Origin of the sequence: Streptomyces sp. NPDC086023 (assembly GCF_044540325.1) — a bacterium.
In the GTDB taxonomy this organism is placed as follows: domain Bacteria; phylum Actinomycetota; class Actinomycetes; order Streptomycetales; family Streptomycetaceae; genus Streptomyces.
Genome location: NZ_JBITRX010000028.1, coordinates 1 through 56,998, shown reverse-complemented (window position 1 = coordinate 56,998; position 56,998 = coordinate 1). Strand labels below are relative to the sequence as shown.

Here is a 56,998-nt window from a genome sequence, read left to right as displayed (position 1 = left end):
ATGCCGGGCACACCCAGCACGGCGGGGAGCCGGGGCCGCCCGGGCGCGCCCCGCTCGGCGGGCCCGCGTCCCCCGAGGGCGGCGCAGCCACCCGTGCGGCGGGCGGCGACCGGGCGCTGCCCCCCTTGCGAAGTTCCGTCGGTTCTGTGGTGCAGCGGGTATAGGAGCGGGCCGGCCTGCCCGTATCCCACCCTTTTCTCCCCGCGTGCGGCCCTCCGGGCGCGCGCGGGGTGGACCACGCCTGCGCAAGGAACCACTCATGTCCCAGACCCCGTTGCTCGACGCCTCCGCCGCGTCCGGCACCACGCCCTCCGACGGCGCCGGGCCGGCCGCCGGCCGCGCCGCCCGGCGCCGGGAACGCTCCCGCCGGGAGCGCCGGCGGTCCCTGTCCGCCCGCTACCTCGGGTACGTCGGCTACTTCGTCGGCGCCGGCCTCATCAGCGGTGCCGTGGTGCACCACCCGCTCGACCCGGCGAGGTACACCCGCGTCGGGCTCTACGGGGCGGCGGTGTTCCTCGCCGCCACCCTCCTCAACGAGTTCGTCCTCACCCGCGAGCGCCCCGGCCCCGCCCGGCTCCTCACGGTGATCGGGGCGTCGCTGACGCTGTCCTTCGGCATCGGCATGCTGTCCGGCGGACTCCAGCACTTCGACGACTTCCCCGCGCGGGGTGCGGTCCTCGTCCCCGCCGGCCTGGTCGTGTCCTTCGTCGCCTTCGTGGTGAAGGACCCGGAGACGCCGGTGCGGCGCGTCTTCGGCCTGGTCGGCCTGGCCGTCCTGGCCACGGCCGCGGTGGCCTTCCTCGGCCTGCGCGAGGTGGCCGCCTCCATGGAGACCGGGACCGGGGGCGGCCACAGCCACGGTTCCGAGGAGCGGCCGGGGCACGAGGAGTCCGGGCACGGGGAGTCCGGGCACGAGGAGTCCGGCCGGGAGGGGCCGTCGGCGACGCCGCCGGCCGGGGCGGACGGGGCGCCCACGGCCCGTACCGGCACGCCCGCGCCCGCTCCCACCGGTCCCGCCGCGCAGCCCACGGCCTCCGGGGACGGTCACAGGCACGGCCACTGACGTGCCGCCCGCCGGGCACCCCCGCCGCTGAGCGGAGGCGGTCCCCGGCGTGGGGCCGGCCGGTGGTGTGTGCCGTCAGTGCTGCGGGCCGCGCCGGCCTGCGGCGGCGGCCCCTTTCCGTGATGACGGGCGGCCGTGTGCGGGCAGCACCACGGTGATCGTCTTCCCGGCGCCCCGTGGTTCCGCCGCGACCCGTTCCGCGATCCGGTTGATCATGAGCCAGCCGAAGCGGCCGGGGATGCCGGCCGGGGTGGGCCGGTTCACGGGCAGGTCCGGCCGGGCGTCGGAGACCTCGACCACGGCCTGTGACTCCAGGCAGCGGATCCGGAAGGCGGTGACGCCGCCGGCGTGCCGACGGGCGTTGGACACCAGCTCGGTCACCACGAGGAGCGCGTCGTCGGCCTCGGTGCCCGTGACACCGCGGGCGGCGAGCACGAGCCGGGTGATGTTGCGGGCGCGCTCGCAGGTGAGGCCGCAGGCAGCTGGCGGTCGCACGGTTCTCCTCCTCTCGCCCACGGCTCTCGGGATGCGGTGCGTCGCGCCCCTTCCCGCGTTGTCCGGCCGCCCCCTTCCGGCCACCCCGAATCGGCGTCTTCCCCGCCGCGCCGTCGGAAACCCTGCCGGGGCGCGACGGCGGATCAGCCGTCGCCGGGTGTCCACAGGTCGGTGAGGTGCGCCGCGCCCGGTCCGATCCGCTCCCACGGGCCGTCCAGGGTGAGCACGACCACTCCCGCGGTGGGCAGGCCGTCCTCCAGGGTCCGCCGCAGCGGTTTCGGGCCGCTTCCGCACAGGGTGACGGCGAGGTCGTGGACGGCCGGATTGTGGCCGACGAGGAGCACGCCGGTCAGTTCGGGGGCCGAGCCGCGCAGGACGGCGAGGAGGTATGCGGCGTCGGCGTGGTAGAGCTGCTCGGAGTAGGAGGCCGGCGGCGGGGCGGAGAGGTGGGGGACGATCATCTGCCAGGTCCGGCGGGCGCGCACCGCCGTGGAGCACCGGGCCAGGTCGAACCGGTGCCCCGATTCCTCGAGCCAGCGCCCGGCCCGGGCGGAGTCGCGCCGGCCGCGGCCGGTGAGGTCGCGGTCGGGGTCGTCGGCGGTGTGCTTGGGCACCGCCTTGCCGTGCCGGACGATGACGATCCGGCGCTCGCGGGCCTGGGTCATGGGGGCACCTCCGTAGCGGGCGGTCGCGCGGCTCAGAGTTCGCGGAGTGCGGGCAGGAGTTCGGCCTCGGCCCACTCCAGGAACGGGGCCTGGTGCCTCCCGCCGATCTGGACCAGGGCGATCTCGGTGAACCCGGCGTCGACGAACGGGCGTACCGCGTCGACGAAGGTCTGCGGGTCGTCGCCGCAGGGGATCTCCTTGGCGACGTCCTCGGGCCGGGTGTGCTCGGAGGCGGCGGCGAAGCCGGCCGGGCCGGGGAGTTCGGCGTTGACCTCCCAGCCGGCGGCGGACCAGCGGAACTGGTCGTGGGCGCGGGCCACGGCCGCGTCGCGGTCCGGGTCGTAGCTGAGGGCGAGCTGGCCGACGACCGGTTTGCCCGTGCCGCCGTGCTCCCCGAAGGCGGTCACCAGGTCCCGGTCCGGCTCGATGGCGACGAGCAGGTCGCCGTACCGTCCGGCGATCTCGCAGGAGCGCGGCCCCGAGGCGGCGATGCCGATGGGCGGGGGCTCGTCGGGCAGGTCCCAGAGCCTGGCGTTCTCGACGTCGAAGCGGGTGCCGTGGTGGCTGACGAGTCCGCCGCCGAACAGGGCGCGGATGATGCCGGCCGCCTCCTCCAGCATCTCCAGCCGGACGTGCGCGGCGGGCCAGCCGCCGCCCACGACGTGCTCGTTGAGGTTCTCGCCGGAGCCGAGGCCGAGCCGGAAGCGGCCGCCGGAGAGGAGCTGCATCGTGGCGGCCTTCTGCGCGACCACGGCGGGGTGGTAGCGGAAGGTCGGGCAGGTCACGTACGTCATGAGCGGGATCCGGTCGGTGGCCTGAGCGGCGGCGCCGAGGACGCTCCACGCGTAGGGCGCGTGCCCCTGGGAGTCGAGCCAGGGGAAGTAGTGGTCGGAGACGACGGAGAAGTCGAACCCCGCCCGCTCCGCGCCCACCACGTGTTCCACCAGGTCCCGGGGGCCGGCCTGCTCGGTCATCATCGTGTATCCGATTCGCACCATGCCCGGCGTCTCACCGCTGGGGCCGCCCCGAAACCCGCTGGGCCGGTCAGTCGTGCGGCGCCTCGCCGGTGATCCGGTGGTCGGCGTGGCTGAGGGCTTCCAGGACCAGCCGGCGCAGGTGGCCGTCACGGAGGCGGTAGTACACGTACCGGCCTTCGCGGCGGGTCTCGACCAGGCCGGCCAGGCGGAGCTTGGCCAGGTGCTGGCTGACCGCCGTCCGCGAGGCGGTGCACCGCTCGGCCAGCGAGCCGACGTCGGACTCCTGCTGCGCGAGCAGCCACAGCAGGTGCAGCCGGGTCGCGTCGGAGAGCAGGCCGAAGACCCCGGCCGCCTCGGCGAGGCGGGCGTCGTCGGGGGCCCGCAGGTGCGCAGGGGCCGCAGGAGGGACGGGTTCGCTGGCAGGCATGGGCACAGCCTAAGACCCGTGGGCGTCCGGCCGAGACCCCCAGTCATCATGTGCACACATGCGCACATGATGTGTACGCTGGAACGGTCGCCCCGCCCGGAAAGGATGTCCGCGCATGCTCTCGGTCCTGAGCCACCGCACCTACCGGCGCCTGTTCGCCGCCCAGGTCATCGCCCTGACCGGCACCGGTCTCGCGACCGTCGCCCTGGGCCTGCTCGCCTACGACCTCGCCGGCGCCCGCGCCGGGTCGGTTCTGGGCACCGCGCTGGCGATCAAGATGGTGGCCTACGTCGGCATCGCGCCGCTGATCGGCGCCTTCGCCGACCGGCTCCCCCGCCGCGCCCTGATGGCCGGCTCGGACCTGATGCGGGCCGGCGTCGCGCTCGGCCTGCCGTTCGTGGACCGGGTCTGGCAGGTCTACGTACTGATCTTCGTCCTCCAGGCCGCCTCGGCCGCCTTCACCCCCACCTTCCAGGCCGTGATCCCGGACGTGCTGCCGGAGGAGCGCGACTACACCCGGGCCCTGTCCCTGTCCCGCCTCGCCTACGACCTGGAGAGCCTGTTCAGCCCGGCGCTCGCCGCCGCACTGCTCGCCTTCGTGAGCTACGACCGGCTGTTCCTCGGCACCGTCGGCGGCTTCCTCGCCTCCGCCGTCCTCGTGGTCTCCGTCGCGCTGCCCAGGCCCGCGCCGCCGGCCGGCCCCGCCGGGGGCGTGTACGCCAAAGCCACCGCGGGCAGCCGGCTGTTCTTCACCGTCCCCCGGCTGCGCGCCCTGCTGTGGCTGAACCTCGCGGTCGCCGCGCCCGGTGCGATGGTCACCGTCAACACCGTCGTCTACGTGCGCGACCGGCTGGGCCGGGGCACCGGTGACGTCGCCCTCGCACTCGGCGCCTATGGCGCCGGCTCGATGGCCGTGGCCCTGCTGCTGCCGCGGGTCCTCGACCGGGTCCCGGAGCGCGCCGTGATGCTGGGCGGCGCGCTGGCGCTGCCGCCGGTCTTCGCCGCCCTCGTGGCGATCACCACCGGGACGGGCGGCGGCTGGCGCTGGCCCGCGCTGCTGGCGACCTGGACGGCCTTCGGGGCCGCCTGCTCGGCCGTGCTCACCCCGACCGGCCGGCTGGTCCGGCGCGCGGCGCCGCCCGAGGACCGGGCCCCGGCGTTCGCCGCCCAGTTCTCGTTGTCCCACGCCTGCTGGCTGCTCACCTACCCGCTCGCGGGCTGGCTGGGTGCGGTGGCCGGCCTCCGGTCCGCGGCCGTCGCCCTGGGCGTGGTCGCGACGGTGGCCGCGCTGGCCGCGCTGCGGCTCTGGCCGCCGGCCGGGCCGGAGCCCGGGGAGGCCGGGGAGGCCGAGGAGGCCGGGGACGGGACGCGGCGGGTCCGGGTGCTCAGCGGCTGAGCCCGCGGCCGGCCCCGGCCCCGGTGCGGGTACGGGTACGGGTACGGGCGGTACGGATACGGGTGCGGGTGCGCTCAGCGGTGGAGGCGGTCCCGCCAGTCCGGCGGGACCCGGCCGGCCGGTCCCGGGGACGGCTGTTCCGTGGGGCGGTCGGACGGCGGGGCCAGTTCGGGGCCCGTCTTGTACAGGGCGCCGGTGTCGTAGTTCCAGTACCAGGCCTCGCCCGGCTCGAAGCTCTGGACCAGCGGGTGGCCGGTGGCCTTCCAGTGGGCGGTGGCGTGCTGCCCCGGCGAGAAGTCGCAGCAGCCGATGTGCCCGCACAGGGCGCACCGCCGCAGGTGCAGCCACCAGCCGCCCAGGGCGTCGCAGTCGCCGCAGCCGGTGCCGGCGGGCGGGACGGCCGGGTCGATCCCGTCGGCCGCGCGGGTTCCTCCGGTGCCTTCCGTGCCTCCGGTGCCTTCGGTGCCGGTCATGCGGGCTCCTCCGTTCCTGCTCCGGTGTCGGGGGCGGTCAGCGGCAGCAGGACCTGGAAGCGGGTGTCGCCCGGCACGGACTCGACGTGCAGGCTGCCGCGGTGCTTGTTGACCACGATCCGCCAGGAGATGTCGAGGCCGAGCCCGGTGCCCTCGCCGACCGGCTTGGTGGTGAAGAACGGGTCGAAGATGCGATCGCGGATGTCGTCGGGGACGCCGGGGCCGGTGTCGCGGAACTCGACGAGCAGCCGGTCGCCCTCCCGTGCCGTGCGGACCGTGAGGGTGCCCTCGCCGCCGCTGTCCGTGATGGCGGCGACCGCGTTGTCGACGAGGTTGGTCCACACCTGGTTGAGCTCCGCCGGGTAGGCCGGCACCTGGGGCAGCGAGCGGTCGTAGTCCTTCACCACCCGCACCCGGGGGCCGATCTTGCCGGAGAGCATCAGCAGGGTGCTGTCGAGGAGTTCGTGGACGTCGACGTCGCGGTGCGGGGCGCGGTCCAGTTGCGCGTACTGCTTGGCCGCGTCCACCAGGTTGGAGATGCGGGTGGTGGAGTCCTCGATCTCGTCCATCAGCAGTTCGGTCTCGACCGTGTAGTTGAGCCAGCCGACGGCGCCCGGCAGGACGTCCTCGGCCACGGCCGCCGCGACCTGGTCCAGCCAGTCGGCGTCCAGGCCCGCCTGGACGAAGGTGGGCGCCACCCGCCAGCCCTCGGGGATGCCGTGGTCGTCGAGCCAGTCGGTCAGCTCGTCCTCGCGGTCGGACGCCTCCAGCGGGCTCAGCACCGGCGCCTTGGCAGCGCGTTCCGCGGTGCGCTCCTGGATCTCGATGAGGTCGGCGAGGGTCGCGCGGGAGTACGGGCCCTGCGCGATGTGCGCCAGCTTGTGGCGCATCTTGCCGACGCGCTCGCGCAGCGCCGCGGTGGCGCGGACGGCGGCCGCGGCCGGGTTGTTGAGCTCGTGGGTGAGGCCGGCGGAGAGGGATCCCAGGGCCAGCAGGCGCTCGCGCTGGCCGATGGCCCGCTGGGTGTTCCTGGAGCCGAAGAACAGCCCTTCCAGCAGGTGGGCGGCCATCGGGAACCACTCCCGCATGACGTCGGCGAACGACTGGGCGGGGAGGACGAAGAAGCGGGTGGGCTCGGTCACCCGCATCGAGTTGACGTACGTCTGGGGCACCCGGTCGCCCAGGTACGCCTGCATGGCGCCCGCGTACACGCCGCGCTGGGAGGTGCGGCTCACCTCCACGTCGTCGCCGCCGACGCGGCGGTACAGGACGACGGTGCCCTCGATCATCACGTAGAAGCAGGTGGCCGGTTCGCCCTCGGTGTAGACGGGCCCCGGGGCGAAGCGCTCCACCCGCCCCTCGGCGCAGAGCCGTCCGAGCTGCTCCGGGGACAGCTCCTCGAAGAGGAACAGCGTGGCGATCTCGGTCGGGTCGCAGGCCGTGACATCGGCGCTCATGACGGCGTCCTCATGACTGCTCCAGGTAGCGGTGGACGAGCATCACGGCCATGGCGCCCTCGCCGACGGCGGACGCGACGCGCTTCGCGGACCGGGCTCGGGCGTCGCCGGCCACGAAGACGCCGGGGACGCTGGTCTCCAGGTGGTAGGGGGGCCGGTCCAGTTCCCAGGTCGCGGGCGGGCGGCCGTCCGGGGTGAGGTCGGGTCCGGCGAGGATGAAGCCGTTCCCGTCCCGCAGGACGGTGCCCTCCAGCCAGTCGGTCAGCGGGGCCGCGCCGATGAAGACGAACATCCAGTGGGCCTCGGCCACTTCGCGGACTCCGGTGACGGCGTCGCGCAGGGTCAGCCGTTCCAGGTGGTCGGTGCCGTGGGCCTCCTCCACGACGGTCAGGGGCCGGACGGTGATGTTCGGCGCCTCCTCGATCTGCTGGACGAGGTAGTGCGACATCGAGGACGTCAGGGACGCGCCGCGCACCAGGAGCGTGACCGACTTGGCGCCGCGCGCGAGGTACACCGCGGCCTGTCCGGCGGAGTTGGCGCCGCCGACGACGTACACGTCCTGGCCCTCGCAGGACGAGGCCTCGGTGAGGGAGGAGCCGTAGTAGACGCCCCGGCCGGTCAGGTCGTCGCACCCGGGGACGGCCAGTTGCCGGTACGAGACCCCGGTCGCCAGGATCACGCTGTGCGCGGCGACCGCCGAGCCGTCGGCGAAGCGCACGACGCGGGCGGCGCCGTGCGCCTCCAGTCCCGTGACCTCGCGGGCGGTGAGGATCTCGGCGCCGAAGCGGGTCGCCTGGCGGCGGGCCCGGTCGGTGAGCTGGGCTCCGGAGACGCCGTCCGGGAAGCCGAGGTAGTTCTCGATGCGGGAGCTCTGGCCGGCCTGTCCGCCGGTCGCCGACCGCTCGACCAGGACGGTGCGCAGCCCCTCGGAGGCCCCGTAGACCGCGGCGCCGAGACCGGCCGGGCCGCCGCCGATGACGACGAGGTCGTAGAACTCGGCGGCCGGGGTCGTCGCGAGCCCGACGCGGGCGGCGAGCTCGGGGGTCTCGGGCTCGATCAGCGCGCTGCCGTCCGGTGTGACCACCAGGGGCAGCCGGCGGTCGTCGGCGCCGGCGGCGGCCAGCAGGCGCCTGCCCTCGGGCTCGTCGGAGGAGTACCAGCGGTACGGCACCTGGTTGCGGGCCAGGAACTCGCGCACGTGCGAGGAGTGGGCGGACCAGCGGTGCCCGACCACCTTGGTGGCGGGTACCGGCCGGTGGTCGCTGGAGCGCCAGGCGGTGAGCAGGTCGTCCACGACGGGGTAGAGCTTCTCCTCCGGGGGGTCCCACGGTTTGAGGAGGTAGTGGTCGAGGTCGACGACGTTGATCGCGTCGATGGCGGCGTTGGTGTCGGCATAGGCGGTCAGCAGGACGCGCCGCGCGCCCGGGTAGACCTCGATGGCCTGTTCCAGGAACTCGATGCCGTTCATCCGGGGCATGCGGTAGTCGGCCAGGATCACGGCGACCAGGTCGCCGCGCAGCTTCAGCTCGCGCAGCGCCTCCAGGGCCGACCCGCCGGACTCGGCCCGGACGATCCGGTACCCGCCGCCGTAGCGGCGCCGCAGGTCGCGGGCGATGGCGCGGGAGACCCCCGGGTCGTCGTCCACCGTCAGGATGACGGTCCGCGCCGCTTCGGTGGCCTGTGGCATGGTGCTCCGCCCTGGGTGCTCCGGCCGCCGGTGCGCCGAGCTGGTCGCGCCGGCTCCCGCCCATCGTATGTTCGACGGGGGTGGAGCGCTCCGGCACGGGCGTCGCGGGGCGGGCGGGGTGCCGCCGGGGGCCCGGCCCCGGCGGCGACCGCGCCGGTCAGAGGCGGCTGGCGAAGACCTGGGTCCAGTAGTGGTCCGGCTGGGCGACGCCGACGCCGATCTCCTTGAACGCGCAGTTCAGGATGTTCGCCTTGTGGCCGGGGCTGCGCATCCAGGCAGCCATGACCTTGGACGGGGTGCTGTAGCCGTAGGCGACGTTCTCGCCGTACGTGCGCCAGCGGTAGCCGGCCCGGGTGATGCGCTGGCCGGGGTCCGAGCCGTCGGAGCCGGTGTGCGACATGGTGCGGTGGGCGGCCATGTCCTTGCTGTGGTTGCGGGCGGCCTTCGTCAGCTTCGTGTTGATCTTGACCGCGCGGCAGCCGGCCTTCGCGCGCTCCTTGTTCACCAGCGCCACCACGCGCTCGGCCGCGGTGGGCTTCTTCGCGGCGGCCGGGGCGGCGGGGGCCGACGCGTCGGACGCCGCGGCCGCGGCGGTGCCGGCCTCGGGTGCCGTACGCGTGGCCGACGCGGCGGTCCGCGTCACGGCGCCCGCCTCCTCCGCGCCCAGGCCCGCGACGGCGGTGGGTATGCCCACCACGCCGAGCGCGACGGCGCCGATGGCGATCTTCGTGTACTGGCTCTTCCTGCGGTGCTTCTGCATGCATGACCTCGTTCGGTGTTCGCCAAGCGTGAGCGCCCGGGGCCGCTGGGGCGCCGAGCGGGCCGCCATTCTTGGAAGGGGCGCAACGGGCTGGCAAGTCAGGGGAGTTGTCGACGGGCGCGGCTCGGCGGACCCGGCTTGAAAAGCGTCCGCCGACGTGCAGTCGGACGGTGGTGACCGAGGGGTGAGACGGCCGTCGGGGCGTCAGACTGCGGTGCGCCAAGGGATTTCCGGTCGATCGTCTCGTCGTGCGAGACGGGCATTCGGCGGGAGGGGGAGAAACGGCGCCCTAGTCCCCATATCCCGACATCTCACACCGGCGGGAGCGGTCGTGACCCTTCCGTGATCCGGAGGGGTCGGGTGATCCATGTCACGACGGGACGGGCCCCGGGGGCCGGCCGGTCCGGCCGGCCCCCGGGGCTCCGTCGGGCGGGCGCGATCAGGAGATCGACGCCAGGCCGTAGTGGTTCCACACCTGGGCGGCGGTCAGCGCCTTCGGGTAGACGGCCGTCTCGTCGATCTGGCCGGCGAAGGCGTCGCTGCTCGGACGCGCGGGCCAGCCGGCGAGGTTGTCACCCCCGACGTGCCAGTAGCCCGTGAACTCCCCGTGGCCGGTGACGCCCGAGGTGGCCTTGAGCTTGCCGTCGACGTACAGCGCCATGCCGGACGGGCCCTGGGTCGCGACGACGTGGTGCCACTGGTTGTCGTTGTACGCCTCCTGCCAGGGCGAGGCGATCACCTGGACCGAGCCCGGGTAGACGCCGAACACGACGCGGCCGGTGTCGGTCAGGTAGAGCTGCTTGTCGTACTGGCTGCTGTTCCACGTGGTGTGGCTGCCGAAGCCGATCAGCTTGCCTCCGCGGATGCTGCCGGTCCTGAACCACGTTTCGAGGCTGTACGCGCTGCCCACCGTCTGGCGGTGGTCGCTGTAGACCTGCTGGCCCGAGCCGTTGAAGCCGATGGCCGTGCTGGTGCCGTTGACCGCGCCGGGCGCCTGGCGCAGGGCCGGGCCGCCGACCTGGAGGCCGCTGGTGTTGCCGGCCTTGGAGGAGTCGGCCACGTACGGGCTGACGGTGTCGTCGTAGCGCCAGTACAGCTGGGCTCCGTCGGCGCGGACCCGGTCGGGGTAGGCCTGGGTGGTGGCCGGCACCGTCACGGAGGCGGTGGCCGACTTGGCGCTCGTGTTGCCCGCGCCGTCGGTGGCCGTGACCCGGTAGGTGTACGTCGTGCCGGCGGTGACCGCCGTGTCGGTCCAGGAGGCCTGGCGCCGCTCGAACTCGAGCGAGTCGGCGGTCATCGTGTGGACCGGGGTGCTGCCGCCGTTGCGGTAGATCCGGTACGTCAGCCTGCTGTCGTCGGCGTCGAAGCTGGTGCGCCAGCGGACCTGCACCTCGCCCGGGCCGACGCTGCCGGCGCTGGCGACCGGGGTGGTCGGGTTGCCGACGTCGCCGGTGGACGCGTAGCGGGTCAGACCCTGCTGGGGCTTGGTGTTGACGGTGGTGAACTCGCCGCCGACCCAGAGGTACGCGACGCCGTCCTTGGACGCGGCGGCCATCACGCGGGGCCCGACACCCTCGCCGACGCCGCCGTTGACGGCGGGGAACCAGCCGAGCTTGCGCGGGCCGGGCACGAAGCCGTCCACCGGAGCGGGCACGGCGCCCTTGTGGGCGGTGGGCTGCGCCATCAGGTAGCGGCGCTTGCCGTCGTCCGGGAACTCGCCTTCGGTGGCGCAGTTGTGGGCGTGGGAGGCGATGTAGAGGGCCCCGCCGTACGGCAGCACGTTCTGGGTGGCGCCGAGGCAGCGGTCGCGCCACCGCTCGCCGAAGCCGTCCAGGTCGAACGCGGCGCGCCCGTCGAAGACGCCGCCCCCGTTGCCCTGGTTGCCCGTGTAGAAGCCGGTCGCGTCGGTGGCGATGTCCATGACGACGGAGAGGCGGTGGAAGCTGCTGTACGTCTTGCGGACCGCCCCGGAGACCGCGTCGGCCACGGCGAGGGCGTGGCTGGAGCTGTTGTTGACGGTGAAGAAGTCGCCGCCGAGCAGCACGTTCCGGCCGTCCGGGGTGAGTTCGACGGCCCGGCCGGACTCGTCGGCGTTCGCGGTGAACGCGCGGAGCGCGCCGGTTGCGGCGTTGACCGCGGCGAACTTCCGGCGGGTCTGGCCCTGGACGGTGCTGAAGTCGCCGGCGGCGTACAGGGTGGTGTCGGAGACGGCGAGGCCGCGCACGGTCGCCGAGAAGCTCGGGTGGAAGGCCGCCTTCGGGGTGCAGCCGGCTATGTCGATCGCGGCCACGTTGGAAACCTTGACGCCGTTCACGGCGCCGAACCGGCCGCCCGCGTACAGGGTCTTCTTGTCCTTGGAGACGACGAGGGCGCGCACGGTGGCGGTGCCGCTGCTCGCGGTGAAGGACAGCCGGCACGAGGTGGGGGCGCCGGTCGCGGCGTTCAGGGCGGCGAAGTTCACCGCCGTACGCGGGGTCCCGGCCGCGCCGGCCGGCGGCCGGAGCTCGGAGAAGGTCCCGCCGGCGAACACGGTGCCGTTCACCTGGGCCATGGCCCACACGATGCCGTTGGTCTGCCAGGTGGGCAGGCTGTCGGCGGTGAAGGAAACCGGCGGAGTGACGGCGGAGGCCCGCGGGGTGACCACCAGTCCGATGCCCGCGCCGGCACCCGCCAGCGCCAGCACGAGGGCGGCCGTGAGCCCTCTGGTTCCGCGCCCGCGGCGACGTCTTTCGCTCACTTCAGTACCTCGAAGATCCTGGTTTCGATGAGGGAGTTGGCGAAAGGGTGCCAGAGGGAAGCACGGGAGAATTCAGACAAAGGGCAACCGGCGCGAGGATACCTGAACGTTACCTTTCGATTACATCTGATGTTCACTCAATCATGTTGGATGAAAGGAGAGTTGGGGAAACCAATACAGACCTGAACGACTTTCACCTCCCGCTCCGTTATTCAATCGAAATCTTTGCCGGGTACGGGGGCGGGCCTGCGCGCGCAGGACCACCGGCCCGGGCGCCGCGGGGGGGCTTCCCGGACCGGTGGCGGGTGGGCGAGTGACGCCGGAGGGGTGGGCGGCCAGTGACGCCGGGGGCGTCAGGCGGCCCGGGCGGTGGGCAGCTCCTCCGGCTCTTCGGACTCGTCCTGCTCGTCGGGGTCCTCGTCCCCTGCCGAGGCCTCGTCCCGCGTGGTGCCGTCGTCGCCGACGACGTCGTCGCGGGCGCTGGGGATCTCCAGAGGGTCGCGCGGGGCGTCCGCCCTGGCCTCCTCCATCCGCTCGCCGAGCTCCACGAGCCGGTTGCGGCCCATGGCCTTGCGCACCTCGGGGAACCAGTCGTCCTCTTCCTCCTCGACGTGGTGCCGGACGTTCTCCATCAGGACGGTCATCTTGGCCTTGAACCGCTCGTCGGCCGCGTCCATGTCCTTCAGCTCGGAGAGCATCCACACCACCGCGTGGTGCTCCTCGACGCTCTCCAGCACGTGATCGGTGGTGTCCGGAGCGGCCTCCCGCGCGGCGGGGTAGAAGATCCGCTCCTCGATCCAGGCGTGGACGGTGAGCTCGCCGATCACCTCGTCGACGATCTCGCGGCGCTCGTCGACGTCCTCGTCACCGGTCTTCTCGAACCGCTTGAACAGCTTCTCGACCGTCTTGTGGTCCTCCCGCAGCATCACGATCCCGTCCATCGCCGCCTCCTGTTCGATTAGCCGGAACGGATCACTCCGCTCCTGCCCCGCACAGCGCCGGGCATGCGGCGGCGGGTCATCGGGGCGGCCGCTCCCCCGGGTGCGGGTGACGCCCGGGCCGGGCCATGGGCCTGGGCATGGGCCTGGGCATGGGCCGGGGCCGAGGCCCGGGTGACCCCTCGCGGCCCCCGGGCATGCGGTCGGCGCGGACCGCCCCGGCGGAGCAGCCGTCCGGGCCGACGGAATTCGGCCGGACGGTACTTTGTGCGGGGCCGGGCCGGTGAACACCCGGTAAACGGTGCACATTTCCCGCGGGGTGAATTACCGCGGCTTTACTCCGCGTAGATGAGCGGGCCCCGGGCGCCCCGGATGTCCGGAGCCGTCAAGCACGGGCAAAGAGGCCCGGCGGCATTCCCCGGGAATGAATTCGGAAATTGTTTGACGGGCAGCCGCTAAAGGTTGAATTCCGGCTTGCGGCCCGGCCCCGCGGCACCGTCCGGCCGGATGTCCCGGCGTGGGCGGGGCACCCGGCGACCCGGCCGGCGCACAGGGGGCGCGCGAGCCGGAGCGTTCGCCGGTGGCGACCGCTCAACGGGGGCGGACGGGGCCCCGGGAGCCGTCGGCGGCACCGCCGGCGGCCCGTTCCGGCCGCCTCCGCGGGCCGGCCCCTACGGGCCGCTCAACTCCCCTTAGCAACAGGCCACATGGCCTGCCACCCCCGTCACGGCACGCGCCTCCGGCACCGACTTGTGGATCACTCTTCGCAACTTGACCGCAAGTTGCACACATTCACTCTCCAGACGGGCCGCGATGGTCTAGATTGACCACTGCTTCAGACGTCTGGACACGAGCCGATCATCTCTTGACGATCATCCCGGGGCCCGAGGGGGGCGCACGGGAGCATCCGGAATTCACCGGGTTCCCTGCCAGGACGGGACTCTGGTAGAACATGCGGGTCCGCTGCCGCTCGGATGGGTTTCACGTAGAGCCGCAATAGCTGCAATAACCGGTATGCCATTCGCGGGAGGTGGGGACCTCCCGTGCGAGAAAACAGTGTGAGGCGAAGTCGCCGGAGCACTGGCGACCTGGGGGGGTCCTGTGCAGCAGAGGGAATTAGCCAGCCCGTTTCCGGCTGCACGCGGGCGGCTGGGGAACGGGACCTGCAACCGGCCCGCGAGCGACTGGGAACAGCAGTACCGCCGCAGCGTCGTGCTCGGCGACACCCTGGCCACCGCCCTCGTGGTGGCCGTCATCGGCGCCTCCCTGGGGGACCGGGAGGCCACCCACTGGCACGAACAGTGGGGCACCCTCGCCGTCGCGACCGAGCTCCTGCTGCTGGGAGCGCTGGCGGTGGGCCGCGCGTGGACGCCGGCCGTCCTCGGCCAGGGCGCCGAGGAGTTCCGCCGGCTGGGCCGCTCCCTGTTCACGACGGCCGTCGTGCTGGCACTCGGCGGGATCGCCCTCACCTCACGCCACATCAAGCTCTGGGTGTTCGTCGCCATCCCGGCGATCGCACTCGTCACCATGACCACGCGGTACGTACTGCGCCTCCGGCTGCACAGGCAGCGCCAGGAAGGCAGGTGCCTGAGACCCGTACTCGCCGCCGGCAGCCCGGCCACCGTGCACGACCTGATCACCAGGGTGCGCAAGTACCCGCACCTCGGCTGGCGGGTCGACGCCGTCTGCACCCCGGACGGTCTCGGAACCGACGGTGACCGCCTCGACGGCGTCCCGGTCGTCGGCCGGCTGACGGACGTCGCCGGCCACGTGCGGCGCGACGGCTACCGGGTCGTCGCCGTCACCCCGGACCCCCACTGGTCCCCCGAGCACCTGCAACGGCTCGCCTGGAACCTGGAGGGCAGCGACGCCGAAATGGTCGTGGCCCCCGTGCTGATGGAGGTGGCGGGCCCCCGGCTGCACGTCGACGCGGTGCTCGGGATCCCGCTGCTGCGGGTCAGCATGCCGACGTTCACCGGAGGGCCCCGGGCGGTCAAGGAGGTCGTCGACCGGCTCGGCGCGGCCTTCCTGCTGCTGCTGTTCGCACCCGTCATGGCCCTCGTGGGACTGCTCGTGGCGCTGGACAGCCGGGGCGGCGTGTTCTACCGCCAGCGCAGGATCGGCAAGGACGGCCGCCCCTTCATGATGGTCAAGTTCCGCACCATGGTCGCCGGCGCCGACCGGGCCCGTGCCGGACTCGAAGGCCTCAACGAGGGCGCGGGCCTGCTCTTCAAACTCCGCCGGGACCCGCGGGTGACCCGGGTGGGGGCGCGGCTGCGCCGGTACTCGCTGGACGAGCTCCCGCAGCTGTTCAACGTACTCACCGGATCGATGTCGCTCGTCGGTCCGCGGCCCCCGCTGCCGGAGGAGTCCGCCGCCTACGGCCCGGACATCCGGCGCCGGCTGCTGGTCAAGCCCGGCCTCACCGGCCTGTGGCAGGTCAGCGGCCGCAGTGACCTGCCGTGGGAGGAGGCGGTGCGGCTGGACCTCAGGTACGTCGAGGACTGGTCGCTCGCGCTCGACACGGTGATCTTGTGGAAGACCTTGCGCGCGGTGCTTCAGGGGCAGGGGGCCTACTGATGCACGGAGCGTGCAGTCCGGTCAGCTGGCGGACGGCAGGCCACTGGGGCCTGGCCGGGGGGAGGAACGGGACATGCGGATAAGCGTCTTGGGGCTCGGCTACGTGGGCTGCGTGTCGGCCGCGTGCCTGGCCAGCCTCGGACACGAGGTCATCGGAGTGGACGTCAGCCAGGTGAAGGTCGACCTGGTCAACTCCGGCCGGGCCCCGGTGGTCGAGGAACGGATCGGCGACCTCATCGCCGAGGTGGTGCGGACCGGGGCCTTACGGGCCACCGGCGACGTCCGCGAAGCGGTCCTGGGCAGCGACGTGTCGCTGGTCTGCGTGGGCACGCCGTCGGAACCCAACGGCAGCCTGTGCACCACCTACCTGGAGCGGGTCACCGAGCAGATCGGCGCCGCGCTGGCCGAGCGCGGCGGGCGGGGCGGACGGCACACCGTCGTGTTCCGCAGCACCATGCTCCCCGGCACCTGCCTGAACCTGCTGGTGCCGATCCTGGAGAAGTACATCGGCGGCACGGCCGGCGTGGACGTCGGTGTCGCGGTCAACCCGGAGTTCCTGCGGGAGGGCTCCAGCGTGCGGGACTTCTTCGACCCGCCCAAGACCGTCATCGGAGAGCTCGACCCGGCCAGCGGCGACGTCGTGGCCGCGCTGTACGCGGGACTGCCCGGCGAGGTGTTCCGGGTGCCCGTCCCCACCGCCGAGGCCATCAAGTACGCGGACAACGCCTTCCACGGCCTCAAGATCGGCTTCGCGAACGAGCTGGGCGCCGTGTGCCAGGCGCTCGGCGTGGACTCGCACCAGGTCATGGACGTGTTCCTGGCCGACCGCAAGCTCAACATCAGCTCCGCCTACCTGCGGCCCGGCTTCGCCTTCGGCGGCTCCTGCCTCCCCAAGGACCTGCGCAGCCTGGTCCATGCCGCGCGGCAGGCCGACGTGTCGGTGCCGATCCTCTCCCACGTGCTGCCGTCCAACTCCGACCACCTGCAGCGCGCCGTGGAGCTGGTCGAGCGCACCGGCAAGCGCCGGATCGGCTTGTTCGGGCTGTCCTTCAAGCCGGGCACCGACGACCTCCGCGAGAGCCCGCTCGTCGAACTCGCCGAGAGACTCTTCGGCAAGGGCTACGACCTGCGCATCTACGACCCCAACGTCAACCTCTCCCGGCTGCTCGGCGCGAACCGCGAGTACGTCGAGACGCGCCTCCCGCACCTCGCGAAGCTGCTCTCCGACTCCGTCGAGGACGTGCTGCGGCACGCCGAGGTCTGCCTCGTCGGCACCGGCGACCCCGCCGTCCTGTCGGCGCTGCCGCACGGCGAGGGTCCGGTGATCGTCGACCTGATCCGTGTCCCCGACGCCGAGGCGCGCCGGGCCGAACGGGGGTACGTGGGCCTTGCCTGGTGACCCGACCGGCGGCGGCCGCCCTGCCCGGCGCGCGCTGATCCTGGTGGAGAACCTGTCGGTGCCGTTCGACCGGCGGGTGTGGCAGGAGTGCACCACGCTGCGCGACGCGGGCTGGGAGGTGCACGTCATCTGCCCCCAGGGCGAGAAGCGGGACACCGAACCGGAGGCGGAGATCGACGGGGTGCGGATCCACCGCTACCCGCTGCGCGCCGCCACCGGCGGTCCGGCCGGCTTCGCGCAGGAGTACGGCGCGGCGCTGTGGCACACGTTCCGGCTGGCCCGCAAGGTCGGGCCGGTCCACGTGGTCCACGCCTGCAACCCGCCGGACCTGCTGTTCCTGCCGGCCCTCTGGCTCAAGCGGCGCGGCGCGCGGTTCGTCTTCGACCAGCACGACCTCGTACCCGAGCTGTACCTCTCCCGGTTCAACCGCGGCAAGGACTTCCTCTACCGCGCCGTCTGCGCCCTGGAGCGGCTCACCTACCGGACGGCGGACGTCGTGCTGGCCACGAACGAGAGCTACCGGGACGTGGCGCTGAGCCGGGGCCGGCAGCGGCCGGAGGACGTGTTCGTGGTGCGCAGCGCGCCCGACACCGGGCGGTTCCAGCCGGTGCCGCCCGAGCCGGAGCTGAAGCGCGGCAAGCCCCATCTGCTGTGCTACCTCGGCGTGATGGGCCCCCAGGACGGGGTCGACTACGCGCTGCGGGCCCTGGCGAAACTGCGTGACGAGCAGGGACGGACCGACTGGCACGCGGTGTTCGTGGGCGGCGGCGACACGTTCGACGCGATGGTGGAGCTGTCCCGGCGGCTCGGGCTCTCGGAGCAGGTGCAGTTCACCGGCCGCATTCCGGACGCCGACCTGGCCCGCTACCTGTCCACCGCGGACGTGTGCCTCTCGCCCGACCCGCGCAACCCGCTCAACGACGTGTCGACCATGAACAAGGTGCTGGAGTACATGGTGATGGGCCGGCCCATCGTCTCGTTCGACCTCAAGGAGGCGCGGGTCTCCGCCGGCGACGCCGCGGTCTACGCCCCCGCCAACGACGAGGCGGAGTTCGCACGGCTCGTCGCACAGCTGCTGGACGATCCGGACGGGCGCGCCCGGATGGGCAAGATCGGTCAGGAGCGGATCGGCGGACCGCTCTCCTGGCCGAACTCCCAGGCGTCCCTGCTCGCCGCGTACGCCGCGGCCTGCCGTGACCGTGCCCCGCTGCGGGCGGGCGACCCGGACCGGGCAAGGAGGAGTCCGGGCCGTTGAGCGACGACACCATACGGCTGGTCACCATCGGCCGGATCTTCCGCCGGCGCCGGCGGCTGCTCACCATCCTCGCCCTGGTGGGTGCGCTCGTCGGCTACGGCACCTCCCTGCTCTTCCCGCCGCGCTACACGACCTCGGCGTCGATCCTGCTGCCGGGGGCCTGGCAGGAGCGTGAGCTGCTGACCCAGGCGCAGATCGCGACGAGTTCGGTCGTGGTCGACCGCGCGGCGGCCGCGCTCGGCTGGAAGGGGGTCGACGGCGACGGCCTGCGGGAGCAGGTCGCCGCCCAGGCCTCCGAAGGGAACATCATCAAGATCTCGGGTACGGCCGAGACGCCGGAGCGGGCCCAGCGGCTCGCCGACCAGGTGGCCCGGCAGTTCGTCACGTTCGCCGCACGGGTCATGGGCGACAACGCCGATCCCGACGCGGCGGGCCGGCCCGAGGAACTGCGGGAGATGGTGGCCCAGGCCAGCCGGCGCATCACCGAGCTGTCCAACGCCACCGACCCGGGGCGGACCGTCGAGAGCGTGCAGGCCAGGACCGAGCTCACCAAGCTGCGCACCGCGCTGCAGGAGGCAGCCGACAAGCTGGAGCAGGCCGACCCGGCGACGGACAAGGCCGGCATGGTCGTCATGGGGCCTGCGCCGCGGCCGACCGCCGAGGCGCCCCCGACGACCGTCCACCTCGTCGCCGGCGGGGCGCTGCTGTTCGTCCTGGTGGCGGTCATCGGCCATCTCACCGCCGCCCGGACCAGCCGGCGGCTGCGCACCGGGCCGGAGATGGCCGCCGCGCTGCGCTCGGTGCTGCTGGGCACGGTGGACGTGCCGGTCGAGGGGGCCGCGTACCGGCCGCAGAACCCCGGCCCGCGGGCCCGGATCCGGCGGCTGCTGGGCATGGAGGGCCGGTGGAACGCGCCCGCCCCGCGGGCCTCGGCCGACGAGACCGGCCAGGAGCTCCGCTACCGGCGGGTGCACGCCCGCCTCCGGGACCGGGCACCCGGCCGGCGGCGGCTGCTGGTCGTCGTCCCGGACGGCGACGAGCTGGCGCGCCGGGCCGCCGGGCAGCTCGTCCTCACTGGGGCCGGGGACGAACCCGCCGCGGACGACGCGGATCCCGCGCTGCGGGTGGTCCGGGTGGCGGTGCTCCGGCCGACGGTGCCCGACCGCGAGGACGAGGCCGGTGCCCTGGTCGTGCTCAGCGCGGGCAACTGGACGGCGGAGGAGCTCTCCGGCATCGCCGAGGCCTGCGCGGACGCCGGGCACGAGCTCGTCGGCACCGTCCTCGCCGATCCGGTACGGGCCCGTCCGGCCCGTGCGGGGGGCCGCTCTCGGCATGGAGCCAAGCCGGTGCTCGCCGGCCACGACGCGACGGGAAGTTCAGGGTGACGACGAGTACGACCACGGAGTCGCCGGCCGCCGCTCCGCTGCTTGACCTGCATTCCCTGGTGGTGGCCGTGTGGCGGCGCCGGCGCCTGTGGTGCTCCGCGGCGCTGCTGGGGCTGGTCATCGGCACGGCGCTGGCGGTGCTGATGCCCACGCCGCCCACCGCCGTGACCAAGGTGCTGGTCGCGCACCAGGAGGACCAGCCGAACGACCCCGGCACGCTGATCCGCACCGACGCCGCGCTGCTGCACACCACCCGGATCGCCGGCAAGGCACTGGAGACCCTGAAGTCCCCGCAGAAGCCCGCGGACTTCATGGAGGACTACACCGGCACCGGACTGACCAACAACCTGCTGCAGATCGACGTGATGGGCGAGAGCGACGCGGACGCGGTGGCCCGCGCCCGGGCCCTGGCCGACGCGTTCGTCGCCGACCACGTACGGCGGATCCAGGAGTCCTCGGCCGCCGAGGCCAGGACCCTGCTCGCGCAGCGCGACCGCCTGCGGGCCGAACTCGCCCAGGTCAACAAGGAGATCGGGGAGGGATCGCCGGACAGCGGGGCGAAGGCGTCGGCGGCCATGGAGTCGCTCTTCTCTCGCCGGGCCGAACTCACCTCGCGGGCGGCCGAGTTCGACCGGCGCGCCGCGGAGGCGCGGCTCGGCACGCCCCGGCTCGTCGCCGGCACCCAGATCGTCGACGCGCCGCGTGCGGTGCGGCGCTCCCCCGCCCGGGACACGGCCACGCACGCCGCGATCGGACTGGTCCTCGGCCTGGTCCTCGGGCTCGCGGTGTCCGCGGTCGGCACGGTGGTGGCGGACCGGCCCGTGCTGCGCCGGGACATCGCGGCGCACCTCGGTGCCTCGGTCATCGCGGAGCTGCCCCGCCGTTCGGGGAAGCCGTGGCGGCGCCGCGGCACCCGGACGACCCGCGAACGGCTCACGACCACGCTGGCCCGCACCGTGCGGGACTCCGCGGAACCGGTGTCGGTGCTCGAACTGGGCTGTGCGCGCAAGGCGGGCGAGATCGCCGTGGACCTCGCCCGGGCGCTCGGCTCGGAGGGGCGGCCGGTGGCGGTCGTCGACGGCCTGCCGGCCCCGCGGCTCGCCGGGCGCCGCGCGAAGCCGGGCGACCCGGCCGTGGCCGGCGCCGGGCCGGAGGCGGAGGCTGAGGCGGAGGGGCCGTACGGGGGGAACCGGGTCGGGCTCGGCTCGGTGGCACCCGGCACCGCGTGGACCGACCTGCGGCACCTCGGCGCCCGCGCGCTGCTCGTCGTACGGGCCGGGCACGGCAGCGCGGGCTGGCTGCACACCGTGGCGCGGCAGCTCGCCGAGCAGCGCGTCCCGGTGATCGGTGTCGTACTGGTCGACCCCGATCCGCTCGACCGCACCGACGGGACGCTGTGGGACGGGCCGTACGCCCCGCCGCGCGCCCGGAACGACCGGCCGGCCCGGCCCAACGGGACCGCCCGGCCGGCGGACCGGCTGCCGAAGTGGGCCGCCCGGGTCCCGGACACCGACCAGGAGGCGAGGTAGGACATGTGTGGCATCGCAGGCACGTACCGGTGGCCGGACGGGAAGGCCGTGACCGACCGGCTGACCGACACCCTCGCCCACCGGGGACCGGACGGGGCGGGCAGGTACAGCCACGCCGCGGGGGACGGCGAGGTGCACCTCGGGCACCGCCGCCTGTCCATCATCGACCTGTCCGGCACCGGCGCCCAGCCGATGGCGAAGGACGGACTGGTCCTGACGTACAACGGGGAGCTGTACAACGCGCCCGAGCTGCGGGCCGAACTGGCGGCGGCCGGGGTGCGGTTCCGGGGCACGTCGGACACCGAGGTGCTGCTGGAGGCCTGGCGGCGCTGGGGCACGGACTGCCTGCCCCGGCTGCGGGGCATGTTCGCGTTCGGTGTCTTCGACGAGCGGACCGGTGAGCTGGTGCTCGTCCGCGACCAGCTCGGCATCAAGCCGCTGTTCCTGCTCCGGCGCGGCGAGGGCGTGGTGTTCGCGTCCGAGCTGAAGGCGCTCGCCGCGGCGACCGGCGGGTCGCTGGAGGTGGACCACGGGGCGCTGGTGGCCTCGCTGCTGTACTACTGGGTGCCGGACTCGCGGTGTGCGTTCCGCGAGGCGGAGAAGCTGCCGCCGGGCAGCTGGCTGCGCTGCCGGCCCGACGGCCGGACGGAGCGCGGCCGGTTCTGGAGCCTGAAGGAGGTCGCGGCCGAGGGCCGGGAGCGGGCCCGGGCCGGTGAACTGCCGGACGTCGCCGCCGTCGTCGAGGAGTCGGCCCGGCGCCACCTGCTCTCCGACGTGCCGGTGGCGACCTTCCTCTCCGGCGGTCTCGACTCCAGTTACCTGACGGCGCTGGCGGCCCGCGAGCAGCCGGGGATCTCGGCCTACACGATCGGGTTCCGCGCCGAGGACGCGAAGTTCGAGGCGATGCCGGACGACCTCCGCTACGCCCGGCGGGTGGCCGAGCGGTTCGGGGTGGACCTGCACGAGATCGAGATCGCCCCGGACGTGCTCGACCTGCTGCCGCGGATGACGTACCACCTGGACGAGCCGATCGGCGACCCCGCCGCGATCAACACCTTCCTGATCTGCTCGGCGGCCCGGGAGGCCGGAGTGAAGGTGATGCTCTCCGGGATGGGCGCCGACGAGCTGTTCGCCGGCTACCGCAAGCACCTGGCCAATCTGGTGGCGCTGCGCTACCAGCGGATCCCGGGGCCGCTGCGGCGCGGTGTGTCCGGGGCCGTGGACCGGCTGCCGGTGGCCACGGCCCGCCGGGGGTACCGGTCGGTGCGTTTCGCGAAGCGGTTCCTCTCCTTCGCCGGTCTGCCGGAGGAGACGGCGTTCCGGCGCAGCTACACCATGTACGACCGGGAGGAGCTGCTCGGTCTGGTCGGTCCGGATCTGGCGGGGACGGTCGAGGACGTGCTGACCGAGCACGCGGACGTCTACCGGGACAACGACCTGGACGACTTCGTGAACCGCATGTGCCTGGCGGACGCCCGGATGTTCCTGCCGGGGCTGAACCTCGCGTACACGGACCGCTCCAGCATGGCCGCCTCGACCGAGGTGCGGGTGCCGTACGTGGACGTGGAGGTGGTCAGGGCGGCGTTCGCCGTGCCGGGCGACCGCAAGATCGTCGGCCGGCAGGGCAAGGCGGTCCTGAAGGAGGCGGCCACCTCGGTCCTCCCCCGGGAGATCGTCTACCGGCCCAAGGGCCTGTTCAGCGCCCCGTTGCGGGCCTGGATGAGCCGGGACCTGGCGCCGCTGGTGCGCGAGGTCATCCACGACGGGGCGCTCGTCGGGGCGGGGCTGCTGCGGCGCGACGCCCTGGAGCGCATGGCCGCCGAGGACGCCGCCGGGCAGCGGGACTTCTCCAAGCATCTGTGGCACGTGCTGACCCTCGAGTACTGGTACCGCGACGCGACCTCCGGTTCCGGGCAGAGCACTCGGTTGACGGCTTAGGAATTTCAAGGAGTTCGGGTGAAGCAGGTTGTGCAGAACTACAAGAGCGGCGAGCTGGCGGTGCTCGACGTGCCCGTGCCGGGGTGCAAGCCGGGCGGTGTGCTGGTCCGCACCGCCTACTCGCTGATATCCACCGGTACGGAGCTGATGAAGGTGTCCGAGGCCGGCATGTCGATGCTGGGCAAGGCCCGTTCGCGGCCGGACCAGGTGGCCAAGGTCATGCAGAGCGTGGCCGTCAACGGGGTGCCCGCCACCTACCGCAAGGTGATGGGCAAGCTGGACTCGTACACGCCGCTGGGCTACTCGCTGTGCGGGGTCGTCGAGCAGGTCGGCGCCGGGATCGACGACGTGAAGGCCGGCGACCTGGTGGCCTGCGCGGGGAACGAGCACGCGCTGCACGCCGAGCTGAACTGGGTGCCGAGGAACCTGTACACGCCGGTGCCGGACGGCCTCGCGCCCCGGCACGCGGCCTTCGGGACCGTCGGGTCGATCGCGATGCAGGGCGTCCGCCAGGGCGAGCCGGCGCTCGGCGAGGTGGCGCTGGTCATCGGCCTCGGCCTGATCGGGCAGCTGGTGGTGCAGCTGCTGACCGCGTCGGGGGTCCGCGTGGTCGGGGTGGACCCCGACCCGGCGCGCTGCGCACTCGCCGAGGAGCTGGGCGCCGAGGCCTGCGGCGACCCGGAGTCCGCGGCGGTGGAGGCGGCCGTCGCCGCGCTCACCGCCGGTCACGGCGTGGACCAGGTGTACCTGGCGGCCGGCGGCGGCAGCAACGGGCCCGTCGAGCTGGCCGCCCGGCTGTGCCGGGACCGCGGCCGGGTCGTCGACATCGGCAAGTGCCGCCTGGACCTGCCCTGGAACGCGTACTACGAGAAGGAGCTCGACGTCCGCTTCTCGCGCAGCTACGGCCCCGGACGCTACGACCCGGAGTACGAGCTGGAGGGCCGGGACTACCCGATCGGCTACGTCCGCTGGACCGAGCGCCGCAACCTGGCGTGCTTCCTCGACCTGATGGCCCGCGGCCGCGTCGACGTGGAGCCGCTGATCTCGCACGTCTCCGACTTCGACGACGCCGTCAAGACGTACCAGCGGCTGAAGGACGGCGAACTGAAGGCCGTGGCCGTGCTGTTCCGGTACCCGGAGCACGCGGCGGAAGGGGAGGCGGAGGCCCCGTCGGTGGCGGTGCCCGCGGTGCGCCGCGAGGCCACGGCGGCCGCGCCCGGCCGGACCCTGCCGGCCCGGTCCGCGCACGCGCCGGTGCGGCTGGCGTTCGTCGGCGCGGGCAACTACGCGACCTCGATGCTGCTGCCGCACCTGGCCGGGCGCGAGGGCGTCGAGCTGTCCACGGTGGTGACCACGACGGCCCTGTCCGCGGCCAACGCGCAGCGGAAGTTCGGGTTCGGCGGGGCGACCACCGACCTCGACGCCGTGCTCGGCGACCCGGACGTCGACGCGGTGTTCGTGGTGACCCGGCACAGTTCGCACGCCGAACTGACCCGCAAGGCGCTCCGCGCGGGCAAGGCGGTGTTCGTGGAGAAGCCCCTGGCCCTCACCGAGGCGGAGCTGGCCGGGGTGCTGGCGACGGTGGAGGAGTCCGGCAACGACAGGATCCAGGTGGGCTTCAACCGCCGGTTCTCGCCGCTGCTGCGCGAGGCCGGCGCCCGGTTCGGCGCCCGGACCGGTCCGGCGAGCCTGCGCTACCTGGTGAACGCGGGCCGGCTGGGGCACGGCAGCTGGTACCTCCGGCAGGACACCGAGGGCTCGCGGTTCGCCGGCGAGGGCGGGCACTTCATCGACACGGCGAGCTGGCTGATCGGCGCCGACCCGGTCTCGGTGTACGCGGTCGCCTCCGCCGGCAACGAGGACCTGCAGGTGGTGCTGCGCTACCCGGACGGGTCCACCGCCACCATCGGCTACGTGACGACCGGCTCCCCCGGCTTCCCCAAGGAGACGCTGGACCTGGTCGCGGACGGCAAGGTGCTCCGGCTGGACGACTTCGTCCGCGCCTCGGTGTACGGAAGGAAGCGCTGGGTCAGCTCTCGGCTGCCCAAGGCCCGGGACAAGGGCCAGTCCGCCGAGCTGGCCGCGTTCGTGAAGGCCGTGCGGACCGGCGGGCCGATGCCGGTGCCGCTGGAGTCCCTGGCCGCGACCACGGCGGCCACGCTCGCCGTGGAGGCGGCTCTGGCCGCCGGTGTGCCGGTCTCGCTGGCGGCCGCCCGATGAGCATGAGCGCGGGCTGGTACCTGCGGCGGCTGTCCCGGATGGGGCCGCGGGAGATCGGCGGCCGGGCGGTCGACTCTGTGCGCAGGCGGCAGTGGCGGTCGGCGGTGCCGGCCGCCCCCGCGGTGGCCGGTGCCCGGTTCACCTCGGCGCTGCCGGCCGGGGTGCTCGACGACCTGCCGCCGGACGCCGTGAAGCGCCTGGTCGCCGAGGCGGACCGGCTGATGGCCGGGCGCGCCGGGTTCTTCGGGGTGGAGCGGGACGACCTGGCCGACCCGGACTGGTGGTACGACCCGAAGACCGGGCGCCGGGCGCCGTCCGGCCACGCCTTCGACGTGCCGTACCGCGACGAGGAGACGGCCGGGGACATCAAGCAGATCTGGGAGCCGTCCCGGCACCAGTACCTCACCGTGCTCGCCGCCGCGTACGCGGTCACCGGGGACGAGCGGTACGCGGAGCGCGTGGCGGGGCACCTGCGGTCGTGGTGGGCGGCGAACCCGCCGCTGCACGGCGTGCACTGGGTCAGCGGCATCGAGCTGGGCATCCGGCTGCTGTCCTGGGTGTGGGTCCGCCGGCTGCTCGGCGGGTGGTCCGGCGCGGCCGCCCTGTTCGAGGGCAACCCGGTGGCGGTGGGCCAGATCTGGCACCACCAGCGCTGGCTGGCCGCCTTCCCGAGCCGGGGCTCCTCGGCGAACAACCACGTGATCGCGGAGGCCGCCGGGCAGTTCGCCGCGGCCTGCGCGTTCGGCTGGTTCCCCGATTCGGCGCGCTGGCGCTCCGGCGCCCTGCGGTCGCTGGCGCGGCACCTGCGCGGCAACACCTTCCCTTCCGGCCTCAACCGCGAGCTGGCCTGCGAGTACCACGGGCTGGTGCTGGAGCTCGGGCTGGCCGCGGTGGCGGAGGGGGACGCCGCCGGGGTGCCGGTCCCCGCACCGGTCCGGCTGGTGCTGCTGCGGATGACCGACGCGCTGGCCGCCGTCGTGGACAACCGGCTGCGTCCGCCGCGCCAGGGGGATTCGGACGACGGGCACGGCCTGGTCCTGGACGGCGCGGGCACGGACCGCTGGGGCTCGCTGCTGTCGACCGGGGAGGCGGTGTTCGGCCGGCTCGACTGGTGGCCCGCGGTGCCCGGCACCGATGTGCGCACGCCGCTGCTGGCCGCCCTGCTGCGGCCGGGTGCCCCGGCCGTGGCCCGCCCGGAGCGCCGGCCGGCCCACTTCGCCGACGCGGGGCTGACCGTCCTGCGCGGCCCGGGGGAGATCTGGTGCCGCTGCGACGGGGGCCCGCACGGGTTCCTGTCCATCGCCGCGCACGCCCACGCGGACGCCCTGTCCCTGGAGGTGCGGCACGACGGGGTCGACGTACTCGCCGACCCGGGGACGTACTGCTACCACGGGCAGCCCGAGTGGCGGCGGTACTTCCGGTCGACGGTCGGCCACAACACGCTGGAGCTGGACGGCGTCGACCAGTCCGTCTCCGGCGGCCCGTTCCTGTGGACCCGGCACGCCCGCAGCCGCGTCCTGGTGGCGGACGCGTCCGGCGGGGGCGTGTCCCGCTGGTCCGCCGAGCACGACGGCTACCGGCCCTCCGTGCACCGGCGCCGGGTGGAGCTGTCGGCCGCGCTGCGGGAGCTGCGCGTGGTGGACGAGGTGCGCGGCCCGCGCCGGGCGGTGCGCCTGGCGTTCCACCTCGGCCCGGAGGTCACCGCGGAGCTGACGGGCAGCCGGGCGCTGCTCACCTGGACCCGGGACGGCGAGGACCGCTCCGCCGTGCTCGACCTGCCGGAGCAGCTGTCCTGGCGGGCGCACCGCGGGGAGAGCGGCCCTCCGCTGGGCTGGTACTCCGCCGGCTTCGGCCGCAAGGAGCCCGCCACCACGCTGCTCGGCACCGGTTCCACCGGAGGCGCCGTGCCGTCGGGCGGGTTCACCACCGTGCTCAGGTTCCGTGGCTAGGGGGTGTCGTGTGGACCGCGCCGGAAGCGTGGGGTCAGGGAGGCGGCACCGGGCGTGGGCGGCGGCCCCGCTGCTGCTGGCCCTGGTGGCAGCGGCCGGCTGTACGGGCACCTCGGACGCGGCCCTGACGGCGCGGGCCGGGCGGCCGGCCGCGACGGGGGCGCCCGTCGCGCCCCTGGCCCGGGTCTGCGACGCTCCCCCGACCGGGCCGAGGACGGCCCCGGCGGGCGCGGTGACGGTCGACCCGGCGGTGGTCGGTGACCTGGCCGCGAAGACCAGGAACAGTCCCCCGCACACGACGTTCTGGCTCGCGCCGGGGACCCACACCCTCGAACCGCACCGCTACGCGCAGGTCCTTCCCAAGGAGGGGGACAGCTACCTGGGCGCGCCGGGCGCGGTGCTCGACGGCCGGAAGACCAACAACTACGCGTTCGGCGGCACCGGCACGGGCGTCTCCGTCCGGCACCTGACCGTCCAGGGGTTCGTCGCGCCGAACAACGAGGGCGTGGTCAACCACGACATGGCCGACGGCTGGGTGATCGAGCACTCCACGATCCAGCACAACTCCGGCGCCGGGCTGATGGCCGGCGCGCGGCAGCAGGTCCGCGCGAACTGCCTGCGGGAGAACGGCCAGTACGGGATGAACGCGTACAAGACCGGTGACTCCATCCGCGGTCTGGTCGTCGAGGGCAACGAGGTCGTCGGCAACAACACCGACGACTGGGAGCGGCAGCGGCCGGGCTGCGGCTGCACCGGAGGCATCAAGTTCTGGGCCGTCAACGGCGCGGACGTGCGCGGCAACTGGGTGCACGACAACCGCGGGGCCGGTCTGTGGGCGGACAACAACAACAACGACTTCCGCATCGAGAACAACGTCCTCGACGCCAACGACGGTCCCGCCCTGATGTACGAGACCAGCTACAACGCGGTCATCCGGCACAACACGATGCGGCGGAACAACTGGGTCGACGGCCGCAGGTACGCCGGCACCGGCGACGACTTCCCGTACGCGGCCCTGTACGTGTCCGAGTCGGGCGGCGAGCCGCGGATCCCGGCCCGCACGGACCGGCTGGAGATCCACCACAACGTGCTGGAGGACAACTGGAACGGGATCACGCTGTGGGAGAACGCCGACCGGTTCTGCAACAGCCCGGCCAACACGTCCGCCGGCTACTGCACGCTGCTGGTGAAGGACACCGCACGCTGCGCCCGGCCGGCGATCGCCACCGCGCCGCTGCGGGACGACTGCCGGTGGAAGACCCAGCGGGTGGACATCCACCACAACCGGTTCGTGCTCCGTCCCTCCGTCCTCGCGTGCACGGGGCGGTGCGGTCTGATGGCGGTGCTCGCCAACTACGGCACCTATCCGGACTGGTCCCCGTACAAGGGCGACCGGGTGGCCGAGGCGATCACGGGCCGGCAGCAGAACCGCTGGCACGACAACGTGTACCTGGGCACCTGGAACTTCGTCGCCCGTGACCCGGGCCGGGTGCTGGACCCCGCGCAGTGGCAGGGCACCCCGTACCAGCAGGACCCGGGCAGCACCTTCCAGCCCCGGGCCGGTGGTTGAGATGGACCGGGACCTGCCTCCGAGGGGCGTCGGGGTCGTCTGGGCGCTGCTGGCCCTGAACACGCTGGGGTCCGCGGGCGCGAAGACCGTCGTCGCGCTGCCGCGCTCCCTGATCCAGCTCGTCACCATGGGCGCCTTGGGCGTCGCGTTCGCGCTGGCGCTCGTGCTGAACTTCCGGCTGCGCGTCCGGCCCAGTGCCTTCGTCTTCCTGCTCACCCTGCTGCTCGTGCCCAGCGTGATCTCCAGCGTGAACCTGGCCGTGGGGTACGGCGCGCTGTTCCGCTGCACCCGGCTCGCGCTGTTCGTCGGCACGCTGTGGCTGGTCAGCCGCTGGTGGGACGGGGGCCTGACGTTCGTCAGGTACCACATCCGCATGTACTTCGCGGTGCTCGTGCTGGTGGCCGCGGGGCTGGCCGTGTCGCCGGGCACGGCCATGCCGGAGTACTACGGCGGACGCCTGGTCGGCGCGCTGTGGCCGCTGACCCCGCCGCAGATCGGGCAGTACGCCGCAGTGATCATCGGGCTCACGGTGCTGCTGCTGCTGAGCGGGCGGACCACCGGGCGCAGCGCGGCGCTGGTCATCGTGCCGTCGCTGGTGCTGCTCGCGATGACGCACACCCGGACGGCCACGCTCGGCATGATCATCGGGCTGGTGCTGGCGATCGGGTCGCTCATCCTGACCAGCGGGGCCGCCCGCCGGTTCTTCGCCTGGGCGGTGGTGTGCGCCACGGTGGCGGCGGTGGCGTTCAGCTCCGCGCTGCGCACCTGGTTCCTGCGCGGCCAGAGCCAGGAGAACTTCTCCAACCTGACCGGCCGGGCCAAGGTCTGGGACGCGCTGCTGGCGGCGCCGCGGACGACGACGCAGGAGCTGTTCGGCGTCGGCCTGGGCGACAAGTCGTTCGGCGGGCTGCCGATCGACAACAGCTGGCTGGCCGTCTACAACGAGCAGGGCCTGGTCGGCGTCGGCATCGTGGCCGGGGTCTTCCTCGTGCTCGGGTCGGTCGCGCTGCTGCGGCCGCCCTCGCTGCCCAGGGCCGGCGCGATCTTCCTGATCAGTTACGTCGCCATCTCCTCGTACACCGAGGCCGGTCTCGGCGACGCCTCGCCGTACCTGCTGCACCTGGCCCTGGCGGCCTCGCTGCTCGCGCTGCCCGACGCGGCCGCTCCGCTCCCGGAGCCCGCGCTCCCCCGACCGCCCGTGCCGCGCCGGGCCCCGAATCCGGAGGTGGTCTGAGCATGCACGTCGTCGTGGTGCACAACCGCTACAACACCACGCAGCCGAGCGGGGAGAACAGGGTCGTCGACGAGGAGGTGGCGCTGCTGCGCGCGGCCGGCCACCGGGTCGGGCTGTTCGAGCGGCGCAGCGACGACATCGCCGCCCGGTCGCTCCTGGCCAAGGCCGCGGTGCCGCTCCTGGTGCCGTGGAACCCGGCGGTGCGTACGGAGCTCGCCGCCCGGCTCCGCGCCGAGCGGCCGGACGTGGTGCACCTCCACAACGTCTTCCCGCTGCTGTCGCCCTCGGTCGTGGCCGCCTGCGCCGACGCCGGCGTGCCCGTGGTGGCCACGCTGCACAACTACACCCAGGTGTGCGCGCCCGGCACGCTGCACCGCAACGGTCTGCCGTGCGACGCGTGCGTCGGGACCGTCGCCTCGCTGCCCGCGGTCCGGCACGGCTGCTACCGGGGATCCCGGCTCGCGACGGTGCCGCTCGCGGTCAGCCTGGCGGTCAACCGGCGGCGGTGGTGGTCGGGGGTGGAGCGGTTCTTCTGCATCTCGGCGGCGCAGCGGGACGTCCTGGTGCGGTCCGGCATGCCGTCCGGGCGGCTGTCGGTGAAGCACAACTTCGTGCCCGACCCGGGCGTGCGCCGGACCGGCCCCGGGCAGCACCTGCTGTTCCTGGGCCGGATGGCGGAGGCGAAGGGGATACGGCTGCTCATGGAGGCGTGGGACGAGATCGCGGCGGGCGGCGGGGTGGGCGTGCCGCTCGTCCTCGCCGGGGCGGGCCCGCTGGAGGCGGAGGTGGCCGCCTGGGCGGAGGGCCGGGACGACGTGCGGTACGCCGGCCTCCACTCCCCCGAGCGCTGCCGGGAGGAGGTCGCGCGGTCCGTCGCCGTGGTGGCGCCCTCGGTGGCCAGGGAGACGTTCGGCCTGGTGGCCGCGGAGGCCATGGCGGCCGGGGTGCCGGCCGTCGCCGCGGGCCACGGCGGCTTCACCGAGGTGGTCGAGGACGGGGTGACCGGGCTGCTGCACCGGCCGGGCGACGCCGCCTCGCTGGTGTCCTGCATCCGCCGGATCACGGCGGAGCCGGGCCGCAACCGGGAGATGGGGCGGGCGGCCCGGCGCCGTTACGAGCTGGGGTTCAGCCCGGAGGTCGGGCTTGAGCGCCTGATGGAGGGGTACCGCGCCGCGATCGCGGGGCGGCCCGGCGGCGGGGCGGAACCGCCGTCGGCAAGGAACGGAAACGCTGGCCCGCTGCGGGACTCCGCACGCGGGCAGGGATGGGGGCAGGAGAAATGACACAGTGCCGGCTCTGCGGCTCGGCGAAGCTCGCGAGCGTCGCCGACCTGGGCGCGACGCCGCCGTGCGAGAGCTTCCTCGCCGCGGACCAACTGGACCTGCCGGAGCCCGCGTACCCGCTGCACCTGCGGGTCTGCACCGACTGCTGGCTCGCGCAGATCCCCCCGCTGATCACGCCGGAGGAGACGTTCAAGGAGTACGCGTACTTCTCCTCGTACTCGACCTCGTGGGTGGAGCACGCGCGCACGTTCGTCGGCGACGCGGTGGCCCGGCTGGGGCTCGGCCCCGACGCGTTCGTGGTCGAGGTCGCGAGCAACGACGGGTACCTGCTGCGGCACGTGGCGGAGCGGGGGATCCGCTGCCTGGGCATCGAGCCGTCGGTGAACGTCGGCGCCGCGGCACGGGAGGCGGGCGTGCCCACGCTGACGGAGTTCCTGGATCCGGCCACCGGCGCGGGCGTCCGCGCGGAGCACGGCCCGGCGGACCTGGTCGTGGCCAACAACGTGTACGCGCACATCCCCGACGTGGTCGGGTTCACCCAGGGCCTGCGCGCCCTGGTCGCCGACGACGGCTGGGTCTCGATCGAGGTGCAGCACCTGCTGACCCTGATCGAGGAGAACCAGTACGACACGATCTACCACGAGCACTTCCAGTACTACACGGTCGCGTCCGCGGCCCGGGCGCTGGCAAGTGGCGGGCTCACGCTGGTGGACGTCGAACTGCTGCCGACGCACGGCGGCTCCATCCGGCTCTGGGCCCGGCCCGCCGGGGCGGCCGCCGAGCCGAGCCGCCGGGTGGCCGACGTACTGGCCCGGGAGAAGGCCGCCGGGCTCCAGGAGCTGTCCGGGTACACCGAGTTCTCCGCCCGGATCGCCAAGGTGCGCCGGGACCTGCTGCGGTTCCTGATCGAGGCGGCCGACCGCGGCGAGACGGTCGTCGGCTACGGCGCCCCGGGCAAGGGCAACACCCTGCTCAACCACTGCGGCATCCGGCCCGACCTGCTCCGTTACACGGTCGACCGCAACCCGTACAAGCACGGCCGGTTCACCCCGGGCACCCGCATCCCGATCCTGCCGCCCGAGCAGATCGCCGCCGACCGGCCCGACTGGGTGCTCGTCCTGCCCTGGAACCTGCGGACCGAGCTGGCCGAGCAGCTGGCGTTCGTGCACGAGTGGGGCGGCCGCCTGGTCTTCCCCATCCCGGAACTGAGCATCGTCGAGGTGAAGTCGTGAAGGTCGTTCTGTTCTGCGGCGGTTACGGGATGCGGATGCGCAACGGAACCGCCGACGACGTGCCCAAGCCGATGGCGATGGTCGGTCCCCGGCCGCTGATCTGGCACGTCATGCGCTACTACGCGCACTTCGGGCACCGGGAGTTCATCCTGTGCCTCGGCTACGGGGCCCACCACATCAAGGACTTCTTCCTCAACTACGAGGAGACGACGTCCAACGACTTCGTCCTGCGCGGCGGGCGCACCGAATTACTGTCCACGGACATAGCCGACTGGACGATCACCTTCGCGCAGACCGGCATCGAGTCGCCCATCGGGGAGCGGCTGCGCCGGGTACGGCACCACCTGGACGGCGACGAGATGTTCCTCGCCAACTACGCCGACGTGCTCACCGACGCCCCGCTGCCGGAGATGATCGACCGGTTCTCCCGGCGCGACGCAGGCGCGTCGATGATGGTGGTGCCGCCGCAGCAGTCCTTCCACTGCGTGGACCTGGCCGAGGACGGCCTGGTCGGGGGCATCACGGCGGTGAGCGACATGCCGCTGTGGGAGAACGGCGGCTACTTCGTGCTCCGCCAGGAGGTCTTCGACCACATACCCGAGGGCGGGGACCTGGTCGCCGACGGCTGCGCGGGGCTGGCCAAGCAGGGCCGGCTGGTGGCGCACCGGCACCGCGGCTTCTGGAAACCGACCGACACCGTGAAGGAGCGGGCCGCGCTCGACGCCTCCTACGCCCAGGGCGACCGCCCGTGGGCCGTGTGGGAGCGGGACGGCGGCGCGGGCGCCCGCGTGCCCGCGAGCCGGGGCGGCTCCGCCGTGAGGACGGCGTGATCCGGCTCGGGACCCGCCGCCTGGACCGGCTCGTCGCGGTGGGGGCGCACTGCGACGACATCGCCATCGGGGCCGGCGGGACACTGCTGACGACGTGCCTGGCGCGGCCGGGCATCCGGGTCGACGCACTGGTGCTGTCCGGCGGCGGCACCGAGCGGGAGGCGGAGGAGCGGGCCGCGCTCACCGCCTTCTGCCCGGGCGCCGACCTGCGGCTGACCGTGCTGAAACTGCCGGACGGCCGGCTCCCCGCGTACTGGGAGGAGGCCAAGTCCGCGGTCGAGGAACTGCGCGCGCGGACCGAGCCCGACCTGGTCCTCGCCCCGCGCACCGACGACGCGCACCAGGACCACCGGGGGCTGGCGCGGCTGCTGCCCACCGCCTTCCGCGACCACCTCGTCCTCGGCTACGAGATCGTCAAGTGGGACGGCGACCTGGGCCGTCCGTCCGCGTACCAGCCCCTGCTGCCGGAGACCGCCGAACGGAAGGTACGGCTGCTCCAGGAGCACTACCCCTCGCAGCGGCACCGGCCCTGGTACGACCGCGAGGCCTTCCTCGGTCTGGCCCGGATCCGCGGCATCGAATGCCACGCCCGCTACGCCGAGGCGTTCGACGTCACCAAACTCACTCTCGACCTGGGGGAATGAACCTTGCGCGTACTGCTGACCGGACACCAGGGCTACCTGGGCACCGTGATGGCCCCGGTCCTCGCGGCCGCCGGGCACGAGGTGGTCGGCCTCGACTCCGGCCTGTTCGCCGACTGCCTGCTCGGCCCCCGGCCGGCGGACCCGGCCGGGCACCGGGTGGACCTGCGGGACGTCACGGCCGAGCACGTGGCCGGGGTGGACGCCGTGATCCACCTGGCCGCGCTCTCCAACGACCCGCTGGGGTCGCTGGCGCCCGAGCTCACCTACGACATCAACCACCACGCCTCCGTACGGCTGGCCCGGCTGGCCCGCGAGGCCGGCGTGCGGCGCTTCCTGTACGCCTCCACCTGCTCGGTCTACGGCGCCGCCGGCGGGGACGCCCTGGTGACCGAGGACGCCCCGCTGCGCCCGGTGACGCCGTACGCCGAGTCCAAGGTGCGGGTAGAGGACGACCTGCACGAACTGGCCGACGGCGACTTCAGCCCGGTGTACATGCGCAACGCCACCGCCTTCGGCTTCTCGCCCCGGCTGCGCGCCGACATCGTGCTGAACAACCTGGTCGGCCACGCCCTGCTCTCCGGCGAGGTGCTGGTGCTGTCCGACGGCACCCCGTGGCGCCCGCTGGTGCACGCCGCCGACATCGCCCAGGCCTTCACGGCCGCGCTGACCGCGCCGCGCGAGGCGGTGCACGACCGGGCGTTCAACATCGGCAGCGAGGCCAACAACGTCACGGTCGCCGAGATCGCCGAGCAGGTCGCGCAGGCGGTGGACGGCGCGAAGGTGGTGATCACCGGGGAGAACGGGGCCGATCCGCGCTCGTACCGGGTGGACTTCTCCCGGTTCCGCGACGCGCTGCCCGGCTTCGACTGCGCCTGGTCGGTGGAGCGGGGCGCGCGGGAACTCGCCGACGCCTACCGGGAGCACGGGATGACCCGGGAGGCGTTCGAGCAGCGCTTCACCCGCCTCGCCGTGCTGCGCGCGGCCTCCGGCGCCGGCGCGGTCGACGGCACCCTGCGGTGGAGCCGGTGACCGAGGTCGGCGAGGAGATGCACGCGCTGGTGCGGCGGCTGTACCCGCTGTGCCGGAGCATCACCGGCGACGGGGTGCGCGCCACCCTGGAGGTCGTCGGCGAGTACCTCCCGCTGGAGGTGCACGAGGTGCCGACCGGGACGCAGGTGCTCGACTGGACGGTGCCGCAGGAGTGGAACATCCGGGACGCGTACGTGGCCGACGCCGCGGGCAACCGGGTGGTCGACTTCGCCGCCTCCAGCCTGCACGTGCTCGGCTACAGCGTGCCGGTGTCGGCGACCATGCCGCTGTCCGAGCTGCGGGGGCACCTGCACACGCTGCCGGACCAGCCGTCCTGGGTGCCGTACCGCACCAGCTACTACACGCCGGAGTGGGGGTTCTGTCTGGCCCAGGAGACGCTGGACGCGCTGCCCGAGGGCGACTACGAGGTGCGCATCGACTCCACGCTGGAGGACGGGCACCTCACGTACGCCGAGCACGTGGTGCCCGGGCGGGTCCCCGACGAGGTGATCGTGTCCTGCCACGTGTGCCACCCGTCGCTGGCCAACGACAACCTGGCGGGGATCGCGGTGGCGGTGCAGCTGGCGCGGGCGCTGGCGACGGAGAACCCGTACCACACCTACCGGTTCCTGTTCGCGCCCGGCACCATCGGGGCGATCACCTGGCTGGCGCGGAACGCGGAGCGGATCGACCGGGTCCGGCACGGGCTGGTGCTGGCCTGCGCGGGCGACCGGGGGCAGCTGACGTACAAGCAGAGCAGGCGCGGCGACGCCGAGATCGACCGGGTGCTGCGGCACGTGCTCGCCGCGTCCGGACGCCCCCACGAGATCCGGGAGTTCACCCCGTACGGGTACGACGAGCGGCAGTTCTGCTCGCCCGGGTTCGACCTCGGCGTGGGCTCCCTCAGCCGCACCCCGTACGCCGGCTACCCCGAGTACCACACCTCGGCCGACAACCCGGACTTCGTCACCCCGGAGGCGATGGCGGACACCCTCGCGCTCTGCCGCGAGGCGTTCGCCGTGCTGGACCGCAACCGGCGGTACGTCAACCTGAGTCCGTACGGCGAACCCCAGCTGGGCAAACGGGGGTTGTACGAATCCCTCGGCGGGCGCAGCGACGCCAAGCAGGCCCAGCTGGCCATGCTCTGGGTGCTCAGCCTCTCCGACGGCGGGCACAGCCTGCTGGACGTCGCCGAGCGGTCCGGGCTGCCCTTCGACACCGTGGCCGCCGCGGCCGCCGCCCTGCACGGCGCCGGACTGCTCAAGGAATGACGCCGATGACCACCGAGGGGAAGAGGGAGGGCAGCCGGACACGGGCCGGGTCCGCGGGACGGGCGCTGGCCGGCCGGCTGTCCTGGGGGCTGGCCGACCAGGCGGCCTCCAGCATGAGCAACTTCGTGGTGGGCCTGTACGTGGCCCGCTCGCTGGGGCTGTCCGCGTTCGGCGTGTTCAGCCTCGCCTGGGTGACCTACGGCGTGGTGCTCAACGTGTCCCGCGGGCTGGCCACCGATCCGCTCGTGGTGCGCTTCAGCGGCGTGCCCGAGGCGTCCTGGCGCGGGGCGGTGGCCCGGTCGACGGGCACCGCGCTCGGCGTGGGCACGGTGATCGGGGCGGCCTGCCTGGCGGCCGGGCTCGGTCTCGGCGGCGAGGTGGGCACGGCGTTCGCCTGCCTCGCCGTCACGCTGCCGGGGCTGCTGCTCCAGGACGCCTGGCGGTTCTCGTTCTTCGCCGCGGGCGCCGGGCGGAAGGCGTTCGCCAACGACGTGGTGTGGGGCGTCGCCCTCGTCCCGGCCATGATCCTGGCGGCCGGCGTCGGCAGCGTGGCAGCCTTCGTGCTGGCCTGGGGCGCCTCCGCCGCGGTGGCGGCCGGTTACGGCTGCGTCCAGTCCGGTATCAGGCCCCGGCCGTCCGGGGCGCGCACCTGGCTGCGCGAGCAGCGCGACCTCGGCTACCGGTACCTGGTCGAGAACGTCAGCCTCGGCGGGGCGAGCCAGCTGCGGGCGTACGGGCTCGGTGCGATCGCCGGGGTCGGCGCGGTGGGCGCGGTCCGGGGCGCCGAACTCCTGCTCGGCCCGTTCCTGGCCGTGCTGATGGGCCTCTCGCTGGTCACCGTCCCGGAGGCGGCGCGGGTGCTGCGGCGGGCCCCGCACCGCCTCGGTGCGTTCTGCCTCCTGCTGGGCGGCGGGCAGGCCGTCGGCGCGCTGCTCTGGGGCGGGGCGCTGCTGCTCGTACCGGACCGGGCCGGCGCGTTCGTGCTGGGCGGCGTCTGGCACTCCGCCTCCCAGCTCGTCGTGCCGGTCACCCTCGGCGTCGCGGGCGCCGGACTCGGCACCGGCGCGGCGGCCGGGCTGCGCGCGCTCGGCGCGGCCCGGCGCAGCCTGCGCTGCCAGCTCTTCGCCTCCGCCTGCTACGTCGCCGGCGGCCTCGGCGGGGCGGCGGCCGCCGGCACGGCCGGCTCGGCCTGGGGCGTCGCCGCCGCGACCCTCGGCGGCTCGGCCGTGTGGTGGCTCCAGCTGCGGGCCGCCCTGCGCGAGCGCCATCACCACCCCGTTCCCGAAGTGAGGACCACATGACCGCGCAACCCAGGCTGAGCATCGGCCTGCCCGTGTACAACGGCGAGGAGTACCTCGCCGAGTCGCTCGACGCCCTGCTCGGGCAGACCTACGAGGACTTCGAGCTGGTCGTCTCCGACAACGCCTCGACCGACGGGACCCAGGACATCTGCCGCCGGTACGCCGAGAAGGACTCCCGCATCCGGTACCTGCGGCTGCCCCGGAACATCGGCGCCGCGCCGAACCACAACCACGTCTTCACCCAGTGCCGCGGCGAGCTGTTCAAGTGGGCCTCGCACGACGACCTGTACGCGCGCACCCTGCTGGAGCGGTGCGTGGAGGCGCTGGACGAGCGGCCCGAGGTGATCCTCGCCCACGCCGACCAGGCGGTCATCGACGAGCGCGGCCAGGTGAAGGTGCCGTACCCGTACACGCTGGCCACCGCCTCCCCGTCCGCCCCGGAGCGCTTCCGCAGCATGCTCTTCGAGCCCGGGGGCGACGACTTCTACGGGGTGATGCGGGCCGACGTGCTGCGCCGGGTGAAGCCGCACGACAGCTACCACCACGCGGACCGCACCTTCGTCACCGAGATCGGGCTGCACGGGCCCTTCCACCAGGTGCCGGAACTGCTGTACTTCCGCCGCGACCACCCCACCCGCGCCGAGCGGGCCAACCCGTCGAAGCGCTCGCGCTGCGTCAACCTGGACCCGCGCCGGGCGGGGCCGCTGCACCCGACGCCGCGGCTGCTGGCCGAGTACGTCTGGGGCTTCGTCGCGGCGATCCGGCGGGCGCCGCTGTCCGCCGCCGACCGGCGCGCCTGCTACCGCCACCTGGCCGCGTGGATGGCCAGCCGGGCCCGGCCGGGTGCCGGCGAGCGGGTCGAGGACCGCGCCCCGGTGGACCCGGCCCTGCTCACCGTGTCCGTCGACGACCTGGTCGCCGGGCGCGAAGGGAGGCGGGGGTGACGTCCGCCGGCCCGGCGTCCGGGGGCGTGCCGTCTGCCGGCCCCGCGTCCACGGGCGTGCCGTCCGCGGGCGGTACGCCGGTGCGGGTGGGGGTGTTCGGGCTGCTCGGGTCCGGGAACCTCGGCAACGACGGCTCGCTGGAGGCCGTACTCGGGTACCTGCGCGCCGAGCACCCGCACGCGGTCGTGGACGCGCTGTGCGGCGGGCCCGAGGCGGTCGCGGCCCGGTTCGGGATCCCGGCGACGCGGCTGCACTGGAACCGCGGGGAGTACCGGACCGCGTCGCGGGCGGGCGCCGTCGCGGCGAAGGGCCTGGGCAAGGTCGTCGACGCGTTCCGCACCGCGGCCTGGGTGCGGCGGCACGACGTGGTGATCGTGCCGGGCATGGGCGTGCTGGAGGCGACGCTGCCGCTGCGGCCGTGGGGCTTCCCGTACGCGCTGTTCCTGCTCTGCGCGAGCGGCCGGCTGCTGGGCACCCGGGTCGCGCTGGTCAGCGTGGGCGCCGCGGAGATCGGCAGCCGGCCCACGCGGGCGCTGGTGCGCTGGTCGGCGCGGCTGGCCGCGTACCGGTCGTACCGGGACGAGCAGTCCCGCGACGCGATGCGGGCGATGGGCGTGGACACGGCGGGCGACCGGGTCTACCCGGACCTCGCGTTCGCCCTGCCGGCGCCGCGGTCCGAGGCGCCCTCCGGCACGCCCGGCACGGTCTGCGTGGGCGTGATGGACTTCCACGGCGGCAACGACGACCGCTCGCGGGCCGGGGAGATCCACCGGCGCTACCTCGACGGCACCGTCGGTTTCGTCCGCGCGCTGGTCGAGGAGGGCCGGCCGGTCCGGCTCCTCACGGGCGACGAGTGCGACGCGTCGGTGGTCGCCGCGATCCTGGACGCGGTGGACTCGCCGCTGGTCACCGCCGCCGGGACGGCCTCCCTGGCCGACCTGATGAAAGAGACGGCCGCCGCCGACACCGTGGTGGCGGCCCGGTACCACAACCTCGTCTGCGCACTGAAGACCGGCACCCCGGTGCTCGCGGTGAGCTACGCGGCCAAGAGCGACGCGCTCATGGAGCGGATGGGCCTGGGCGCGTACTGCCATCCGGCGCGCGAGGTCGACGCCGGGCGGCTGCTCGGGCAGTTCCGGGAGCTGGAGGAGCGGTCGGCCGGGCTGCGCCGGGTCCTGGCCGAGCGGAACGAGGACATGGCACGGCAACTCCGGCTCCAGTTCGACGCCTTGACGAAGGCGCTGTTCCCCCCGACCGACCGGGCCCAGGCCCTGGAGGAGAAGTCTTGAAGGTGACCGAAGTGCCGGAGGTGGCCGGCGCGTTCCTGTTCGAGCCGACGCCGTACGCCGACGAACGCGGCTTCTTCTGCCGTACGTTCGACGCCGACGTGGTCCGCTCGGTGGGCCTCGACCCGGGCGCCTTCGTCCAGGACAGCGTGTCCCGCTCGGTCCGCGGCGTGCTGCGCGGGCTGCACCTGCGCTCCGGCGCCGGCGAGGCCAAGCTGGTGCGGTGCTCGTACGGAAGGATCTTCGACGTCGTCGTGGACCTGCGGCCGGACTCGCCGACCTACCTCGGCCGGGCCTGCTTCGAGCTGTCCGGCGAGACGCAGGCGACCGTGTACATCCCGGCCGGGTGCGCGCACGGCTTCCAGGCGCTCACCGAGACCGCCGACACCTCGTACCGGATCGACCGCCCGCACGACCCGGCCGAGGACGTGACCATCGCCTTCGACGACCCGGAGCTGGCCATTCCGTGGCCGCTGCCGGCCGCCTCGATGTCCCGGCGGGACCGGGAGGCGCCGAGCCTCGCCGACGTCCTGAAGCAGAAGGAGGGCTGACGTCACCGTGGACACCGAAGTCACCGTGGACTCAGCGGAGTTCACCCTGCCCCGGTCGGTGCGGGCGAACGAGCGGCTGCACGCCCTGGTGCCCGGCGGCGCGCACACCTACGCCAAGGGCGACGACCAGTACCCCGAGCACCTGGCCCCGGTCATCAGCCACGGCCGGGGCGCCCACGTGTGGGACGTCGACGGCAACCGGTACGTCGAGTACGGCTCCGGGCTGCGGTCGGTGAGCCTGGGCCACGCCCACCCGCGGGTCCTGGAGGCGGTGCGGCGCGAACTCGGCCGCGGCGCGAACTTCGTCCGGCCGTCGGTCCTGGAGGTCGAGGCCGCGGAGCGGTTCCTGGCCACCGTGCCGACCGCGGAGATGGTGAAGTTCGCGAAGAACGGCTCCGACGTCACCACCGCGGCGGTGCGGCTGGCCCGGGCCGTCACCGGGCGTCCGCGGGTGGCCGTCTGCGGCGACCACCCGTTCTTCTCCGTGGACGACTGGTTCATCGGCACCACGCCGATGTCCGCCGGCATCCCGGCGGCGACCACCGAGCTGACCGTGGCGTTCCCGTACGGGGACCTGGCCGCCACGGAGGAGCTGCTCACCCGGTACCGGGACGAGGTGGCCTGTCTGATCCTCGAACCCGCCGGCCACACCGAGCCCCCGCCCGGCTACCTGGCCGGGCTGCGCGGGCTGGCCGACCGGCACGGCTGCGTCCTGGTCTTCGACGAGATGATCACCGGCTTCCGCTGGTCCGAGGCGGGCGCCCAGGGGCTGTACGGCGTGGTCCCCGACCTGTCCACGTTCGGCAAGGCGCTGGGCAACGGCTTCGCCGTCTCCGCGCTGGCCGGGCGCCGCGAGCTGATGGAGCGGGGCGGCCTGCGGCACTCCGGCGACCGCGTGTTCCTGCTCTCCACCACGCACGGTGCGGAGACGCACTCGCTGGCCGCGGCGATGGCGGTGCAGACCGTCTACACGGAGGAGGGGGTCACCGCGCGGCTGCACGCCCTGGGCGAGCGGCTGGCCGCCGGGGTGCGGGAGGCCGCCGCCGGCATGGGTGTCGGTGACCACGTCCTCGTACGGGGCCGGGCCAGCAACCTGGTCTTCGCCACCCTCGACCAGGACCGGCGGCCGTCCCAGGCGTTCCGCACGCTGTTCCTGCGCCGTCTCCTCGCGGGCGGGGTGCTGGCCCCGTCGTTTGTGGTGAGCAGCGCGCTCGACGAGGCCGACATCGAGCACACCGTCGACGTGGTGGCCCAGGCGTGCGCGGTGTACCGGAAGGCGCTGGACGCCGGGGATCCGACACCCTGGCTGGCCGGGCGGCCGGTCAAACCGGTCTTCCGCCGCCTGGCCTGACGGGCGCCGGTACCGGTCGCCGCCGGTACCGGTCGCCGCCGGGGCCTGGCCGGCGGAGCACGGCCGTCGCCGTCGGGGCCCCGGCGGATCACGGCCGGGGCCGCGGCCCCCGATCCGCCGGACGGGCCCCGGCGGCGTCCGCCGCCCGGTCGACCAGCCACGCCGTCGCCGGCGTCACCGCCAGTGCGGTGCACCAGCCGCCGAGGGCGTCGGTCGGGTAGTGCGCGCCCAGGGCGACCTGGGCCCAGCCCATGACGGCACCGGCGGCGAGCGCAGCGGTGGACACGAGCAGCGCGCCGGCCGTCCGGCCGGCGCCGCTGACCGCGAGCAGGGTGAGCGAGACGGCCAGGGCGGTGAGGAAGGCGGTGTGGCCGCTCGGGTAGGACAGGTAGCCGCCGTTGATGGTGCGCCCCACCACGTGCTTGAGCAGGGTCGTCGTCCCCACGGTGAGGCCGGCGCCGGCCACCACGAGCACCGCCGCGCGCGGGCGCCGCAGCAGCAGACAGCCCGTCACGACGACCAGGACCAGGGCCGCCGCTCCGGCCGGCTCGCCCAGGAAGTCGGCGGCCAGGGCGGCCTGCTGCCACCACGGCGGCCGCGCCCCGTCCACCAGGGCCCCGACCCGTACGTCGACCGCGCCGGGCCGGCTGTCGTCGGCGTGCAGGATCCCGAGCAGCACGACCGCCGACGCGGCCAGGGCGCCTGCGCACCCGAGCCACCCGCGCTGCGCCGCGGGCAGCACCGGAGGCGCCGGCCGGCCCCTCGTCGGAACACCTCGGCCGGTCCGTGACACGTGAGCCCCCCGTCGTCGCCGGTCCGCTCCCCGCCCCGGTCGAGGGCGTCGTGACCGGCCTCCGCCGGTCACCCTAGCCAAGGTTCCGGGACGGCACCGGCCCCTCCTCGCGGGCCGAGGCGAGTGCGCTGGGCCACCAGGCGCGGGGGCCGATGTCGAGCACGAGGGCGGGGACCAGCAGGGACCGCACGACCAGGGTGTCCAGGAGCACGCCGAAGGCGACGATGAACGCGATCTGGACCAGGAAGGCCAGCGGGATCACCATCAGGGCGGCGAACGTCGCCGCGAGGACCACGCCGGCCGAGGTGATCACCCCGCCCGTGGTCGTCAGCCCGCGCAGCACGCCCCGGCGCGTGCCGTGCACGAGGCTCTCCTCGCGCACGCGCGACATCAGGAAGATATTGTAGTCCACGCCGAGGGCGACCAGGAAGACGAACCCGTACAGCGGGACGGAGGCGTCGGTGCCGCTGAAGCCGAGCACGTGCTGGAAGAGCAGCGCGGAGACGCCGAGCGTGGCGAGGAAGTTGAGGGCGACGGTCGCCACCAGCAGGACCGGGATGAGCAGGGAGCGCAGCAGCCCGGCCAGGATGAGCAGGATGACCGCCAGGACGACGGGCACGATCAGGTTCCGGTCGCGCGCCGAGGTCTGCTGGGTGTCGTACTGCTGGGCGGTGTAGCCGCCGACCAGGGCGTCGGCGCCGGGCACGGCGTGGACGCCCTCGCGCAGCCGCCGGACGGTGTCCTTCGCGGCGTCGCTGTCGGCCGCGGCGTCGAGGGTGGCGTCCAGGCGTACCCGGCCGTCCACGACCAGGGGTTCGCCCGGGCCGCCGCCCGCGGTGACGGGGCGTACGGCCGCCACGCCCTCGGTGCCCTCGGCAGCCGCCCGTACCGCGGCCGCCCGGCCGGCGTCGGTGATGATGACGGCCGGCTGGCCGGAGCCCGCGGGGAAGTGCCGGGCGAGGGTCTGCTGGGCGCCGACGGAGGGCGCGTCGTTGACGAAGATCTCGTCCAGCGGCACGCCCTTCGACGACAGGGCCGGGGCGAAGGCGGCCAGTACGCAGAGCAGGAGTGCGGTGCCGGCCCACACCCGCCGGGGTGCCCGGTCGACGAGTGCGGCGACGCGCTGCCAGATCCGGTGCCCCTCGGCGGTGGCGTCGGCCGGTTTCGGGGTGGCGGGCCAGTAGGCTGCGCGGCCGAGCAGCGCCAGGACCGCGGGCAGGAAGGTCAGGGTGGCCAGCACGGCGCAGAGGATGCCGATGGCGCCGACCGGGCCGAGGGCGCGGTTGTTCGTCAGGTCACTGGCCAGCAGCGCCAGCAGGCCGAGCGCCACGGTCGCGGCGCTCGCGGTGACGGCTCCGGCCGAGCGGCGCACGGCTGCGCGTACGGCGGCGACGCGGTCTCCCCGTACGGCGAGCTCCTCGCGGAAGCGGGCGGCGAGCAGCAGGGCGTAGTCGGTCGCCGCCCCGATCACCAGGATGGACAGGATTCCCTGCACCTGACCGTCGACGCGCACCAGGTCGCGGGCGGCGAGCGCGTAGACCACGGCGCAGGCGAGCCCGAGGGCGAACACGGCGCTGATGATGATCACGAAGGGCAGCAGGACGCTGCGGTAGACGAGCAGCAGGATCAGCAGGACGGCGCCCAGCGCCACCCCCAGCAGCAGGCCGTCGATCCCGGCGAAGGCGTCGGAGAGGTCGGCCTGGGTGGCCGCCGGGCCGGCGATCTCCACCGAGGTGCCCGGCACCCGCTCGGCGGCCCGCCGTACCTCGTCCAGCACCTCCGGGGTCCGCTCGCCCAGGTCGGGTGCCAGGGGGACGACGGCCTGGAGCGCCTCCCCGTCGGCCGAGGCGAGGACGGGGGACGGCGGGCCCGCGACGCCGGGGCGTCCGGCGAGCCCCGCGGCCGCCTGCGCGGCCGCCCGCTCCTGCCCGGCGGTCACGCGGCCGCCGTCGTCGGCGGTCCACACGACGATCGCGGGGACGGACGCCGACGCCTCGAAGGCCTTGCGGGCCTGGAGGACCCGGGTCGACTCGGCGCTGCGCGGCAGGAAGGCGGCCTGGTCGTTGGTGGCGACCTCCCCGAGCCTGCCCGCGTACGGCCCCAGGGTGCCGCCGATGCCGAGCCAGACGAGCACGAGCGCCAGGGGCACGGCCCAGCGGGCCCAGCGGGCTGCGTTTCTCACGTCACTTCCTCATTTCCTTCGAACATCGAGACTCTCAATAATCGAGAGATTATATGCTGAACCCATGCGTGACGCGGACACCCCCCCGACTTCCTCCCCGACTTCCTCCCCGGCTTCCCGCCCGGCTTCCCCCTCGACCTCCCTTCCGGCCGACGACCCGATCGGGTTGCAGTCCTTCGCGGTGCTGCTGCGCCGGATGAACGCCGAGTTCAACCGCATCGCGCAGGAGTTCGCCCAGTCCCAGGGCCTCCACCTGACCGACGTACAGGCCCTGATCGCCGTCCTGGACGCGGAGGCGCACGGCGAGGGCGCGCTGACGCCGGGCCGGCTCGGCAGGCAGATGAACCTCACCTCGGGGGCGACGACCGCCTGCCTCGACCGCCTGGAGAAGGCCGGCCACATCCACCGCGTCCGGTCCGCCCACGACCGGCGCATCGTCCACCTCCACTACGCGGAGGCCGGCCGGGAGGTGGCACGGGACTACTTCCGGCCGCTGGCCACGCTCACCGACGCCACCCGCGCCGGCTTCACGTCCGACGAGCTGCACGTCGTGGTGCGCTTCCTCACGGAGATGAACCGGCAGCTCGCCCTCGTCCGCCGCTGACGCCGCGGCGCGCGGCGGCGCCCCGGTACGGCGGCCGGCGCCACCGGCCGGGTGAACCCGGCGGCCGCGCCGCGCCCGGCCCACGGGGGTGCGGCGGGCCCGTCCGGCCCCGTGCCACGATGGCACCGCCCGCCCCTCCGTCACGTCCGGGCGGGCGCCGATCTCCGCGAAGGGCGGTATCTCCGTTGGCCGTTGAGCACGACGCGATCGTGGTGGGCGCCGGGATGGCCGGCCTGGCCTGTGCCGCGGACCTCGTGGGGGCCGGCCTCCGCGTCGTACTCCTGGAAGGGTCCGACGGCCCCGGCGGGCGCGTCCGCACCGACCGGCGCGACGGCTTCCTGCTGGACCGCGGCTTCCAGGTCTTCAACACCGCCTACCCGCAGGTCAAGCGGCGCTTCGACCTGCGCGCGCTGCGCCTGCACCCCTTCACTCCGGGCGTGGTGGCCCACACGCCGTCCGGTCCGGTACGGCTGGTGGATCCGAGCCGCCGCCGGGAGGGCGCCCGGACCCTGCTGCCGGGCCGTGCCCTCTCGGCCCGCGACCTGGCGGCACTGTCGGCACTCACCCTGCGGGACGCGTTCCTGCCCGCCCGCGCGCTCAAGGGCCGCGGCGACCGCAGTACCCGGGAGGCACTGCGCAGGGCCGGACTGACACCGGACCTCGTGGACCACGTCCTGCGGCCGTTCCTCTCCGGCGTCTTCCTGGAGGACCGGCTGGAGACCTCGGCCCGCTACTTCCACCTCGTGTGGCGGAGCATGGCGCGCGGCACGCTGTGCCTGCCCGCCGGGGGCATCGGCGCGGCCGCCGCGCAACTGGCCGCGGCGCTGCCCGAAGGGACCCTGCGGCTGGGCACACCGGTCGCGGCGGTCACGGACACGGGCGTCCTCCTGGCCGACGGCCGCGACCTGGCCGCCCGTACCGTGGTCGTGGCGACCGACGCCCGCACCGCGGCCGCCCTGCTGCCGGGCCTGGCGGTACCGGCCCAACGCACCGCCACCACCTTCTACTACGCCACCGACGACGCACCCCTGACGGAGCCGGTGCTGCTGCTCGACAGCACGATGACGGTCCTCAACACGTGCGTGCTCAGCGCGGTGGTCCCCGGCTACGCTCCCCCGGGCACGGCACTGGTCTCGGCCTCGGTCCTGGGCACGGACACCCCGGAACGCGAACGCACGGTCCGCCGCAGACTGGGCGAGCTGTACGGCTCCGACCCCGCCCGCTGGGACCTGGTGGCCACCTACCCGGTCACGGACGCGCTCCCGGCCATGCCACCGCCCTGGCCCCTCACCCGCACCACCCGCTTCGCCCCGGCCCGCTACGTCTGCGGGGACCACCGCGCCACGGGCTCGGTCCAGGGCGCCCTCGCCTCGGGCACCCGGGCGGCCACGGAACTCCTCACCGACCTCGCCCGGGCCCGGCGGGCCCGGCCCTGACCCGCGGGGCACGTCCGTCAGAGAGCGGCGGGTTCCGTCCCCGCCGTCGCACCGCGCGAGCCTGGTGCCCTGGGTGACCGAGCGTGCGCAGCGACGCGACGAGCCGGTCGGTCCCCGGGTCTCACGGCCGGCCGACCGCGAGTGCGGCGGGCAGTCCGGCGAGGTCCCGCAGCACGAGGTGGGCGCCCCGGGCCCGCAGGGCCTCGTCCCCGGCCGGGCCGCCCTCGCGGTCGAGGCCCACGACCAGGCCGAACCCGCCCCGGCGCCCGGCCTCGACGCCGGCGAGGGCGTCCTCCACCACGGCGGTGTGCGCGGGGTCCGCGCCGAGCCGGGCCGCGGCCTCCTGGAACAGGGCGGGGTCGGGTTTGCCCGGCAGGGCCAGTACGGCGGCCAGCTCGCCGTCGACGACGGTGGCGAGGAGGCCGGTGAGGCCCGCGGACTCCAGCAGGGCACGGGCGTGCCGGGAGGCCGAGACCGCCGCGCAGCGGATCCCGGACCGCGACAGGCGCAGCAGCACGGGGCGTACGTCGTCGAACGCGCGGGCGGCCCCGGTCCGCAGCGCCGCGGAGAACACCCGCTCCTTGCGGGCGGCGACCGCGTGGACGGTCGCGCAGCCGGGCGGGTCCTCCGGCCGGCCGGGGGGCAGCCGGATCTCGCGGGCGGCCAGGAAGGCCCGTACGCCGTCGAGCCGGGACCTGCCGTCGACCAGCTCCCGGTACTCGCGCACGGCGTCGAACGGGCGCGGCGGGTCCCGGCCGGGCGGCTCCCACTCGGCGAGGCAGCCGTCGAAGGTCTCCTTCCAGGCGGCGGCGTGGCGGGCCGCCGTGTCGAGGAGGACCCCGTCCGTGTCGAACACGACGGCGCGCAGCACGCTCATTCCCCGTGCACCACCCGGCGGCCGGTGACCCGGTCCGGCGTGATCGTCATCCAGTGGCTGCGGGGGCCGCCCGCCCAGGGGTGGGAGCGGGCGACGGCGCTCAGGCGGTGCAGCTCGGCCCCGTCGGTGACGGCGGTCAGTACCCCCACCGCCAGCACGCTCCAGCCGCCGGCGGTCACGTCGTCGATGTGGTCGATCTCGAACGCTGCCCGGGTGCCCGCGGCCCGGGCCGCGGGGCTGTCCGCGGCCGTCCGGAACGCCACGCCGGGCCCGGCGGTCACGTAGTTGACGGGGAAGACGGCCGGCCCTTCGTCGGTGGAGATCGCGATGCGGCCCACGCCGTGGGTGCCGAGAAGCTGCCGGCACTCGTCCTCGCCGATCGGTACGAGCGCGGTGTCGCGCCGGGCGCCGGAGCGGCCGGGCACGCGCTCCGCGCTCGCGCCGGTCAGGTCGTCGACGCTGACCCCGAGGGCGTCGGCGACGCGCAGGAGCGTGCCGATGGCCGGTGTCGCGGCGTGGTCTTCCAGGTAGGCGACGTAGTTGGCGTCGGCGCCGCAGCGCCTGCCCAGCTCCTCCCGGCTGAGGCCGAGGGCCTCGCGCCGGGCCACCAGGCGCCGGCCGAGGTCCGTGCGGCCGGGCGGCGCGCCGTGCGCCCCGCCCGTAGCTCCGTGCGGCGTGCCCTGCCCCTCGCCGGATGCCTCGCCCCGCACTCCGTACGCCGTGCCCTGCGCCTGGCCGAACACCTCGTCCGACGTCTGTCGTGCGCTGCTCCGGGTCCTCTTCACGGCGTTCACGGCAATCACGGCTCCCGGGACGGTACGGCGGCGACCGTGTCGTGCTGCGGCCCGCCGAGCACGACCTTCAGGGCGCCGGTGTCGGCGGCGCGGGAGAAGACGTCGTACGCCTCCTCCATCTGCCGGAGCTCGAAGCGGTGGGTGACCAGCTCGGCGCCGGGGAGGCGGCCGGCGGCCATCATCCGCATGAGCATGGGCGTGGACCGGGTGTCGACGAGCCCGGTGGTGATGGTGACGTCCTTGATCCACAGGTCTTCGAGGTGCAGGGTGGCGGGTCTGCCGTGGACGCCGATGTTGGCCACCCGGCCGCCGGGCCGGACCATCCGGGTGCACATCTCGAAGGCCTCGGGCACGCCGACGGCCTCGATGACGACGTCCGCACCCAGTCCGTCGGTCAGGTCCTCGACCAGCCGTTCGGGCTGCTCGCGGGCGGCCACGACGGCGTCGGCGCCGAGGTCCCGGGCGGCGGCCAGGCGGGCGGCGGCGAGGTCGACGGCGATGATGCGGAACGGGCTGTAGAGGCGGGCGGCGGCGATGGCCGCCAGGCCGATCGGGCCGGCGCCGACCACGACGACGGTGTCGCCGGGGCGCACCTCGCCGTTGAGCACGCCCACCTCGTAGGAGGTCGGGTAGATGTCCGCGAGGAGCACGGCGTCGTGGCTCGCGAGGCTGCTGGGCAGGGGGTGGACGGAGAGGTCGGCGAAGGGGACACGTACGTATTCGGCCTGTGTTCCGTCGATGGTGTGCCCGAGCACCCAGCCGCCGCCCCCGCGGCACTGGCCGTACCGCCCCTCGCGGCAGAAGCGGCAGCGCCCGCAGGCCGAGATGCAGGAGATCAGCACCCGGTCGCCCGGGCGTACCGTGCGGACGTCGCCGCCGGTCTCGACGACGGTGCCGACGGCCTCGTGGCCCAGGATCCGGCCGGGCTCCACCTCGGGGACGTCGCCCTTGACGATGTGCAGGTCGGTGCCGCAGAGGGTGACGGCGTCGACCCGGACGATCGCGTCGGCGGCGTCCTTGACCGAGGGGTCCGGTACGTCCTGCCAGGAGGTCTGTCCGGGCCCGTGGAAGACGAGTGCCTTCATGACGCGGCCTTCTCTCTGTGTGCGGTGCGATGCCGGTGTCACCGTCAGGGTGTGCCACCGGCCCGCCGCCGCGCTTGGGCCGGTCGGGCCCCACCGGGGACCGGACGGGCCTCGAACCGGCCGGCAGCGGTGAGTACGGCGTCCAGCCGCCCGCGGACCCGGTCCGTGCACCCGTCGGACGCGTCCGCCGCAGACGGCCGGAGGGAGAAGGTTGCCGGGTGAGGAGGCGGCCGATGCGCGTCGTGCACGGCTGTGGGCAGGGCTACGGGCTACGGGCGGCCGGGCACGTACTTGTAGCCGACGCGGCGCACGGTGGAGATGCGGTTCCGGTGGGCCGCGCCGAGCTTGCGGCGCAGGCGGGCCACGTGGACGTCGACGGTACGGCCGTCGCCGATGTGCCCGTAGCCCCAGATGCCGGAGATGAGCGCGTCACGCGTGTGGACCGTGTGCGGGTGGGCCACGAAGTGGGACAGGAGGGCGAACTCCAGGTAGGTGAGGTCGAGTTCGCGCCCGTCGACCTCGACCAGCCGGCGCGCCCGGTCGACCCGGACGGCGTCGTCGCCGTGCACCTCGGGGTCGGCTCCGGAAGCCGGAGCGGGGGCAGTGCCGGGGTCGAGGTCGAGGCCGAAGGGTGGCACCGGCGTGGGAGCCTGGGGCGTCGCCGGCCCCAGGGGATGGATCTCGGGGCGGATGCCGTGGGCCGTCATCACCGCCACCGGATCGACGTGGGCCGGCAGGAAGACCAGATAGCCGACGCGACCGCCTGCGGTGCCGCCCCCGTGGGTGCCGGGCGGGCGGTCGCCGACCACCTGGAGGCGCGGGCCGGGGTGGCGGGGGGTGGAGGTGGTGGTGGATGCGGGAACTGCGGTGGTCATGGCGTGCCCCTTCGGCTGCTCGGAGTGAGGTGCGGAGGCCGGTGGTCCGGCCGGCGGAGGGCAGGGCGGGAACTCCCCCGCGGGTGCGCCCGGGAGCCCGGCGCGGCGCGCGCCGAGCGGACCCGTACGGCCCCGGAGGGCAGGGGGAGGGAGAGGGCGGGCGTCACACCCGGGGACGCGGCGGCCCGGACGGCGGCACGCGCAGGAAGAAGTCCCCTGCCGGAGAAGCCCTAGACGGGCCGGCAGACCGCGCTGGCGACGCGACGGAAGTCGACGTGCCTGCGGCGTACGAGCATGGGCTGCAACGGGGACATGACCACATCGTGAGGGCGCGACGGGCGGCGGTCAATGGTTCCCTACTGGTTCTATAGGGAATTCCGGACAGCGGCGCGGCCCCACCCCCGTCTCCTTCCGCGAGACCGGGCTGTCCACCATCCGGTCACACCCTTGCCCGACGGGCGAGTTCGGGGAAATATTCCTATCAATCCGATGGGAAAAGTAGGGATTCGCGGTGGCGCGGTTCGCCCGAGACAACGGTGCCGCCGCGGCCCGCCGACCCGGCGCGGGGCCGCTCCGAACGGCCCCGTGCACCCGGCCGCCCCCTCCCTTCCCGTCCCCTGTGACCGCCGACCCCCGGAGTACCCGACATGACCACCGCCACCCCCCAAGGCAGCGCCGCCCGCCCGGCCCCCGCACCGGCCGGCGGCATCCGGGCCTGCCGGTGACGCTCACACCGACGACACCGGAGACGGCCGGCGGCCGGTCCGCCGACGAGCTGCGCCGCACGGTGCTGCGTACCGCCCGCGACGTGGCGGACGACCTCGCCGCCGACGTCATCTCCCGGGACCGGGCCGGCGGACAGCCGGCCGACGAGACCGCCCGGCTGCGCGAGGCCGGCCTGCTGGCAGCACTCACCCCGCCCGGACCCGGCCGCGGAACGGACTGGCGTACCGGATGCGCCGTCGTACGGGAGGTCGCCACCGCGGACAGCTCGGTCGGCGACCTGCTCGCCCGCCACTACGCGCACGCGTGGAGCGGCCGCTTCTACGCCGGCCGGCAGCAAGCGGCCGCCCTGGAAGAGGAGTCGGCGCGCGAGCACTGGCTGTGGACCGGCGCGGTCCGCAGCCCGGGCCCCCACGAGGACACCCAGGGGCCGGACCTCGTCCTGCGGCCGCGCGGCACCGGATACGCCCTGAGCGGGCGCCGGTCCGTGGACACGGCCGTCGCCGTCGCCGACCAGGTCGTGATGGACGCCCTCTGTACCGCGACCGGCGACGTCCTGGTCGTACGGGTCCCGTCCGGTGCGCGGGGCGTCGCCGTCGAACCCGCCCTCGACCGCCTGGGGCAGCGCGTGGCCGGTGCCGGCGAGGTCGTCCTGGACCGGGTCGCCGTCGCGCCCGGACAGGTGCTGGGCCGCCGGCCGCACGACGAGGAGTCGGCCCCGCCCTTCACCGCGCTCGCCGAGCCCGCACTCCGGCTCACCCTGTGCCACGTCGCCCTGGGCAACGCCGAGGGGGCCCTCGCCGAGGTGCGCGACCTCAGCAGGGGCGGCCACGGTCGCCGGCTGCCCGGAGCGGACCCCGACCTGCTGCTGACGTACGGGGAACTCGCCTCGGCCGTCCAGACGGCCACCGCCGTCGTCGACCGGGCCACCGAGGTGACGGCCCAGGCCCTCGAAGCGGGCGCGCTGCTCGACGCCGACGAGGCGGCGGGCGTCGCCGCCCTGGTCGCCACGGCCGAGACCGTGACCTCGCGGGCCGCCCTGCACATCACCACCCGGGTGCTGGAACTCGCCGACGCGCCCGGACTGGACCGGTTCTGGCGCAACGCCCGCGTCCTGACGGCCCACCGGCCCACCGCACACCGGCTGCGCGCCATCGGCGAGCACTACCTCAACGGCCCGCACCGCGCACTGGCGGCCTTCGGCTGACCCGCCGACGCCGCACCGCCACCCGCGACCAGCACCTTCGGCCGCCGGGCGCCCCGTCCCGCGCCCGGCGCCCGGGCGGCCCCGCGGGCACGCGCGGCCGGGACCGTGCGGGATAATGCCCCCATGCGGATCTCAGCCAGGGCGGACTACGCGGTACGAGCCGCACTGCAGCTCGCCGCGTCACAGGACGACGGGCCATTGAAGGCCGAAGCCATCGCCGACGCCCAGGACATCCCGCACAAGTTCCTCGAAGGAATCATGAACGACATGCGCCGGGGCGGCCTCGTGCTGAGCCAGCGCGGCGGCAACGGCGGCTACCGGCTGGCGAAGCCGGCCGATTCCATCAGCATCGCGGACGTCATCCGCGTCGTGGACGGTCCGCTGGTCTCGGTACGCGGCGTCCGCCCCCCGGACCTGTCCTACACGGGCCCCGCCGAGTCACTGCTCCCCCTGTGGATCGCGCTGCGGGCCAACGTACGGGAGATCCTCGACGGCGTGTCGCTCGCCGACGTCGCGGCATCCGCACTGCCCGCCGACGTGTCGGCACTGAGCCAGGCCCCCGGGGCCTGGACCAACCCCTGAGCACCCGCACCCGGAACCCGTCCTCAGCCCCGCCCCACCTGGGCTTTCTCACATTTCGAGCCATCTCCGTCCAGCATGTGAACACACCCTTGGGGCGGAGCCACCGCCTCTGCCAATATGCCTACCAGTCCGGTAGGAAAACTAGGAATTCGGAGGTGGCCGTGCACATGCCGTACCGCGCAGGCCGGATGACGCCTCTGACCTCCCGCCGGCACATCGACCTGGCCCGTACGTCCAGCGCCATCTGTCAGTCCGCCTGACGCGGTCCCCGGGCCGGTACTCCGCTCACCCGCTGCCGCTCCCCACGGCCGCGCACCCAGTGCCGCGCCCTGCGCCGTCCGTCACAGGGGCACCCCCTCCGGCCGGCCCTGCCGCACCTGCCCGCATGCCTCCCAGCGCGCTCACACCTCGCGCCTACCCGGCATGCCCGCACCCGCTCGTCCCGCGCTTTTCCGCTTCCCGGCTCCCTCGCCACCTTCCCGTGAAAGGACACCTCCGTGTCTGCCGCAAGACCGCTCACCGCCCTGCGCGCCGTTGCCCTCACCGCCGCTCTCCCCCTCCTGCTCACCGCCTGCGGCTACGGCTCCGGCGCGAAGGACGAGAAGAAGGACGAGAAGTCCAACGTCGCGGCCACCGGAAAGAAGCTCTCCGCGGACACCGTCCGCATCGGCTACTTCCCCAACCTCACCCACGCGACCGCGCTGGTGGGCATCCAGGAAGGCCTGATCGCCAAGGAACTGGGCGGCACGAAGATCGCCCCCCAGACCTTCAACGCCGGCCCCTCCGAGATCGAAGCGCTCAACGGCGGCTCGCTCGACATCGGCTTCATCGGCCCCTCCCCCTCGATCAACGCCTACGTCAAGTCCAAGGGCAAGAACCTCCGGATCATCTCCGGCTCCGCCTCCGGCGGCGTGAAGCTCGTCGTCAACCCGGACAAGATCAAGACCCTCGACGACCTCAAGGGCAAGAAGATCGCCACCCCCCAGAAGGGCAACACCCAGGACGTCGCGTTCCTCAACTGGATCGCCGAAAAGGGCTGGACCGTCGACCCCGAAAGCGGCAAGGGCGACGTCTCCGTCGTCCGCACCGACAACAAGGTCACCCCCGACGCCTACAAGTCCGGTTCCGTCGACGGCGCCTGGGTCCCCGAACCCACCGCCTCCAAGCTCGTCTCCCAAGGCGCCAAGGTCCTCCTCGACGAGACCACCCTGTGGCCCGACAAGAAGTTCGTCATCACCAACGTCATCGTCTCCCAGAAGTTCCTCGCCGAGCACCCCGACGTGGTCGAGGCCGTCCTGCGCGGCACCGTCAAGACCAACGACTGGATCAACGCCAACCCCGACAAGGCCAAGGCCTCCGCCAACGCGGCCCTGAAGGCCGAAACCGGCAAGGAACTGGCCCCCAAGGTCATCGACCCCGCCTGGCCCAGCATCCAGATCACCGACGACCCCCTCGCCGCCACCCTCAAGACCCAGTCCGAATGGGCGGTCAAGGCCAAGCTCATCAAGCAGCCCGACCTCACCGGCATCTACGACCTCGCCCTCCTCAACAAGGTCCTCAAGGCCGCCGGCAAGCCCGAGGTCTCCGACGCCGGACTCGGCACCAAGTAAGCCCACCCCCCGGGAGGTGACGACCACGGCGCAGGCCGCCCGCGCCGGGCTCGTCACCTCCCGGGCGCTCCTTCCCGCACGCGCCGCATCCGGCGCGTGCGGTCGTTCACGGCCGTGACCGAGCATTCCCAGGGAGACGCATGTCCGCCATTTCCCAGAAAGCCGTCCCGTCCTTCCGCAGCCGGATCGGCCGTGATGCGCGCAGCGGCTATCCGCCCGTGCCCCGCCGCTACCGGCTCCACCTCGCGCCGTCCTGTCCGCGGTGTCTGCGGATCGCCGTCACCCACAGCCTGCTGGGACTGGAGGACGTCCTCCCCCTGACCGTGCTGCCCGCCGTGCCCGACGCTCCCGGCGGCGGGTACGAGGCGCTGCACCGGCTGTACGGGTCCAGCTCCCACCAGTACACGGGACCTGCCGTGGCGCCGGTCCTCAGCGACGACTGGACCGGACGGATCGTCAGCAGCCACTCCCCCGACATCCTCCAGGACCTGACCCGGCGCTTCGGCGCCGACTCCGGCGCCCGCCTGCACCCGGAGGGCGCCGAGGAGGAGATCGCGGCCGTCGCCCGGCGCTGCGAGCAGGACGTCGACGCAGCCGCACAGCGCGCCGGCGAGTCCCGCACCGACGGGCCCGCCCGCGAGGCCGCGCTCGCCACCCTCTCCGACGGGCTGGACGCGCTGGAGCGCCGCCTGGTCGCCCGCGAGTACGTCCTGGGCGACGAACTCACCGCCGCCGACGTCCGGTTGTGGGTGACGCTGGTGCAGCTGGACACCGTACACCGCTGGCACCTGGACGCCGCGGCGGTGTACCGCATCACGGACCACCCGCGCCTGTGGTCGTACGCACGACGCCTGGCGGCACATCCCGCCTTCGCACCCCACCTCGACCTGGACGGCATCGCCCGCCGGCACCACGCGCACTGCCGCGGCAAGGAAGCCGCCGGCGCGGCGATCCGCATCGTGGACTGGCCCGGCTTGGGCGGCTGACGGAGCATCCGATGGCGGTGCGGCCCTCAGCGGGCCGCACCGCCGCGGCGGTTGAAGGGCAGCCGGCCGAGCAGTACCGCCAGGCCGCACGTGTCGGTGACCGCGGAGAAGACGAGTCCGGCGGCGATCGCCCCGGACAGCAGCAGGCCGGCCGGGTGCACGAGCAGCCCGATGACCCGGCCGAGCAGCACGGTGCCGCCGGCGGCGAGGCGGACCTGCCGTTCCATCGACCAGACGGCGCGCGCGGACCCGGCGGGACGGTCGAGCGGGAGCCCTGCGGCCACCCACGCGCGGAGGCCGCCGGCGAGGCCGGAAGCGGCGATGCCGAGGCCGGCCAGCTCCGTGACCGCCCTGTCCGCGCGCGCTCCCGAGGCGCACACCACGAGGAGCGGCTCGCGCCCTGCGGCCTCGCGCAGCTCGGGCGCGCTCTGCGCGAGCCGTTCGAGCGGCACGTTGAGCGCGTCCGGCAGGTGGCCGGTGGCGAACTCGCCGGGAGTCCGGACGTCACACTGCCGCAACACGCGACGGGGCTGGCCCGTTCGGCGGACGTTGTGCGAGGTGCGGGGCGCAGCGGCCCGGACGGGATACGGATGCCTTCGGCATCCCCTCACCCTCCCCTGGGAGCTTCACATGAGCTGCATCAACCGACGTGACCTCGCCCTGCTGGCCCTGCGCGCCGGGACCGGGGCGGTGCTGATGGCGCACGGTACGCAGAAGCTGTTCGGCTGGTTCGGCGGCGGCGGCCTGGAGGGCACCGCCACCGCGATGGAGCACATGGGCTTCAAGCCCGGCAAGCACAGCGCGCTGGCAGCCGGACTCGGCGAGGCCGGCGGCGGGGCGCTGCTCGTCCTGGGCCTCGCCACCCCCGCGGCGGGCGCGGCGGCGGCCGGTGCCATGGCGGGAGCGGTGTCGGTCCACGCCCCGGCCGGCTTCTTCGCCCAGGCCGGCGGCTTCGAGTACCCGGCGTTCCTCGGCTTCACCGCGGCCACCATCGGCCTCGCCGGCCCGGGCCGCTACTCCCTCGACCACGCCACCGGCCACGCCTTCGACCAGCGGTGGATGCTCGGGCTGGCCTTCGCCGCGAGCGCCGCGGCGGCGGCGTTCGTCCTGACCAAGCGGGCCCAGGACCGCCAGCCCGCCGGGCCTGCCGAGTCCGCAGAGTCCGGCGAGTCCGCAGAGTCCGGCGAGGAGGAGTAGCCCGCCTGACGCCGCGCCACCCTGCGGTCCGGCGCCCGACAGGCCGGCGGACCGCTCCCGCCTCCGTGGTGTCCCGCGGCCTCCCGGGACGGAACACCTAGTGACCTGGTTTGGAGATCCTGTCGCAGTAGCGGCAGATGCGGTCGAGGATCTGGTCGGCGGTCTTGGTCCACTTGAAGGGCCTGGCCTGG

General features: G+C 74.2%; 50 protein-coding genes (1 of these 50 cut by a window edge). 32 read left to right on the top strand and 18 right to left on the bottom strand.

Annotated elements, in window-relative coordinates; genetic code table 11:
• Positions 1–164 carry the end of a hypothetical protein gene (locus ACIF6F_RS34215; RefSeq protein WP_399956381.1) on the top strand. 454 nt of this gene lie to the left of the window's left edge, so 164 of the gene's 618 nt are visible here — the last part of the coding sequence; the start codon falls outside the window, past its left edge; it ends in the stop codon at positions 162–164.
• A gap of 95 nt (positions 165–259) precedes the next feature.
• On the top strand, positions 260–1,063 hold the full coding sequence (locus ACIF6F_RS34210; RefSeq protein ID WP_399956378.1) for a hypothetical protein: 804 nt from the start codon (positions 260–262) through the stop codon (positions 1,061–1,063).
• A gap of 75 nt (positions 1,064–1,138) precedes the next feature.
• Here ACIF6F_RS34210 and ACIF6F_RS34205 read toward each other — a convergent pair whose 3' ends face one another.
• The 4 genes from ACIF6F_RS34205 to ACIF6F_RS34190 all read right to left on the bottom strand — a co-directional run bounded on the left by ACIF6F_RS34205 (position 1,139) and on the right by ACIF6F_RS34190 (position 3,627).
• Positions 1,139–1,558, bottom strand: a complete 420-nt coding sequence (locus ACIF6F_RS34205; RefSeq protein ID WP_399956375.1) for an ATP-binding protein — start codon at positions 1,556–1,558, stop codon at positions 1,139–1,141.
• Between the two features lie 143 nt (positions 1,559–1,701).
• Positions 1,702–2,223, bottom strand: a complete 522-nt coding sequence (locus ACIF6F_RS34200; protein WP_399956372.1) for a SixA phosphatase family protein — start codon at positions 2,221–2,223, stop codon at positions 1,702–1,704.
• Between the two features lie 32 nt (positions 2,224–2,255).
• On the bottom strand, positions 2,256–3,221 hold the full coding sequence (locus tag ACIF6F_RS34195; protein ID WP_399956369.1) for an LLM class F420-dependent oxidoreductase: 966 nt from the start codon (positions 3,219–3,221) through the stop codon (positions 2,256–2,258).
• Positions 3,222–3,267: 46 nt separating this feature from the next.
• Positions 3,268–3,627, bottom strand: coding sequence for an ArsR/SmtB family transcription factor (locus tag ACIF6F_RS34190; protein WP_399956366.1), 360 nt, complete (start codon positions 3,625–3,627; stop codon positions 3,268–3,270).
• A 115-nt stretch (positions 3,628–3,742) separates the two neighbouring features.
• Here ACIF6F_RS34190 and ACIF6F_RS34185 point away from each other — a divergent pair, with 115 nt between their 5' ends.
• Positions 3,743–5,023 carry an MFS transporter gene (locus ACIF6F_RS34185; protein ID WP_399956363.1) on the top strand — a complete coding sequence of 427 codons (1,281 nt, stop codon included), beginning with the start codon at positions 3,743–3,745 and terminating at the stop codon, positions 5,021–5,023.
• Between the two features lie 74 nt (positions 5,024–5,097).
• On the opposite strand, the gene ACIF6F_RS34180 is transcribed toward ACIF6F_RS34185, so the two are convergent.
• The 6 genes from ACIF6F_RS34180 to ACIF6F_RS34155 all read right to left on the bottom strand — a co-directional run bounded on the left by ACIF6F_RS34180 (position 5,098) and on the right by ACIF6F_RS34155 (position 13,078).
• The gene (locus tag ACIF6F_RS34180) at positions 5,098–5,496 is read right to left on the bottom strand and encodes a UBP-type zinc finger domain-containing protein (protein WP_399956360.1); all 399 of its coding nucleotides are present in this window, start codon (positions 5,494–5,496) and stop codon (positions 5,098–5,100) included.
• Positions 5,493–6,953 (bottom strand): ATP-binding protein, encoded by a 1,461-nt coding sequence (locus tag ACIF6F_RS34175; RefSeq protein ID WP_399956357.1) that lies wholly within the window; start codon positions 6,951–6,953, stop codon positions 5,493–5,495. The genes ACIF6F_RS34180 and ACIF6F_RS34175 overlap by 4 nt, the downstream gene beginning before the upstream one ends.
• 10 nt (positions 6,954–6,963) lie before the next feature.
• Positions 6,964–8,640, bottom strand: a complete 1,677-nt coding sequence (locus ACIF6F_RS34170; RefSeq protein ID WP_399956354.1) for an FAD-dependent oxidoreductase — start codon at positions 8,638–8,640, stop codon at positions 6,964–6,966.
• A gap of 157 nt (positions 8,641–8,797) precedes the next feature.
• Positions 8,798–9,400 (bottom strand): CAP domain-containing protein, encoded by a 603-nt coding sequence (locus ACIF6F_RS34165; protein ID WP_399956352.1) that lies wholly within the window; start codon positions 9,398–9,400, stop codon positions 8,798–8,800.
• Between the two features lie 439 nt (positions 9,401–9,839).
• Positions 9,840–12,137 carry a LamG-like jellyroll fold domain-containing protein gene (locus tag ACIF6F_RS34160; protein WP_399956349.1) on the bottom strand — a complete coding sequence of 766 codons (2,298 nt, stop codon included), beginning with the start codon at positions 12,135–12,137 and terminating at the stop codon, positions 9,840–9,842.
• Between the two features lie 353 nt (positions 12,138–12,490).
• On the bottom strand, positions 12,491–13,078 hold the full coding sequence (locus ACIF6F_RS34155) for a hemerythrin domain-containing protein (RefSeq protein ID WP_399956344.1): 588 nt from the start codon (positions 13,076–13,078) through the stop codon (positions 12,491–12,493).
• Between the two features lie 1,098 nt (positions 13,079–14,176).
• On the opposite strand from ACIF6F_RS34155, the gene ACIF6F_RS34150 reads away from it, so the two are divergent.
• From ACIF6F_RS34150 to ACIF6F_RS34050, 21 genes are all read left to right on the top strand, one after another.
• Positions 14,177–15,655, top strand: a complete 1,479-nt coding sequence (locus ACIF6F_RS34150) for a sugar transferase (protein ID WP_399956341.1) — start codon at positions 14,177–14,179, stop codon at positions 15,653–15,655.
• 73 nt (positions 15,656–15,728) lie between these two features.
• On the top strand, positions 15,729–17,054 hold the full coding sequence (locus ACIF6F_RS34145; RefSeq protein ID WP_399956338.1) for a nucleotide sugar dehydrogenase: 1,326 nt from the start codon (positions 15,729–15,731) through the stop codon (positions 17,052–17,054).
• The gene (locus ACIF6F_RS34140) at positions 17,044–18,309 is read left to right on the top strand and encodes a glycosyltransferase family 4 protein (RefSeq protein ID WP_399956335.1); all 1,266 of its coding nucleotides are present in this window, start codon (positions 17,044–17,046) and stop codon (positions 18,307–18,309) included. Before ACIF6F_RS34145 ends, ACIF6F_RS34140 begins: the two co-directional genes overlap by 11 nt.
• Positions 18,306–19,694 (top strand): Wzz/FepE/Etk N-terminal domain-containing protein, encoded by a 1,389-nt coding sequence (locus ACIF6F_RS34135; RefSeq protein WP_399956332.1) that lies wholly within the window; start codon positions 18,306–18,308, stop codon positions 19,692–19,694. Before ACIF6F_RS34140 ends, ACIF6F_RS34135 begins: the two co-directional genes overlap by 4 nt.
• The gene (locus tag ACIF6F_RS34130) at positions 19,691–21,223 is read left to right on the top strand and encodes a Wzz/FepE/Etk N-terminal domain-containing protein (RefSeq protein WP_399956329.1); all 1,533 of its coding nucleotides are present in this window, start codon (positions 19,691–19,693) and stop codon (positions 21,221–21,223) included. Before ACIF6F_RS34135 ends, ACIF6F_RS34130 begins: the two co-directional genes overlap by 4 nt.
• A gap of 3 nt (positions 21,224–21,226) precedes the next feature.
• Positions 21,227–23,161, top strand: a complete 1,935-nt coding sequence (gene asnB, locus ACIF6F_RS34125) for an asparagine synthase (glutamine-hydrolyzing) (RefSeq protein ID WP_399956326.1) — start codon at positions 21,227–21,229, stop codon at positions 23,159–23,161.
• An 18-nt stretch (positions 23,162–23,179) separates the two neighbouring features.
• Positions 23,180–25,381 (top strand): bi-domain-containing oxidoreductase, encoded by a 2,202-nt coding sequence (locus ACIF6F_RS34120; protein ID WP_399956323.1) that lies wholly within the window; start codon positions 23,180–23,182, stop codon positions 25,379–25,381.
• Positions 25,378–27,330 carry an alginate lyase family protein gene (locus ACIF6F_RS34115; RefSeq protein WP_399956320.1) on the top strand — a complete coding sequence of 651 codons (1,953 nt, stop codon included), beginning with the start codon at positions 25,378–25,380 and terminating at the stop codon, positions 27,328–27,330. Before ACIF6F_RS34120 ends, ACIF6F_RS34115 begins: the two co-directional genes overlap by 4 nt.
• Positions 27,331–27,358: 28 nt before the next feature.
• Positions 27,359–28,900 carry a right-handed parallel beta-helix repeat-containing protein gene (locus tag ACIF6F_RS34110; protein WP_399956317.1) on the top strand — a complete coding sequence of 514 codons (1,542 nt, stop codon included), beginning with the start codon at positions 27,359–27,361 and terminating at the stop codon, positions 28,898–28,900.
• 1 nt (position 28,901) lies between these two features.
• The gene (locus ACIF6F_RS34105; protein WP_399956474.1) at positions 28,902–30,134 is read left to right on the top strand and encodes an O-antigen ligase domain-containing protein; all 1,233 of its coding nucleotides are present in this window, start codon (positions 28,902–28,904) and stop codon (positions 30,132–30,134) included.
• 2 nt (positions 30,135–30,136) lie between these two features.
• Complete coding sequence (locus tag ACIF6F_RS34100; RefSeq protein WP_399956314.1) at positions 30,137–31,417, top strand: glycosyltransferase; 1,281 nt, start codon at positions 30,137–30,139, stop codon at positions 31,415–31,417.
• Positions 31,414–32,649: a class I SAM-dependent methyltransferase gene (locus ACIF6F_RS34095; RefSeq protein WP_399956311.1), complete on the top strand. Its 1,236-nt coding sequence runs from the start codon at positions 31,414–31,416 to the stop codon at positions 32,647–32,649. The genes ACIF6F_RS34100 and ACIF6F_RS34095 overlap by 4 nt, the downstream gene beginning before the upstream one ends.
• Complete coding sequence (locus tag ACIF6F_RS34090) at positions 32,646–33,479, top strand: glucose-1-phosphate cytidylyltransferase (RefSeq protein ID WP_399956307.1); 834 nt, start codon at positions 32,646–32,648, stop codon at positions 33,477–33,479. Before ACIF6F_RS34095 ends, ACIF6F_RS34090 begins: the two co-directional genes overlap by 4 nt.
• A complete protein-coding gene (locus tag ACIF6F_RS34085) occupies positions 33,476–34,123 on the top strand; it encodes a PIG-L deacetylase family protein (RefSeq protein WP_399956304.1) in 648 nt (215 codons plus the stop codon). The genes ACIF6F_RS34090 and ACIF6F_RS34085 overlap by 4 nt, the downstream gene beginning before the upstream one ends.
• Positions 34,124–34,126: 3 nt before the next feature.
• Positions 34,127–35,152 carry an NAD-dependent epimerase/dehydratase family protein gene (locus ACIF6F_RS34080; protein WP_399956301.1) on the top strand — a complete coding sequence of 342 codons (1,026 nt, stop codon included), beginning with the start codon at positions 34,127–34,129 and terminating at the stop codon, positions 35,150–35,152.
• Positions 35,140–36,423 (top strand): DUF4910 domain-containing protein, encoded by a 1,284-nt coding sequence (locus ACIF6F_RS34075; protein ID WP_399956297.1) that lies wholly within the window; start codon positions 35,140–35,142, stop codon positions 36,421–36,423. The genes ACIF6F_RS34080 and ACIF6F_RS34075 overlap by 13 nt, the downstream gene beginning before the upstream one ends.
• A complete protein-coding gene (locus ACIF6F_RS34070; RefSeq protein ID WP_399956294.1) occupies positions 36,420–37,724 on the top strand; it encodes a hypothetical protein in 1,305 nt (434 codons plus the stop codon). The genes ACIF6F_RS34075 and ACIF6F_RS34070 overlap by 4 nt, the downstream gene beginning before the upstream one ends.
• Positions 37,721–38,668 carry a glycosyltransferase family 2 protein gene (locus ACIF6F_RS34065; protein ID WP_399956291.1) on the top strand — a complete coding sequence of 316 codons (948 nt, stop codon included), beginning with the start codon at positions 37,721–37,723 and terminating at the stop codon, positions 38,666–38,668. Before ACIF6F_RS34070 ends, ACIF6F_RS34065 begins: the two co-directional genes overlap by 4 nt.
• 86 nt (positions 38,669–38,754) lie before the next feature.
• The gene (locus tag ACIF6F_RS34060; protein ID WP_399956471.1) at positions 38,755–39,957 is read left to right on the top strand and encodes a polysaccharide pyruvyl transferase family protein; all 1,203 of its coding nucleotides are present in this window, start codon (positions 38,755–38,757) and stop codon (positions 39,955–39,957) included.
• On the top strand, positions 39,954–40,505 hold the full coding sequence (locus tag ACIF6F_RS34055; protein WP_399956288.1) for a dTDP-4-dehydrorhamnose 3,5-epimerase family protein: 552 nt from the start codon (positions 39,954–39,956) through the stop codon (positions 40,503–40,505). The genes ACIF6F_RS34060 and ACIF6F_RS34055 overlap by 4 nt, the downstream gene beginning before the upstream one ends.
• 25 nt (positions 40,506–40,530) lie before the next feature.
• Positions 40,531–41,856: a glutamate-1-semialdehyde 2,1-aminomutase gene (locus ACIF6F_RS34050; RefSeq protein WP_399956468.1), complete on the top strand. Its 1,326-nt coding sequence runs from the start codon at positions 40,531–40,533 to the stop codon at positions 41,854–41,856.
• A gap of 88 nt (positions 41,857–41,944) precedes the next feature.
• Here the strand turns inward: ACIF6F_RS34050 and ACIF6F_RS34045 are convergent, their stop codons facing one another.
• Both ACIF6F_RS34045 and ACIF6F_RS34040 read right to left on the bottom strand, forming a co-directional pair.
• Positions 41,945–42,598, bottom strand: coding sequence for a phosphatase PAP2 family protein (locus tag ACIF6F_RS34045; protein WP_399956285.1), 654 nt, complete (start codon positions 42,596–42,598; stop codon positions 41,945–41,947).
• 124 nt (positions 42,599–42,722) lie between these two features.
• Positions 42,723–44,831: an MMPL family transporter gene (locus ACIF6F_RS34040; protein WP_399956281.1), complete on the bottom strand. Its 2,109-nt coding sequence runs from the start codon at positions 44,829–44,831 to the stop codon at positions 42,723–42,725.
• 64 nt (positions 44,832–44,895) lie between these two features.
• Here ACIF6F_RS34040 and ACIF6F_RS34035 point away from each other — a divergent pair, with 64 nt between their 5' ends.
• Both ACIF6F_RS34035 and ACIF6F_RS34030 read left to right on the top strand, forming a co-directional pair.
• Complete coding sequence (locus ACIF6F_RS34035; RefSeq protein WP_399956278.1) at positions 44,896–45,435, top strand: MarR family winged helix-turn-helix transcriptional regulator; 540 nt, start codon at positions 44,896–44,898, stop codon at positions 45,433–45,435.
• 185 nt (positions 45,436–45,620) lie between these two features.
• A complete protein-coding gene (locus ACIF6F_RS34030) occupies positions 45,621–46,871 on the top strand; it encodes an NAD(P)/FAD-dependent oxidoreductase (protein WP_399956275.1) in 1,251 nt (416 codons plus the stop codon).
• Between the two features lie 121 nt (positions 46,872–46,992).
• On the opposite strand, the gene ACIF6F_RS34025 is transcribed toward ACIF6F_RS34030, so the two are convergent.
• The 5 genes from ACIF6F_RS34025 to ACIF6F_RS34005 form a co-directional block, all read right to left on the bottom strand.
• On the bottom strand, positions 46,993–47,748 hold the full coding sequence (locus tag ACIF6F_RS34025) for an HAD family hydrolase (RefSeq protein ID WP_399956272.1): 756 nt from the start codon (positions 47,746–47,748) through the stop codon (positions 46,993–46,995).
• Entirely contained in the window at positions 47,745–48,533 is a 789-nt protein-coding gene (locus ACIF6F_RS34020) for a helix-turn-helix domain-containing protein (RefSeq protein ID WP_399956269.1), read from the bottom strand. Before ACIF6F_RS34020 ends, ACIF6F_RS34025 begins: the two co-directional genes overlap by 4 nt.
• A gap of 14 nt (positions 48,534–48,547) precedes the next feature.
• Positions 48,548–49,627 (bottom strand): alcohol dehydrogenase catalytic domain-containing protein, encoded by a 1,080-nt coding sequence (locus ACIF6F_RS34015; protein ID WP_399956266.1) that lies wholly within the window; start codon positions 49,625–49,627, stop codon positions 48,548–48,550.
• A 269-nt stretch (positions 49,628–49,896) separates the two neighbouring features.
• Positions 49,897–50,502, bottom strand: a complete 606-nt coding sequence (locus tag ACIF6F_RS34010) for a winged helix-turn-helix domain-containing protein (protein ID WP_399956263.1) — start codon at positions 50,500–50,502, stop codon at positions 49,897–49,899.
• A 230-nt stretch (positions 50,503–50,732) separates the two neighbouring features.
• On the bottom strand, positions 50,733–50,816 hold the full coding sequence (locus tag ACIF6F_RS34005; RefSeq protein WP_399956465.1) for a putative leader peptide: 84 nt from the start codon (positions 50,814–50,816) through the stop codon (positions 50,733–50,735).
• Positions 50,817–51,223: 407 nt separating this feature from the next.
• On the opposite strand from ACIF6F_RS34005, the gene ACIF6F_RS34000 reads away from it, so the two are divergent.
• The 5 genes from ACIF6F_RS34000 to ACIF6F_RS33980 all read left to right on the top strand — a co-directional run bounded on the left by ACIF6F_RS34000 (position 51,224) and on the right by ACIF6F_RS33980 (position 55,610).
• Positions 51,224–52,432: an acyl-CoA dehydrogenase gene (locus tag ACIF6F_RS34000; RefSeq protein ID WP_399956260.1), complete on the top strand. Its 1,209-nt coding sequence runs from the start codon at positions 51,224–51,226 to the stop codon at positions 52,430–52,432.
• A gap of 123 nt (positions 52,433–52,555) precedes the next feature.
• Positions 52,556–53,014 carry an RrF2 family transcriptional regulator gene (locus ACIF6F_RS33995; RefSeq protein ID WP_399956257.1) on the top strand — a complete coding sequence of 153 codons (459 nt, stop codon included), beginning with the start codon at positions 52,556–52,558 and terminating at the stop codon, positions 53,012–53,014.
• A 167-nt stretch (positions 53,015–53,181) separates the two neighbouring features.
• Entirely contained in the window at positions 53,182–53,274 is a 93-nt protein-coding gene (locus ACIF6F_RS33990) for a putative leader peptide (RefSeq protein WP_399956253.1), read from the top strand.
• 237 nt (positions 53,275–53,511) lie between these two features.
• On the top strand, positions 53,512–54,624 hold the full coding sequence (locus ACIF6F_RS33985; RefSeq protein WP_399956250.1) for an ABC transporter substrate-binding protein: 1,113 nt from the start codon (positions 53,512–53,514) through the stop codon (positions 54,622–54,624).
• Between the two features lie 140 nt (positions 54,625–54,764).
• The gene (locus tag ACIF6F_RS33980) at positions 54,765–55,610 is read left to right on the top strand and encodes a glutathione S-transferase C-terminal domain-containing protein (protein ID WP_399956247.1); all 846 of its coding nucleotides are present in this window, start codon (positions 54,765–54,767) and stop codon (positions 55,608–55,610) included.
• 26 nt (positions 55,611–55,636) lie between these two features.
• Here ACIF6F_RS33980 and ACIF6F_RS33975 read toward each other — a convergent pair whose 3' ends face one another.
• A complete protein-coding gene (locus ACIF6F_RS33975) occupies positions 55,637–56,131 on the bottom strand; it encodes a rhodanese-like domain-containing protein (RefSeq protein ID WP_399956243.1) in 495 nt (164 codons plus the stop codon).
• A gap of 109 nt (positions 56,132–56,240) precedes the next feature.
• On the opposite strand from ACIF6F_RS33975, the gene ACIF6F_RS33970 reads away from it, so the two are divergent.
• Positions 56,241–56,807 (top strand): DoxX family protein, encoded by a 567-nt coding sequence (locus ACIF6F_RS33970; protein WP_399956240.1) that lies wholly within the window; start codon positions 56,241–56,243, stop codon positions 56,805–56,807.
• Positions 56,808–56,998 lie beyond the last annotated feature (191 nt).

Excerpts from the sequence above, each read along its gene's own strand:
- ACIF6F_RS34210 (WP_399956378.1), top strand. The coding sequence starts at position 260 with ATGTCCCAGACCCCGTTGCTCGACGCCTCCGCCGCGTCCGGCACCACG.
- ACIF6F_RS34200 (WP_399956372.1), bottom strand. The coding sequence starts at position 2,223 with ATGACCCAGGCCCGCGAGCGCCGGATCGTCATCGTCCGGCACGGCAAG.
- ACIF6F_RS34195 (WP_399956369.1), bottom strand. The coding sequence starts at position 3,221 with ATGGTGCGAATCGGATACACGATGATGACCGAGCAGGCCGGCCCCCGG.
- ACIF6F_RS34190 (WP_399956366.1), bottom strand. The coding sequence starts at position 3,627 with ATGCCTGCCAGCGAACCCGTCCCTCCTGCGGCCCCTGCGCACCTGCGG.
- ACIF6F_RS34185 (WP_399956363.1), top strand. The coding sequence starts at position 3,743 with ATGCTCTCGGTCCTGAGCCACCGCACCTACCGGCGCCTGTTCGCCGCC.
- ACIF6F_RS34180 (WP_399956360.1), bottom strand. The coding sequence starts at position 5,496 with ATGACCGGCACCGAAGGCACCGGAGGCACGGAAGGCACCGGAGGAACC.
- ACIF6F_RS34175 (WP_399956357.1), bottom strand. The coding sequence starts at position 6,953 with ATGAGCGCCGATGTCACGGCCTGCGACCCGACCGAGATCGCCACGCTG.
- ACIF6F_RS34170 (WP_399956354.1), bottom strand. The coding sequence starts at position 8,640 with ATGCCACAGGCCACCGAAGCGGCGCGGACCGTCATCCTGACGGTGGAC.
- ACIF6F_RS34165 (WP_399956352.1), bottom strand. The coding sequence starts at position 9,400 with ATGCAGAAGCACCGCAGGAAGAGCCAGTACACGAAGATCGCCATCGGC.
- ACIF6F_RS34155 (WP_399956344.1), bottom strand. The coding sequence starts at position 13,078 with ATGGACGGGATCGTGATGCTGCGGGAGGACCACAAGACGGTCGAGAAG.
- ACIF6F_RS34145 (WP_399956338.1), top strand. The coding sequence starts at position 15,729 with ATGCGGATAAGCGTCTTGGGGCTCGGCTACGTGGGCTGCGTGTCGGCC.
- asnB (WP_399956326.1), top strand. The coding sequence starts at position 21,227 with ATGTGTGGCATCGCAGGCACGTACCGGTGGCCGGACGGGAAGGCCGTG.
- ACIF6F_RS34115 (WP_399956320.1), top strand. The coding sequence starts at position 25,378 with ATGAGCATGAGCGCGGGCTGGTACCTGCGGCGGCTGTCCCGGATGGGG.
- ACIF6F_RS34105 (WP_399956474.1), top strand. The coding sequence starts at position 28,902 with ATGGACCGGGACCTGCCTCCGAGGGGCGTCGGGGTCGTCTGGGCGCTG.
- ACIF6F_RS34100 (WP_399956314.1), top strand. The coding sequence starts at position 30,137 with ATGCACGTCGTCGTGGTGCACAACCGCTACAACACCACGCAGCCGAGC.
- ACIF6F_RS34095 (WP_399956311.1), top strand. The coding sequence starts at position 31,414 with ATGACACAGTGCCGGCTCTGCGGCTCGGCGAAGCTCGCGAGCGTCGCC.
- ACIF6F_RS34070 (WP_399956294.1), top strand. The coding sequence starts at position 36,420 with ATGACGCCGATGACCACCGAGGGGAAGAGGGAGGGCAGCCGGACACGG.
- ACIF6F_RS34065 (WP_399956291.1), top strand. The coding sequence starts at position 37,721 with ATGACCGCGCAACCCAGGCTGAGCATCGGCCTGCCCGTGTACAACGGC.
- ACIF6F_RS34035 (WP_399956278.1), top strand. The coding sequence starts at position 44,896 with ATGCGTGACGCGGACACCCCCCCGACTTCCTCCCCGACTTCCTCCCCG.
- ACIF6F_RS34025 (WP_399956272.1), bottom strand. The coding sequence starts at position 47,748 with ATGAGCGTGCTGCGCGCCGTCGTGTTCGACACGGACGGGGTCCTCCTC.
- ACIF6F_RS34015 (WP_399956266.1), bottom strand. The coding sequence starts at position 49,627 with ATGAAGGCACTCGTCTTCCACGGGCCCGGACAGACCTCCTGGCAGGAC.
- ACIF6F_RS34010 (WP_399956263.1), bottom strand. The coding sequence starts at position 50,502 with ATGACCACCGCAGTTCCCGCATCCACCACCACCTCCACCCCCCGCCAC.
- ACIF6F_RS34005 (WP_399956465.1), bottom strand. The coding sequence starts at position 50,816 with ATGTCCCCGTTGCAGCCCATGCTCGTACGCCGCAGGCACGTCGACTTC.
- ACIF6F_RS33995 (WP_399956257.1), top strand. The coding sequence starts at position 52,556 with ATGCGGATCTCAGCCAGGGCGGACTACGCGGTACGAGCCGCACTGCAG.
- ACIF6F_RS33990 (WP_399956253.1), top strand. The coding sequence starts at position 53,182 with ATGCCGTACCGCGCAGGCCGGATGACGCCTCTGACCTCCCGCCGGCAC.
- ACIF6F_RS33980 (WP_399956247.1), top strand. The coding sequence starts at position 54,765 with ATGTCCGCCATTTCCCAGAAAGCCGTCCCGTCCTTCCGCAGCCGGATC.
- ACIF6F_RS33970 (WP_399956240.1), top strand. The coding sequence starts at position 56,241 with ATGAGCTGCATCAACCGACGTGACCTCGCCCTGCTGGCCCTGCGCGCC.